Consider the following 57,671-nt stretch of genomic DNA (forward strand, 5'->3'; position numbering starts at 1 on the left):
CGAAGTACTTGATGTTGTCGAAGTCGATGCCGGAGAGGTCCGAGCCCCAGTTCGGCATGGGCTTCTTGTCGAACAGCCGCAGACCCTTGAGACGGAGCTTGGTCATCCAGTCCGGCTCGTTCTTCTTCGCGGAGATGTCACGGACGACGTCCTCGCTCAGACCACGCTTCGCAGAGGCGCCGGCTTCGTCGGAGTCGGCCCAGCCGTATTCGTACTTGCCCAGACCCTCGAGCTCAGGGTGGGCAGTCTCCTCGATGGGGAGAGTCATGCGGGGTTCCTCCCGGCCTTGCTTGCAGATGCGTTATCGGTGGTGTGGGAAATCTTTGGGATGAACGTCGTGCAGACGCCGTCGCCGTGCGCGATGGTCGCCAGTCGCTGGACGTGCGTTCCGAGCAGCTCGGCGAAGATCTCCGTCTCCGCCTCGCACAGCTGGGGGAACTGCTCCGCGACATGGGCCACCGGACAGTGGTGCTGGCAGAGCTGCTCGCCTTTTTGAGGGAGGGGTGCGCTGCGCGCCGTTGCAGCGTACCCGTCTGCGCTCAGGGCCTTGGCCAGGGCTTCGGTGCGCTGGTCAGGGGTGGCCGCCTCGACGGCCTTGCGGTACGCGCTCGCCTGGGCGGCGATCCGGGCGCGGGCGAAGGCGGCGACCGCCTCGCTCCCGCCCTCGCGCTCGGCGATCCACTTCAGGGCGTCCACGGCGAGTTTGTCGTACGACTGGTCGAAGGCGTCGCGGCCGCAGTCGGTGAGCGCGAAGACCTTGGCGGGACGGCCACGCGTGCGCGTGCCGTACACCCGCTGTTCCCGGGCCTCCACGACATCGTCCGCGACCAGCGCGTCCAGATGCCTGCGTACGGCGGCCTGGGTGAGTCCCAGCCGGCCTGCCAGCTCTGCGACGGTCGACGGCCCGTGGTCCAGGATGGACCGCGCGACCCGGTTGCGCGTGGAGCGCTCCCCGGTCGCGAGCTCCTCCTGGGGGGTTCCCATAGGGGTCTCCCGAGCCTCGCCGACGTATTTCACAACGCCATTGTTGCGTAATTCCTCTGAGGCAGGCAAGCCGCGCCCGGGCGCCTCGCGGGTGCCCTGCGTCACTTAGGCATACCTAATCTGACCTGCGGAAACGATCATTGATCGATCAAATCGCTGGCGTCGCGAGGCTCCCTGCGGGACACTCCCGAAACATGTCGACACCCCCTCCGACCGGCCCTCTTGTCACTCGGGACACCCTCGCGGCACAACTGCGCGAGCTAGGGGTCCAAACCGGTGAAACCCTCCTCGTGCACTCCTCGCTCAGCTCCCTCGGCTGGGTCTGCGGAGGCGCCGTCGCGGTCGTCCAGGGCCTGCTCGACGCACTCGGCCCGGACGGCACCCTGGTCGTCCCCACCCAGACCGGTGATCTCTCGGACCCGGCGGTGTGGAGCAACCCGCCGGTGCCCGAGGAGTGGTGGGACACGATCCGGGCGACCATGCCCGCCTACGACCCCCTCGTCACGCCCGCGCTCGGGGTGGGCGTGATCCCGGAGACCGTACGGACCTGGCCGGGTGCCCTGCGCAGCGCCCATCCGCAGACGTCCTTCGCCGCCGTCGGGCCGCGCGCGGCGCAGATCACCGAGGGCCACGCCCTGGACTGCCGGCTCGGCGAGCGCAGCCCGCTGGCCCGGCTGGAGGCGCTCCACGCGCGTGTGCTGCTGCTCGGCGCCGGTTACGCGACGTGCACCAGCTTCCATCTCGCCGAGTACCGGATACCTTCGCCGCTGGTGAAGGTCGGCCGGCCAGGGCCTGCCGGCTGGGAGGTGGTGACCGAGGTGTCGATCACCTCGGACCGGTTCGACGAACTGGGGCGCGACTTCGACCGGGACCGTCCCGTCGTACGGGGAAAGGTGGGCGCGGCCGAGGCACGGCTGTTCCCCGTGGCGGACGCGGTGGCCTACGCGGGACGGTGGCTGGAGACGCACCGGCCCCGCGCGGAGGAGATGTGAACCCGGCCGTTCGGGTTACCCGCCACGTACCTAGACTCTGGAGCCATGCGAACTGAGCCCGTGGTCCAAGTCCAGGCCCTGGTGAAGCGGTACGGCACGAAGACCGCGGTGAACGGCCTCGACCTGGTGGCCCAGGCGGGCGTGACCGCCGTGCTCGGACCCAACGGCGCTGGCAAGACGACGACCGTCGAGACCTGCGAGGGGTACCGCAAGCCGGACTCCGGCACGGTGCGGGTCCTGGGCCTCGACCCGGTGAGGCAGTCCGGCGCGCTGCGGCCCCGGCTCGGCGTGATGCTCCAGTCCGGCGGTGTCTACTCGGGCGCGCGGGCGGACGAGATGCTGCGCCATGTCGCCAAGCTGCACGCGCACCCCCTGGACGTGGACGCCCTCATCGAGCGGCTCGGCCTCGGCAGCTGCGGCCGGACCACGTACCGCCGTCTCTCCGGAGGTCAGCAGCAGCGGCTCGCGCTCGCCATGGCCGTCGTCGGCCGTCCCGAGCTGGTGTTCCTGGACGAGCCGACCGCCGGGCTGGACCCGCAGGCCCGCCGCGCCACCTGGGACCTGATCCGGGACCTGCGCGCGGACGGCGTCTCCGTCATCCTCACGACCCACTACATGGACGAGGCCGAGCAGCTCGCCGACGACGTCGCGATCATCGACGCGGGCCGGGTCATCGCCCAGGGCTCACCGGAGGAGCTGTGCCGCGGCGGCGCCGAGAACACGCTCCGCTTCATCGGCCGCCCGGGCCTGGACGTGGGCTCCCTCCTCAAGGCGCTGCCGGCCGACTGCACGGCCGCGGAGCTGACGCCGGGCTCGTACCGGGTCGTCGGCAAGGTCGACCCCCAGCTGCTCGCGACGGTGACGTCGTGGTGTGCGCAGCACGGGGTGATGCCGGAGAAGATCTCGGTGGAACGGCACACCCTCGAAGACGTGTTCTTGGAACTGACCGGCAAGGAGCTGCGTTCGTGACCACGGTCGGTACGGGTACGTACACCCCGAAGCCGGGCGCCGCCCCGCTCCCGCGCATGATCGCGGCCCAGGCGGCGCTCGAGACGAAGATGCTGCTGCGCAACGGCGAGCAGCTGCTGCTGACCGTCGTGATCCCCACGCTGCTGCTGGTCCTCTTCAGCTCGGTGGACATCGTCGACACGGGCGCCGGCGAGGCCGTCGACTTCCTCGCCCCCGGCATCCTCGCGCTCGCCGTGATGTCGACGGCGTTCACGGGCCAGGCCATCGCCACGGGCTTCGAGCGCCGGTACGGCGTGCTGAAGCGGCTGGCCTCCTCGCCGCTGCCCCGCTGGGCCCTGATGACGGCGAAGACGGCGTCCGTGCTGGTCACCGAGGTCCTGCAGATCGCCCTGCTGACGGTGATCGCCTTCGCGCTGGGCTGGTCGCCGCAGGGAAACCCGGCAGCCGTCGTCCTCCTGCTGATCCTGGGGACGGCCGCCTTCTCGGGGCTCGGACTGCTGATGGCAGGCACGCTCAAGGCCGAGGCCACCCTGGCGGCCGCGAACCTGGTCTTCCTGCTGCTGCTCGTCGGCGGCGGGGTGATCGTGCCGCTGGACAAGTTCCCGGCGGGGGCGCAGGACGTGCTGGGGCTGCTGCCGATCTCGGCCCTGTCGGACGGGCTGCGGGACGTGCTTCAGCACGGGGCCGGGATGCCGTGGGGTGACCTGGGAATTCTGGCCGTGTGGGCGGTCGTCGGGCTGGCGGCGGCGGGGAAGTTCTTCCGCTGGGAGTAGCCCGGTCCAGGCCGGCTCACGGGGCGAGCGGGACCCTCGTGAAACCGTGCACAAGCGGCCGCCTACGATAGGGCGCGTGCCAAAGCTGACCCGCGCCGACGCCGTAGCGGCCGTGCGCAACCCCCTCGCCTTCATCGCCGCACGCTGGACCCCGACCCCGAGGACGGTCCAACGGGCGGCCCTCGCCGCGCTCGTGATGTCGGTGCTCATCGTGGTCACCGGCGGCGCGGTACGCCTCACCGGTTCCGGGCTCGGCTGCCCGACCTGGCCCAAGTGCACCGACGACTCGCTCACCGCCACGAGCGAGATGGGCCTGCACGGCGCCATCGAGTTCGGCAACCGCATGCTGACGTACGTGCTGTGCGCCGCGGTCAGCTGGGCGATCATCGCCGCGCGCGCCGAGAAGCCGCACCGGCGTGGCCTGACCCGGCTGGGGTGGGCGCAGTTCTGGATCGTGATGAGCAATGCGGTGCTCGGCGGCATCGTCGTACTGGTCGGCCTCAACCCGTACACGGTCGCGGCCCACTTCGTGGCGACGTCCGCCCTGATCGCGGTCGCCACGGTGATGTGGCAGCGCACCCGGGAGGGCGACGCGGCACCGCGTCCGCTGGTCGGCAAGGCGGTGCAGCAGCTGGTGTGGGTCCTGGTCGGGGCCTCGGTGCTGCTGATCCTGGTCGGCACGGTGGTCACCGGCGCCGGTCCGCACGCGGGCGACTCCAGCGAGGTCGAGCGGATGCCGCTCGACTGGGAGAACGTCACCAAGCTGCACGCAGTGCTGGCCTGGATCGTGGTCACGCTGACGTTCGCCCTGTGGTTCGTCCTCAAGGCGGTCGACGCCCCGAAGGGCCCCCTGAACCGCACCCGCGACCTCTTCCTGATCCTCCTCGCCCAGGGCGTCATCGGCTACGTCCAGTACTTCACGGACCTCCCGGAGATCCTGGTGGGCCTGCACATGTTCGGCTCGGCCGTGACCTGGATCGCGGTCCTGCGGGTGGCGCTGGCCCTGCGGGAACGGCCGTACGACGAGATCGGGCTCCCGTCTCCGGCGGCCGGGCAGACGGTCGGCACGCGCGCCTGAGTCAGCTGTACGTCGTCACCAACTCGTCGATCGCGGGGCCCAGCCAGCTCCGGGTCAGGCCGGCCCTGTGCGTCGCCCACTCCCCGGTCGGCGTCGGGGGCGCGGAACCGTCGTAGCGGCGCCCGCGGATGTCCTCGACGAGTTCGACGGGTGCTCCGAGGCCGGGCAGCAGGTCCAGGGCCTCCCGCTTGGAGATCAGTCGGCCGTCGCGCAGGGTGACGCTCGCGCGGGCGTAGGTGATCACCCCCAGGTCGACCCACACGTCCTTCGTCCACAGCGAGGCGTTGTCCACCGCCGTCCGCCAGAAGTCCCTCTGGTCCCGTACGACGAACTCGCCGAGTTCCCGGTCCGGCACCGGCGGCAGCAGCCCGGCCGGCGCCTTCCCGTGCAGCACTCGGCCGAAGGTTTGCAGCTCGCGGCGGGTCACCGGGGTCACCGTCCGTTTGAACAACTGCTCGTGCGCCCAGGTGAGGTGGCGTCGGTCGGCGTCGTCCGCCGTGCCCGGTGTCAGGTACGTGCAGTGCAGCAGCCGGGCGAGCGGCTCGGACCGCAGCCGGGCGTGGACCTTCGCCACCTGCCAGACGGTGCGGGGCGTGAGCGGGCCGTCCACAACGGCGATCAGGTCCAGATCGCTGCGGCCCTCCTGGTAGTCGCCGCCGGCGAGTGAGCCGTGCGCCCAGACGGCTACGGGAGCGGCGGGAGCGAGAGTCGTCGCCAGCTCGGCGAGGAAGCGGTCGAGTAAGGCATCGGTCGGCATCCGCCCAGTCTGTACGGCTCACTCCAGTCCGTACACCCGCCGGGCGTTCCCCGCAGCCACCATCCCCGCCACCCGTTGCGCGTCCCCCAGGGACCAGGCTCCTTCGGCGACCCAGCCGCCGAGCACCCTGGCGAGGGCCTCGCGGAACAGGCGGGCTCCGACGACATGGAGCTCGGGCAGGCCCTGGGCGCCGCTGGAGAAGAGGATCTTGCCGAAGGGGGCCAGTTCCAGGATCTCGGCGAGGATCGTGGCCGCGCGGGCGCCGGTGCGGACGAGTGCGGCGCCCGAGTCGGCGTAGACGTGCGGGAAGACGCCGGCCAGATGGGCGGCGTGGCGGTGGTACGGGTAGCCGTGCAGGAGGACCAGGTCCGTGCCGAGGCCGGCCGTCGCGCGGACGAAGTCCGTCAGCAGCACCGGGTCCGTGCGGTCGATGCGCAGTCCCGGCTCCCCCAGCCCCGCGTGCAGTTGCAGCGGCAGCCCCGATGCCACCGCGATCCACAGGAGGTGCCTCAGCAGCACCGGGTCGCTCAGCTCGCCGCCGACCCTGCGCCCCGCCAGCCAGCGTCCGGCGGCGCCCCGCACCTCCCCCGGCCCCGGCGGTTCGGGCGCGAGCGCGAGGCCGTGCCGTACACCTGCCACGGAGGTGAAGGCCACCGCGTTCGCCGCCGCGCCGTGCACCGACTCGGCGAGGTTGGCGAGAAAGGACTCGACCGTGCCGGAGGTGTCGGCGACCTGTTCGGCCAGGAGTTCGAGGCGCACGATCTCATGGGCCTCGGCGGATCCGGCGGACGCCATCTCCGGAGGTCCGGTGAGGTCGCCCGGCAGGCCGGTGTCGATCAGATACGTCGTGATGCCGCTGCCCCGCAGCAGGCGCCGGCCCGCCTCCAGTACGCCGAGTTCACGGCGCCGGGCGAGATAGCGGGCGGGTAAGCAGTGCGGTTCCAGGCCGAGGAGGGGCGGGCACCAGCGGCGTACGGCGAATCCGGTCTGGGTGTCGAAGAGCGTGGTGCCGGGCGCCGGTGGGCCCTCGGTGCGGGCCAACTGGGCCTCGAAGGTGCCGAGGCCCAGCTCCGTTCGCAGTACGCCGTGGCAGTACTGATCCACGAGGGATGGCGTTTCGATCATCCGGACTCCCCGTGGGTGGACGCTGCGCTTGCTCTACAGGTCCTAACGGGTGAACCGGTGACTTGGTGTTGCGTAAGAAAAAAGGGGCGAGGATCAGCCGCCGACTTGGATGCCGGCCATCCTCTTCCACTCGTACTCGCCCGTCTTCACCTTCGCCGCGAACTCGCCGTCGAAGGCCTCGTGGCGCGTGACGCCGGCCTTCTCCACCGCCTTCTCGGCAATCTCGTACGACGGTGCCACCAGGTCTCCCCAGCCGCCGTCCTCGCCGACGAGCACGATGCGGGCGCCCCGCTCGCCGATGTACGCGACCTGGGCCTCGGTGCCGCCGTGGGACTTCGCGAAGGCGCTGATCTGCTTGGCCAACTTGGCCACCCTGCGCTCGGCCTTCTGGTCAACCTGCTGCGTGTCTGCCATGGCCAGGATGCTACTCAGGAGTAGATCGGCTGACGAGGGCAGGGCACTGTGACGTGCGTCAGCGCAGGAACGGGTCCACGGCCACCGCCACGAACAGCAGCGAGACGTAGGTGATCGACCAGTGGAACAGGCGCATTTCCTTCAGCTTGCCGCCCGTCACCTCGGCCTTAGCGCGGTTCTGCAGCGCGTGCGCCTCCCACAGCCACCAGCCACCGGCGGCCAGCGCGACCGCGGTGTAGAACCAGCCGGTGTAGCCGAGCGGCGTCAACAGCAGGGACACCGCGACCATCACCCAGCTGTAGATGACGATCTGCTTGGCGACGACCTTGTTCGAGGCGATGACGGGCAGCATGGGCACACCCACGCGCGCGTAGTCGTCCTTCACCTTCATGGACAGCGGCCAGTAGTGCGGCGGCGTCCAGAAGAAGATGACCAGGAAGAGGATGAGCGGCGCCCAGGTGAGGGAGTTGGTGACGGCCGTCCAGCCGATCAGCACCGGCATGCAGCCCGCGATGCCGCCCCACACGATGTTCTGCGAGGTACGCCGCTTGAGGATCATCGTGTAGACGACGACGTAGAAGAGGAGTGCGCCGAGCGAGAGCCAGGCCGACAGCCAGTTGACGGTGAGGCCGAACAGGAGCGTGGAGACGACCGCCAGCGTGATGCCGAAGGCCAGGCACTCGCGCGGGCTGACCATGCCGGTGACCAGCGGGCGCTGCGAGGTGCGGTCCATGAGCGCGTCGATGTCACGGTCGATGTACATGTTCAGCGCGTTGGCTCCACCGGCGGAGAGGTAGCCGCCGACGCAGGTGAGCAGCACCAGACCGAGGTCGGGCACGCCCTGCTCGGCCAGGAACATCACCGGAACGGTGGTGATGAGCAGCAGCTCGATGATCCGCGGCTTGGTAAGCGCCACGAACGCCTTGACCCGGGCCCCGATCGGCCGCCGGCTCGGGCTCTGGCTCGTCCCGATAATCCCCGCTGGACGGGATTCAACGGCCGTCACGCACACCCCTGACAGAGACATCCCAGCAAGCCTCCCCGTGTGAAGTCCCGGTAAAGGCTCGCGCGTACCACGCCACTGTAGACGTTGCCCAGACCCGGACATTCGCGGGGGTGGGGTCGTGTTGGAGGGGGTGGTCCGACGGGCGCACGGAAGCTCGATTGAGCACCCGGATGAGCGCCTGCGTATTCACATGCCGAACGCGGAACGAGCCAGTCGGGAGGCGCATCCCGACGACGCCCGGCAGTCTGGAATGACTCGAAAAAACGCACGTACTTCCAGGGGTAGGCTCGACAACGGCCGGCCGACGCCGAGAACGCCGGCAGCCGGTGGGCGCATGCCCGAAACACCGGCATCCGACATGTGGAGAGGAGCCCTGACCCAGGGTGAGCACCAAGCCGACCACCACAGACCTCGAGTGGACCGAGCTGGACCAGCGGGCCGTCGACACCGCCCGCGTCCTGGCCGCCGATGCCGTACAGAAGGTCGGAAACGGCCATCCGGGTACGGCGATGAGCCTGGCACCTGCCGCCTACACCCTCTTCCAGAAGGTGATGCGGCACGACCCGGCGGACGCCGACTGGGTCGGGCGTGACCGCTTCGTGCTGTCCGCGGGCCACTCGTCCCTGACCCTCTACACCCAGCTGTACCTGGCCGGCTTCGGCCTGGAGCTGGACGACCTGAAGGCGTTCCGGACCTGGGGTTCGAAGACCCCCGGTCACCCGGAGTACGGCCACACCACGGGTGTCGAGACGACGACCGGCCCGCTGGGCCAGGGTGTCGCCAACGCCGTCGGCATGGCGATGGCCGCCCGCTACGAGCGCGGTCTGTTCGACCCGGAGGCCCCCGAGGGCACCTCCCCGTTCGACCACTTCGTCTACGCCATCGCCGGTGACGGCTGCCTCCAGGAGGGCATCTCCGCCGAGGCCTCCTCGATGGCCGGCCACCAGAAGCTCGGCAACCTGATCCTGCTGTGGGACGACAACCACATCTCGATCGAGGGCGACACCGAGACGGCCGTCTCCGAGGACACCGTCAAGCGGTACGAGGCGTACGGCTGGCACGTCCAGCGCGTCGCCCCGCAGCCGGACGGCGACCTCGACCCGCACGCCATCTACGACGCGATCGAGGAAGCGAAGAAGGTGACGGACAAGCCGTCCTTCATCGCGATGCGCTCGATCATCGCCTGGCCGGCCCCGAACGCGCAGAACACCGAGGCCGCCCACGGCTCGGCGCTCGGCGACGACGAGGTCGCGGCCACCAAGCGCGTCCTCGGCTTCGACCCGGAGCAGTCCTTCGAGGTCTCCGACGAGGTCATCGCCCACACCCGGGGTGCCCTGGAGCGCGGCCAGGCGGCCCGCGCCGTGTGGGAGAAGTCCTTCCAGCAGTGGCGGGACAACAACCCCGAGCGCGCCGCCGAGTTCGACCGCGTCGCCGCGGGCGAGCTGCCCACCGGCTGGGAGGAGAAGCTCCCGGTCTTCGAGCCCGGCAAGGGCGTCGCCACGCGTGCCGCGTCCGGCAAGGTGCTCCAGGCGCTCGGTGCGGTCATCCCGGAGCTGTGGGGCGGCTCGGCCGACCTGGCCGGCTCCAACAACACGACGATCGACAAGACGTCGTCGTTCCTCCCGGCGGACAACCCGCTCCCGGAGGCCAACCCGTACGGCCGCACGATCCACTTCGGCATCCGCGAGCACTCCATGGCCGCGGAGATGAACGGCATCGCGCTGCACGGCAACACCCGTATCTACGGCGGCACGTTCCTCGTGTTCTCCGACTACATGCGCAACGCCGTACGCCTGTCGGCGCTGATGCACCTGCCGGTGACGTACGTGTGGACGCACGACTCCATCGGCCTCGGTGAGGACGGCCCGACGCACCAGCCGATCGAGCACCTGGCGTCCCTGCGCGCCATCCCCGGTCTCAATGTCGTGCGGCCCGCCGACGCCAACGAGACCGCGATCGCCTGGCGCGAGATCCTCAAGCGCTACACCAAGGAGTTCGGCAAGGGCGCCCCGCACGGGCTCGCGCTGACCCGTCAGGGTGTGCCGACGTACGAGGCCAACGATGACGCCGCGCGCGGCGGTTACGTGCTGTTCGAGGCCGACGGCGGCGAGCCGCAGGTCGTCCTCATCGCCACCGGCTCCGAGGTGCACGTCGCCGTCGAGGCGCGCGAGCAGCTGCAGGCGGACGGGGTGCCGACGCGAGTCGTGTCCATGCCGTCCGTGGAGTGGTTCGAGGAGCAGGACCAGGGGTACCGGGACAGCGTTCTTCCGCCGGCCGTCAGGGCGCGGGTCGCGGTGGAGGCCGGAATCGGTCTCACCTGGCACAAGTACGTCGGGGACGCGGGTCGCATCGTTTCCCTGGAGCACTTCGGTGCTTCGGCCGACGGCAAGGTCCTTTTCCGGGAGTACGGCTTCACTGGCGAGAACGTGGCGGCCGTCGCGCGGGAATCCCTCGCCGCGGCCCAGCGCTGACGCTCATATACGAGACGTAGGAGTTTGATTTTCCATGACAGACGCACTCAAGCGCCTCTCCGAGGAGGGCGTCGCGATCTGGCTGGACGACCTGTCGCGCCAGCGCATCACGTCCGGCAACCTGGCCGAGCTGATCGACCAGCAGCACGTCGTGGGTGTCACCACCAACCCGACGATCTTCCAGAAGGCGATCAGCAGCGGTGACGGTTACGAGCAGCAGCTCACCGACCTCGCCGCCCGCAAGGTCACCGTCGAAGAGGCCGTACGCATGATCACCACGGCGGACGTCCGCGACGCCGCCGACATCCTGCGCCCGGTCTTCGACGCCACCGACGGCCAGGACGGCCGGGTCTCCATCGAGGTCGACCCCCGCCTGGCCCACAACACCCGCGCGACCGTCGCCGAGGCCAAGCAGCTGGCCTGGCTGGTCGACCGGCCCAACACCCTGATCAAGATCCCGGCCACCAAGGCGGGCCTCCCGGCGATCACCGAGGTCATCGGCCGCGGCATCAGCGTCAACGTCACGCTGATCTTCTCGCTGGAGCGCTACCGCGAGGTCATGGACGCCTACCTCTCCGGTCTGGAGAAGGCCAAGGCCAAGGGCCTGGACCTGTCCAAGATCCGGTCGGTGGCGTCGTTCTTCGTGTCCCGCGTGGACACCGAGATCGACAAGCGGATCGACGCCCTCGGCACCGACGAGGCCAAGGCCGCGCGCGGCAAGGCGGGCGTTGCCAACGCGCGCCTCGCCTACGAGGCGTACGAGGAGGTCTTCTCCTCCGACCGCTGGAGCGCGCTGGAGAACGCGGGCGCCAACAAGCAGCGTCCGCTGTGGGCCTCCACCGGTGTGAAGGACAAGGCCTACAAGGCCACCCTGTACGTCGACGACCTGGTCGCGCCGAACACGGTCAACACCATGCCGGAGGCCACCCTGCAGGCGACCGAGGAGAGCGGCTCGATCACCGGCAACACCATCGCAGGCACCTACCAGCAGGCCCGCGCCGACCTGGACGCGGTCGAGCGGCTCGGTATCTCGTACGACGACGTCGTGCAGCTGCTGGAGGACGAGGGCGTCGAGAAGTTCGAGGCGTCCTGGAACGACCTGCTCAAGTCGACCGAGGCAGAGCTCGAGCGCCTCGCCCCCTCGGAGGGCTGATCCCTTGCCACCCTTCACCGTCACTGAAGCGAACCCGCTTCGTGACGCCGCCGACCGACGGCTCCCGCGTATCGCGGGGCCGTCGGGCCTGGTGATCTTCGGCGTTACGGGCGATTTGTCACGTAAGAAGCTGATGCCGGCCGTTTACGACCTCGCCAACCGCGGTCTGCTGCCGCCGGGTTTCTCGCTGGTGGGCTTCGCCCGCCGCGAGTGGGCCAACGAGGACTTCGCGCAGGAGGTCCACGACGCCGTCAAGGAGCACGCCCGCACCCCCTTCCGTGAGGAAGTCTGGCAGCAGCTCATCCAGGGCATGCGCTTCGTGCAGGGCACCTTCGACGACGACGCCGCCTTCGAGCGGCTGCGCGGCACCATCGAGGAGCTGGACAAGGCCCAGGGCACGGGCGGCAACTTCGCCTTCTACCTCTCGGTGCCGCCGCGCTCCTTCCCGGTGGTCATCCAGCAGCTGAAGAAGCACGGCCTCGCCGACCAGACGAGCAGCTCCTGGCGCCGCGCGGTCATCGAGAAGCCCTTCGGACACGACCTGAAGTCGGCCGAGGAGCTCAACAAGGTCGTCCACGAGGTCTTCGCCCCGGACCAGGTCTTCCGCATCGACCACTACCTGGGCAAGGAGACCGTCCAGAACATCCTGGCGTTGCGGTTCGCCAACACGATGTTCGAGCCGATCTGGAACCGGTCCTTCGTGGACCACGTGCAGATCACCATGGCCGAGGACATCGGCATCGGCGGTCGCGCCGGCTACTACGACGGCATCGGCGCCGCCCGTGACGTCATCCAGAACCACCTGCTCCAGCTCCTGGCACTGACCGCGATGGAGGAGCCCGCCTCCTTCGACGCGGACGCGCTGGCGGCCGAGAAGACCAAGGTGCTCGGTGCCGTACGGCTGCCGAAGGACCTGGGCCGGGACACGGTGTTCGGACAGTACGCGGCCGGCTGGCAGGGCGGTGAGAAGGCGGTCGGGTACCTCCAGGAGGAGGGCATCGACGCCAAGTCGAAGACGGACACGTACGCCGCGATCAAGGTGGGGATCGACAACCGCCGCTGGGCGGGCGTCCCCTTCTACCTGCGCACCGGCAAGCGCCTGGGCCGCCGCGTCACCGAGATCGCGGTCGTCTTCCAGCGCGCGCCGCACTCCCCCTTCGACACGACGGCCACCGAGGAGCTCGGCCAGAACGCGATCGTGATCCGCGTCCAGCCGGACGAGGGCGTCACGGTCCGCTTCGGCTCGAAGGTGCCGGGCACCTCGATGGAGATCCGCGACGTGTCGATGGACTTCGCGTACGGCGAGTCCTTCACGGAGTCGAGCCCGGAGGCGTACGAGCGTCTGATCCTGGACGTCCTCCTGGGTGACTCGAACCTCTTCCCGCGCACCGAGGAGGTCGAGCTGTCCTGGAAGATCCTCGACCCGATCGAGGAGTACTGGGACACGAACGGCAAGCCGGCCCAGTACCCGTCAGGTACCTGGGGCCCCGTCGAGGCGGACGAAATGCTCGAGCGAGACGGACGGAGCTGGCGCCGGCCATGAAGATAGACCTCACGGACACCACGGCCAGCAAGATCAACAAGGCGCTGGTGCAGGGTCGCCGGGCCATCGGCACGCCGGCCGTGGGCATGGTGCTCACGCTGGTCATCGTGACGGACGAGGAGAACGCCTACGACGCTCTGAAGGCCGCCAACGACGCCTCGCGCGAGCACCCCTCGCGCACGCTCGTGGTCATCAAGCGCGTTTCGCGCTCGCCCCGCGACCGTACGCAGTCCCGACTGGACGCCGAGGTGCGGGTGGGCGCGGACGCGGGCACCGGCGAGACGGTCGTCCTGCGCCTGTACGGCGAGGTGTCCGACCACGCCCAGTCGGTCGTCCTGCCGCTGCTGCTGCCGGACGCCCCGGTGGTGGCCTGGTGGCCGGTCAACGCGCCGCTCGACCCGGCGAAGGACCCGCTGGGCGCGCTGGCCCAGCGCCGGGTGACCGACACATACGCCTCGGAGCAGCCGGTACGTGAGCTGTCGGCCCGCGCCGACGCCTACACACCCGGCGACACCGACCTGTCCTGGACCCGGATCACGCCGTGGCGCTCGATGCTGGCGGCGGCTCTGGACCAGGTGGTCTGCGAGGTGCAGGCCGTCGAGGTGGAGGGCGAGGAGTTCAACCCGAGCTGTGAGCTGCTGGCGATGTGGCTCGCCGACCGGCTGGACGTCCCCGTCAAGCGGTCGCTGTCGTCGGGCCCCGGCCTGACGGCGGTCCGTATGGACACCGACTGCGGCCCGATAGCGCTCGACCGGGCGGACGGCTCCCTGGCGACCCTGTCCATCCAGGGCCAGCCGGACCGTGCGGTGGCTCTGAAGCGGCGGGATACGGCCGAGCTGATCGCGGAGGAGCTGCGGCGGCTCGACCCGGACGACACGTACGCCTCGGCGCTGCGGTTCGGGGTGGAGCGGCTGAACGCCGGGCCGGCTCAGGCGGTCCGGGGCGTCGAGGCCGCGATCGCCAAGGCGGCGCAGGCCGTCGCTCTGGCCGAGGCCGCCGTGGCCAGGGCCGAGGAGTCGCCGGCCGAGCAGTCGCAGGCCGGCGAGTCGCAGGCCGGCGAGTCGCAGGCCAAGGAGTCGCCGGGTGGGGAGGGAGCGCCGGCCAAAGGAGAACCGGCCGGACGAGCCGCTCTCCCGGCTCCCGTCGAAACCGCTGCGAAAGCACCCGCGAAAGAAGCGACGGCACCGGAACCGGTGAAGAGGGCGGCGGCCAAGTGAGTACTCCCCAGCTGGTCGTGCACCACGACAAGGAGCTGATGGCGCAGGCCGCGGCGGCCCGGCTGATCACGAAGATCGTGGACGCGCAGGCCTCCCGGGGCTCGGCGTCCGTGGTCCTCACGGGTGGCCGCAACGGCAACGGCCTGCTGGCCGCGCTCGCGGCCGCCCCCGCCCGGGACGCCGTCGACTGGGGCCGGCTGGACCTGTGGTGGGGCGACGAGCGTTTCCTTCCCGAGGGCGATCCGGAGCGCAACGTCACTCAGGCGCGTGCAGCCCTGCTGGACGCGGTGCCGCTGGATCCGAAGCGGGTGCACGCCATGCCCGCCTCGGACGGCCCGTTCGGCACGGACGTGGAGGCGGCGGCTTCCGCGTACGCGGAGGAGCTGGCGAGGGCGGCGGGACCGGAGAACCACGGCGCGGTTCCCACGTTCGACGTCCTGATGCTGGGCGTGGGTCCGGACACGCATGTGGCCTCCCTGTTCCCGGAACTCCCCGCGGTACGCGAGACGGACCGCACGGTCGTCGGCGTCCACGGCGCCCCCAAGCCCCCACCGACCCGCGTGACCCTCACGCTGCCCGCGATCCGGGCTGCGCGTGAGGTGTGGCTGCTGGCGGCGGGCGAGGACAAGGCGCAGGCGGCGGCGATCGCGCTGTCGGGCGCGGGTGAGATCCAGGCACCGGCGGCCGGGGCGTACGGCCGCGCCAGGACGCTGTGGCTGCTGGACGCGGCGGCGGCTTCGCAGTTGCCGCGGTCGCTGTATCCACCGGCGTCCGCGTGAACGCGCTTCGGGCCCTCGCTTCCCGGTGAAGCGAGGGCCCGAAGCACATGCACGTCATGCCGGGCTACTTCACCGACCCGGCCATCACGCCCTGCACGAAGTGCCGTTGGAACGCGAAGAACACCACGACAGGCACCACCAGCGACACGAACGCCCCCGGCGCCAGCACGTCGATGTTGCTGCCGAACTGCCGGATCTGGGATTGCAGTTCAACCGTGAGCGGCTGCGACGCGCTGTCCGCGAAGAGCAGCGCCACCAGCATGTCGTTCCACACCCAAAGGAACTGGAAGATGGCGAGCGAGGCGATCGCCGGGCGCCCCACCGGGAGCACCAGCCGCGTGAAGATCCGCCACTCGCTGCCCCCGTCCATCCGTGCGGCCTCCAGCATCTCCTTGGGCAGCTCGGCGAAGTAGTTCCGCAGCAGGAACACCGCGAACGGCAGCCCGTAGGCGACGTGGAAGAGGACGACACCGGGAATCGTGCCGAACAGCCCCAGCTGGCCGAAGAGTTTGGCGACCGGGAGAAGCCCGATCTGCACGGGCACCACGAGCAGCGCCACGACGACCAGGAAGATCGCCTCGCGTCCGGGGAAGTCCAGCCACGCGAAGGCGTATCCGGCGAGTGCCGCGAGGACGACCACCAGCAAAGTCGCCGGCACCGAGATCAGCACGGTGTTCCAGAAGGCCTGGGTGATTCCGGCGTTGCCCAGCAGTGCCGAGTAGTTGTCGAAGGACAGCTGGCCGGGACTGGTGAACACGGTCCACCAGCCGCCCTTCGCCGTGTCCTCTGCGGACCGCATGGACGACAGGAACAGCCCCGCCAGCGGCGTCAGCCACACCAGCCCGATCACCACGAGAAACGCCTGGACCAGCCCGTTGCCCAGTCCGCGCCTGACCGCGTTCATCGCTGACTCCCTCGGAAACGGCGGACGTTGAAGACCATGGCGGGGATGACGAGCAGCAGGAGCAGTACACCGAGCGCGCTGCCCAGCCCCTGGTTGTTGCCGCCGCCGAACGACACCAGCCACATCTGCGTCGCGAGTACGGTCGCGTCCTCCTGCACCGGCCCGGGCGCGATGATGTAGACGAGGTCGAAGACCTTCATCACGTTGATGACGAGGGTGACGAACACGACCGTCAGCACCGGCGCCAGCAGCGGCACCGTGATCCGCCGGAAGATCTGCCACTCGTTCGCGCCGTCCATCCGCGCGGCCTCCAGCGCGTCCCGGGGCAGGGTCGCCAGACCCGCACCGATCAGGACCATCGCGAACCCGGTCCAGATCCACAGGTACGCCCCGATGATCGCCGGCGTGACGAGCGTGGGCCCGAGCCAGGAGACCCCTTCGTAGGGGGCGGCGAAGTTCGAGGCCGGCAGCTTCACCGTGTACGACCCGTCGTCCAGCCCCTTGAAACGGAAGGAGCCGTCGGCCGCCGTGGTCGTCGAGGCGACCGCCTCCCCGCCACGCACCGCCTCGACCGTCATCTCCGGCAGCCCGCTCTCCCGCTGGTCGACCTTGCCCTGCTCCCCTCCCCCACCGGGCGTGAAGTCGAGGTACACGACGCCGCTGAGCTCACCGGGGCTCGCCTTCTGCCCCGCGGCCGCGTTCGCCGGCCGGGCGTCCCCGGGAAGGTCCGCCGGAAGCACACCGACGAGTCCGAGCGTCACGGCCTGGCCGGGGGACGCGGTCGCGGTCGTGCCGAGCGAGCCGTCCGCCCCCTTCGCCAGCCCCTGCCCGTCGCGTGCCCGTGCCGTCGGATATGTCGACGTGCCCTGGAAGGCGTCGTGCACGGAGACGACGGCGGCGTTCAGCACGCCCTTGTCCGGGTCCTCGTCGTAGGCGAGCCGGAAGATGATGCCGGCGGCGAGGAAGGACACGGCCATCGGCATGAACAGCAGCAGCTTGAAGGCGGTCGCCCAGCGGACCTTCTCCACCAGCACAGCCAGGATCAGACCTAGGCCCGTCAGCAGGGCCGGGGCCACGACGACCCAGATGGTCGTGTTGCGGATCGCGTTGAGTGTCGCCGGGTCGCGGAACATCTCGGTGTAGTTCTCGCCGCCCACGAACTCGGTGCCGGAGGCGTCGAAGAAACTGCGCCCGATGGAGAACAGCACCGGGTAGACGACGAGTGCGCCCAGCAGGAGCAGCGCGGGGAAGACGAAGAGGAGGGCGATGATCCGCCCGCGCCGCCGTGAGCGTCGGGCGCGCGCCTTGCCGTCGCCCGGGGCGGGCGACGGGCTTGCCTCTTTCACGAGGGTGGCGGTCATGTCCGGTCAGCTTTCATACGTGTGGCGGTCATGGATGATCAGCCCTGGCCCTCGTACGCCTTGGCCGCCGCGGCCTCGAGCTTCGCCGCGGTGCCCTTCGGGTCCGACGGGTCGCGCAGGAAGTCCTGCAGGAGCTTCCACTCGCCCGCGCCCTTGGTGCCGCCGAAGGCCGCCGGAGCCTGGTCGGACATGTCGAAGCGGACCGAATCGCCCGCGGAGACGAGGGACTTGGCGGTCGCGCGGGTGACGTCGTCGCCGTACGAGGCGGGGTCGACGTTCTTGTTCGGGGACAGGAAGCCGCCCGCTCCCGCCCACACCGCCGCGGCCTCCGGGGTGGCGAGGTACTCCAGCAGCGCCATGCCGGCCTTCTGGTTCTTGCCGTCCTTCAGGACGACGGCCGCGTCACCGCCGCTGACCACCGGCGCCTTGCCGGAACCGACCGCCGGGAACGGGAAGAAGTTCGCGTCCTCGCCGATCGACTTGCCGAACTGGTCCTTGGCGACGCCCGCGACGAAGTCGCCCTCGTAGACCATGCCCGCCTCGGGCTTCGGCCCGAACACCTTCTCCACCGAGCCCGGGAAGTCGGTGTTCAGGGCCCCCTTCTGGCCGCCCGCGATCAGCTGCTTGTCCTTGAAGAGCTTGCCCAGGGTGGTGAGCGCGTCGACCACGGACGCGTCGGTCCACTTCAGCTCGTGCGAGGCGAGGGCGTCGTACTTCTCGGGTCCGGCCTGGGAGAGGTAGACGTTCTCGAACCAGTCGGTGAGGGTCCAGCCGTCCTCCCCCGCGACCGAGAAGGCGGCCAGGCCGGAGTCGGAGACGGTCTGCCCGGCCTTCAGCATGTCGTCGTAACTCTTCGGCGGCTCGACGCCGGCCTGGGCGAGGGCGTCGGGGCTGTACCAGACGGTCGACTTGTGCGCGGCCTTGAAGTAGAGGCCGTAGAGGGTGTCCTCGACGCTGCCGTAGTTCTTCCACACGGGGGCGAAGTTGGCGTCCACGGACTTCTGCGTGGTCTTGGACAGCGGCTCCAGCCAGCCCTTCTTCGCGAACTGCTGGAGCACGCCGACCTGCGGGACCATCACCACGTCGGGGGCGTTGCCGCCCTCGATCTTGCTGCCGACGACGGTGGAGACGTTGTCCCCGGTGGACACGAACTCGGTCTTGGCGCCGGTCTTCTCGGTGAACGCGTCCAGCACCTTCTGGAAGTTCTTCTGCTCGGTGCCGGTCCAGACACCGGCCACGGTGATCGTCTGGCCGCTGAGCGCCTTGTCACCGCCACCCGCGGCGACGGGTCCGCCGCCACAGGCGGTCGCGCCGAGCGCGAGGACGAGAGCGGTGCATCCGGTGAGCAGGGTCGTACGTCGTCGCATCATCGTTGATGTCCCTTCGGGGAATGGGGAGTTGACGGAAAATCAGGAGGCGCGGAACTCGGTCCCGTCGCTCATCCACCAGGCCGCGGTGGAGCCGGGCAGGACCCCGGCCGGGCAGGGGCCGCTCGACAGCAGCGGGGTGCCGGAGACCGGCGCCGGGGTGGGCGCGGTACCGAAGTTGACGGCGCAGACGAGGCCGTCGCCGCGGACGAAGGCCAGGACGCCGGGCGCGCTGTCCAGCCAGCTCAGCGTGCCCTCACCCAACTGGGGCAGTGCCTCGCGCAGTTGGAGGCCGTCGCGGTACAGGTGCCAGAAGGAGCGGGTGTCGGCGAGGGCGCGGTCGGTGGCGTACTCGGCGAAGTACTCGGGCTGCGGCAGCCAGGGCTTGGCACTCTCCGCACCGGAGGTGAAGCCGAACGGGGACGCCTGGCCCGACCAGGGCAGCGGCACCCGGCAGCCGTCGCGGATGCGGGCCCGGCTGCCGGTGCGGTGGAAGATCGGGTCGGTGAGCACGTCGTCGGGCAGGTCGACGACCTCGGGCAGGCCCAGCTCCTCGCCCTGGTAGATGTACGCGGCACCGGGCAGCGCCAGCATCAGCAGCGCGGCGGCGCGGGCGCGGGCGGCGCCGAGGCCGCTGCCCCCGGTGGCGGGTTCGCCGTAGCGGGTGACGGTGCGGACCTGGTCGTGGTTGTTGAGGACCCAGGTGACCGTCGAGCCCGTGCCGGCTATGTCCTGCATGGCCTCGGATATGACCTTGCGGAAGGCGTCGGCCTCCCAGGGGGCGCTGAGCAGGTCGAAGAAGAAGGCCTGATGGAGCTCGTCGGAGCGGACGTACTGGGCGTGCTCGCGCGCGGTCGGGACGGACACCTCGCCGACGAGCAGACGCTCACGGCCGTCGCGGGCGGTGTACTCCTCGCATATGGAGCGCCACTGGCGCCACACGTCGTGCACCTCGGGCTGGTTCCAGGCGAGCGGGTTGACCGAGTCGCGGGTGCGGGCGTCGGCCTCCGGGTCGTCGGAGTCGGGCAACTCGGGGTGCTTGTAGAGGCCGGCGGCGACGTCGATACGGAAGCCGTCGACACCCCGGTCCAGCCAGAAACGCAGGACCCGGTCGAACTCGGCGGCGACCTCCGGGTTGCGCCAGTTCCAGTCCGGCTGCTCGGGCGTGAACATGTGCAGGTACCACTGGCCGGACCGCCCGTCCGCCTCGGTCACCCGGCTCCACGCCGGGCCGCCGAACATCGCGTGCCAGTTGTTGGGCGGCTCGGAGCCGTCGGCGCCACGGCCGTCGGCGAAGTGGAAGCGGGCGCGGGCCGCGCTGCCGGGCAGGGCGGACAGGGCCTCCTCGAACCACAGGTGCTCGCTGGAGCAGTGGTTGGGGACGATGTCGAGCAGCACCTTGATCCCCAGCCGGCGGGCCGCGGCCACCAGCTGGTCGAACTCGGCGAGGTCGCCGAAGAGCGGGTCGACGTCGCAGTAGTCGGCCACGTCGTACCCGTGGTCGTGCTGCGGCGAGGGATAGAAGGGGCTCAGCCAGATCCCGTCGACCCCGAGCTTCTTCAGATACGGCAGCCCGGCCCGGACCCCAGCGAGGTCGCCGACACCGTCGCCGGTGCTGTCGAGGAAGCTGCGGACGTAGACCTGGTAGATCACCGCGTCACGCCACCAGTGGTACTTACTCAGCATGCATGCATGTTAAGTATCCGTTTCAGGAGGGTGTCAATGAACTGGACGCAAGCTACCGAGCAGTTGACCCAGCAAAATAGGGCATACCAGGGCAGGTCGAGGAGGGATGAGATGCTGCCGTTACCTAACAGGTAACTACTCAGCGGCGATGGCGTCGAGCTCTCGCGCCAGCCGCCGCACCGCGGCCTCGGGCGTCTCGCGCCCGGTCATCGCGTCGTGCACGACCGCCTGCACCACCAGGCTCACCTGGTCGTAGCGCGGGCTCTTGGGGCGCGGCGCGGCCGTCAGCACGCTCTCGCGCAGGGTCGGCAGATAGGGGAACTCCCGCACCAGCCCGGGATCCTCGTACAGGTCGGCCCGTACCGGCGGCAGGGCGCCGCGCGTGAGGACCTGACGCTGGACGCGCTCGCTGGTCAGGTACGCGATCAGCCGGGCGGCCGAGTCGGGGTGCCGGGCATGGGAGCTGACGGCCAGGTTGGAACCGCCCAGCACACTCGTCCCCGGCCCGTCCGGACCCGGCAGCGGTACGGCACCGATCCGCCCGGAGACCGGCGAGCCCTTGGCCGACGCGCCTACATAGGCGTACGGCCAGTTACGGAGGAAGAGCAGGCGTCCGTCCTGGAAGGCCTGCTTGGACTCCTCCTCCTTGTAGGTGAGCGCCCGCTCGGGGATCCAGCCCTCGCGGACGCCCCGGGCGAGGAAGTCGATGCCGTCGCGGGCCGCCGTCGAGTTCACGGTGACGCGCTCGCCCTCGTCGCCGAGGATCGAGCCGCCCGCCGAGTAGACGGCCTCGGCTGCGTTGACCGTGAGCCCTTCGTACGGCAGGAACTGACCCGCGTAGCCGTCCAGGCCGTACTCGGGCGCGATGGTCTTCGCGGCCCGCTCCAGTTCGGCCCAGGTGCGCGGTGGGTCGACGCCCTCCTTGGCGAGGATGTCCTTGCGGTACAGGAGCAGGCCGGCGTTGGTGACGTACGGGACCGCGTACAGCTGTCCGTCGTAGGTCGCCGTGTCCACGACCGGCGGCAGGAAGCTCCCCAGCGGGAAGCGGTCGCGCGCCAGTGGGCGGATCCAGCCCTGCGCCGCGAACTCCGAGGTCCAGCTGACGTCGATGTTGAGGACGTCGAAGCGACTGCGGTCGCCGCCGCGCAGGTCGGTGGTCATCTGCGCGTGGGTCTCGTCGGCGGAGTCGGGCAGCTCGACGAGAGTGACCTTCTCGTCGGGATGGGTGCGGTTCCAGCCCTCCAGGACGGAACCGAGATAGCCGGTGAGGTCGCCGGCGGTGGCGAGGGTCAGGGGTCCCCTGCCACTCGCGGGACCCTCGTCGGCGCGGGCGCCGGAGGCAACGTAGCCGGTCAGGATCACAACGAGGACGAGAAGGCCCCTACCGGCGGCGTGGATCCACCGCATAGGTTCCTCCTTGCACACCGGCCCCAGGCACCTTCGCCCGGAGTCAGAGGCCATGTATACCTGTTAGGTATGCGCGATACTAGGCCTCGCGGCACATTACCCATGATGCGAGGAGGAGAGCACGAGTGCGGCTGCCCCTCCTGGCCCTGCTGGCGCGCGGCCCGGCCCACGGCTATGAGCTGAAGCAGGACCTTGAGCAACTGCTGGGCTCCGCGTACCCTCAGCCGAACGTCGGCCAGATCTATGTGACCCTCGGCCGCCTCGAGAAATCGGGGCTGATAGAGGGCGAGGACGTCGAGCAGTCGAGCCGGCCCAACAAGAAGGTCTACCACCTCACCGACGCCGGGCGTGAGGCGCTGCGCGCCTGGTTCGAGGAGCCCGAGGACGAGCCGCGGGTGCGGGACGAGTTCTTCATGAAGCTGGCCGTCGCCCCGCAGACGGGGCTCGCCGACCAGATCGCACTTATCAACCAACAGCGGCGCCAGTACCTGAACACCATGCGTCAACTGTCGAAACTGGCCGCCGCCGAAGACCGGGACAACCGCATCGCCCATCTGCTGATCGAGGGCGCGATGCTGCATCTGCAGGCCGACCTCGACTGGCTGGAGCGGTGCCAGGAAGAGCTGGAGGAGCTGGAGTGAGCGACGATTCCGCTCCTGCGCTGGGCGCCGAAGGTCGCGCGACGCGCGCCGGCGACCCTGCGCCGCAGGCCGAGAACCACCCGGTGCTGCGGGCCGAGGGCCTGGTCAAGACGCACCAGGGCGGCGAGGGCGCTCCGGCGCATGCCGTCCGGGGCGTTGATCTTTCCGTCCGGCAGGGCGAGTTCGTGGCCGTGACCGGCCCGTCCGGTGCCGGCAAGTCGACCTTGCTGCATCTGCTGGGCGGGCTACAGCGCCCGGACAGCGGGAGCATCTGGCTGGACGGCGAGCGCGCGGACCGGTGGAGCGAGGCCCGCTGGGCGGTGGAGCGCAGGAAGCGGATCGGGATCGTCTTCCAGTTCTTCAACCTGGTCTCCGACCTGTCCGTCGCCGACAACGTGGAGCTGCCCGCACTGCTGGCCGGCGTCGCGCCGAAGCGGGCGCGCACCGAGCGGGCGGAACTGCTGGGCGAGCTGGGCCTCGCGGGCAAGGAGCGGAGCCTGCCGGGCGAGCTGTCCGGCGGCGAGCAGCAGCGTGTCGCACTGGCCCGTGCCCTGGTCAACCGTCCACCGCTGCTGCTGGCCGACGAGCCCGCCGGCAGCCTGGACAGCAAGGGCACCCGCGAGGTGATGCGGCTGCTGTCCCGCTTCCACCAGCGCGGCCAGGCGATCGTGCTGGTCACGCACGACGCCCGACTGGCCAGCGCCGCGGACCGCGTGATCAGCTTCTTCGACGGCCGCATAGCCGACGACGCCGAACTGGACGCCGACACCCCGCCACGCCGGGCCGGGACGTCGGGTGTGCTGGAGCTCAGGGACTGAGATGCGGCGCTACGACGATCCCCGCCCCCTGGGTGGGCCTGCCGGTCCCGAGCGGCGAGGCTGACGCCCATGCGAGCCACCCTGCGCTGGGCGCACTCCGATCTGCGTACGCACCGCGGCGAGGCGCTGTTCCTCGTGCTGGCCACGGCCGGGATCGTCGTGTCGCTGCTGCTGGCCACGGCCCTCTTCGGCTACGCCACCAACCCCTGGCAGCGCGTCTTCACCCAGGCGCACGGCGCGCACGTGTGGCTGCACACCGGGCCCTCGGCCAACAGCGGGAAACTGGCCGGGCTCGACGGCGTCGAGTCCGTCGCGGGCCCCTACCCGACCGCCTCCACCACCCTGTCCTCCCAGGGCACCCGCGCCACCGTCGAATTGCGCGGCACCCCCGAGCGCCCCACCGTCGGGCGCCCCCTGATCACCTCCGGCCACTGGCTGGACCCCTCGAACCCCGACGGCGTCGTCCTGGAGACCCGCCTCGCCCGCGCCCTTCTCGCCGCCCCCGGCGACACCCTCACCCTGCCCGGCACCGGCACCGCCCGGACCCTGACCGTCCTCGGCATCGCCGACAGCGCCGAGCCGCGCTACCGCCCGGGCGAGCAGCCGGGTCTCGTCTGGGCGCCGCCGTCCGCCGTGCCCGACCCGGGCGGTCAGGTGATCGGGCTGCGCCTGACGGACCCCGACGACACGGACTACGCCGTCCAGCGGGCCGTGACCGTGCTGGGCGCGGGCGCGGTCAGCGAGGTCTCCACCTGGAAACAGGGGCGCGCCGAGGCGCAGGGCGACAACCGGCTGCTCGGGCAGGTGCTGGGCCTGTTCGGGCTGGGCGCGCTCGTCGCCGCCGGACTCGCCGTCCACGGTGCGATCGGCACCCGTATCCGCGGTCATCTGCGGGACATCTCCGTGCTGAAGGCGATCGGCTTCACGCCGGGCCAGGTGGTCCGCGTCTTCCTGCTGCAACACCTCGCATACGCGCTGCTGGGTGCCGTCGCCGCGGCGACCCTCATCCAGGCCCTTGGCAGCCACATCCCGGGCCGGCTCGGGGACGCGGTCGGGGTGTGGCAGGGGCTGCCCGGGCACACCGTGGCACTGTTCACGGTTCCCGTCGCGGCGGTGCTGCTCATCGGCGCGACCACCGGGCTCGCGGCCTGGCGGGCGGGACGCGTGCCCCCGGTGCCGGTGCCACGGCCCGCGGCACCGCTCGGCGCACGGCTGTCGGGGGTGGCCAGGCAGGCGCTCGGGCTGCGGCTGCCGCCCGCGCTGGTGCTGGGCTGGCACCGGGCGTTCACACGCCGGCTGAGGTCACTGGCGACGGTCGCCCGGCTCGCGCTGCCGCTGCTGCTGATCGTGGTGGCGATGAGCGCGTGGACCACGATCGAGCGCTTCGACAGCAGCCCCGAGCAGATCGGCCTGCCGACCGCCCTGACCGTCCACGCCGACTCGGGCCTGGCCGACCGGGAGACCCGCACTCTGCTGGAACGCGACCCGCAGGTCACCGCCGCCTACCCCGGCGTCGAGGTGGCCGCCCTGGTCCCGGGCCAGACGGCCACGATCGCCCTGCGCGGCCTCGGCACCCGCGAGGACCCCTACCCGTACGCCCTGGCCGAGGGCCGCCCCGCGCAGGGCCGCGACGAGGCGGTGGCCGGGCAGGGGCTGCTGGATCTGCTGGACGTGCAGGTCGGCGACTGGGTCCGGATGACCGTCGGCGACCAGCCGCAGATCCTGCACATCGTGGGCCGCAGCGTCGAGCCGGAGAACGCCGGCCGGGTCATCTCCACCTCCCTCGACACCCTCCGCGAGAACGACCCAGGCCTCGGCCCCACCCTCTACGAGCTGCGGCTCCGCCCGGGCGCGGACCCCGGCGAGGTCGCCGACCGGCTGGCCACCGCCGGGCACGGACGCCTCGACGTGCACGCCGTGCCGAACCCCGCCGACGGCCTCTCGGCCCTGCGCGGAGTCGTCGTCGGCCTGATCGCCGTGCTGGCCCTCATCGGGCTCATCGAACTGCTCACAGCGATCGGCGGTGCCGTCCGCGAGGGCGAACGCGACCTGCTGGCCCTCAAGGCCATCGGACTGTCCCCCCGGCAGATCACCGCGATCACCGTCACCTCCACGGCCTGCACCGCCCTGGCCGCGGTCGTCATCGGCACGGCACTGGGCACGCCCCTCGCGCACTGGCTGATCGACGCCCAGGGCAGATCGAGTGGCATCGGCGCCGGGATCGCCCAGGGCCCGTCCGCCGCCCTCCTGGTGCTGTTCGGCACGGCGGCAGTCGCCGGAGCGGCCGCACTCGCCGCCGTCCCGGCCTCCCGCGCCGCCCGCCGCCGACTCGCCGACACCCTGAGCGCGGTCGCCTGACCGGCGACGGGCCGGCACGGATTCCGCGAGGTCAGCTGCCGTAGGGGCCGGGGCCGTAGGGCTGCTGGGGGTTGTACGGAGGGTGCGGGCTGTAGGGAGGCGGCGGGTTCTGCGGAGGCTGCGGCCCATAGGGATGCTGCGCACCCGGGCCGTACGGATTCCCCTGCGAGGGCCGACCGTAGGGGTTCCCGGGCGGCGCGTACGGGTTGCCCTGTGGCGGTACGAAGCCGTTCGGGGCGTACGACGGTGGCGGCGGGGTCGGCATCGGAGTGGGCGTCGGGGTCGGCGGCAGGGTGGCCGGGTGGGCGGCCAGCCGGATGCCGTACCTGTTCTTGAGTCGGCCCATCTCCAGCAGGGCGATGCCCGTGACCGTCACGGGAGCGCCCAGGATGAAGACGAAGCCCAGGGCGAGGCCGAGACCGTGCAGGTCACCGGTCACGAGGTCGGGAATGGCCATCAGCCAGGTCGTCACCGTCGCGAGCAACGGCGGCAGACCGCGGTGCACGACAGCGGTGCCGAAGAAGTTCCCCGAGATCCGGTAGGCGCCGGCGATCACGAAGAAGCCCATCCAGAGCCCCACGAGGCTGAGCAGCATGTTCCCGAGGACCCCGAGCGAGCCGCCCAAGCGGAAGATCAACAGGGTCCCGAGCGCCGAGCCGATGAACAGCAGCAGCAACTTCAGCGACCTGACGAGCGGTCCCCGCAGCTGCCCCACCGTTCCGGCGCCGGAACGCCGCCACAGCCAGAGCATCACGCCGACCGTGAGCGGCGTGATGAACAGCAGGACCGCGCACGCGGTCGCCGCGTTGTCCAGCATCTCGTCGAAGGCGAATCCGCCCTCGACGAAGGTGTAGACACCGAACGCCGCGACCGCCCCCACGATGACCCGCGCCTTCTTGAGCGCGTCCACCGACGGATCCAGCGAGTTCGGGATCCAGGTCGGGTGGAACACCGCCTTCGCGACCTGATGAGGCTTCAGGAACGACTGGGCGGTCAGGGCGCCGCCGGTCCAACTCCCTTGTGAACTAGTCAATTCACACTCCCCCGAGTGATCGTGCCCATGATCAACGAGGGAGTCTACGGGAAGCGGACGACCACGCGCCGCCCGCCTTCCGCATCCGCGGTCACCGCCGGATCCGCGACTTCTGCCGGATCCGCGGTCACTGCCGGCCGCGCAGCTCCCGGTACTTGGCGACGAGCGCCTTCGTCGACGCGTCCAGCCCCGGCACCTCGGCGCCCTCGGTCAGCGCGGGCTCGACGCGCTTGGCGAGGACCTTCCCGAGCTCGACGCCCCACTGGTCGAAGGAGTCGATGTTCCACACCGCGCCCTGCACGAACACCTTGTGCTCGTACAGCGCGACCAGCTGCCCGAGCACCGACGGAGTCAGCTCGCGCGCGAGGATCGTCGTCGTCGGGTGATTGCCCTTGAACGTCTTGTGGGTCACCAGCTCCTCCGGCACCCCTTCGGCGCGCACCTCCTCCGGCGTCTTGCCGAACGCCAGCGCCTGCGTCTGCGCGAAGAAGTTCGCCATCAACAGGTCGTGCTGCGCCTTGAGTCCGTCGCTCATCTCGGCGACGGGCTCGGCGAAGCCGATGAAGTCCGCCGGGATCAGCTTGGTTCCCTGGTGGATGAGCTGGTAGTACGCGTGCTGCCCGTTGGTGCCCGGCGTGCCCCACACGACCGGCCCGGTCTGCCAGTCGACCTCCCGCCCGTCCCGGCCGACGTACTTGCCGTTGGACTCCATGTCCAGCTGCTGCAGATACGCCGTGAACTTCGACAGGTAGTGGCTGTACGGCAGCACCGCGTGCGACTGGGCGTCGTGGAAGTTGCCGTACCAGATGCCCAACAGGCCGAGCAGCAGCGGCACGTTGGACTCGGCGGGCGCGGTGCGGAAGTGCTCGTCGACGGTGTGGAAGCCGTCGAGCATCTCCCGGAAGCGGTCCGGCCCGATGGCGATCATCAGGGACAGGCCGATCGCCGAGTCGTAGGAGTAGCGCCCGCCGACCCAGTCCCAGAACTCGAACATGTTGGCCGTGTCGATGCCGAAGTCCGCCACCTTCTCGGCATTCGTCGACAGCGCGACGAAGTGCTTGGCGACGGCTTCCGGTCCCGCCTTCAGCTCGCCCAGCAGCCAGTTGCGCGCCGAGGTCGCGTTGCTGATCGTCTCGATCGTCGTGAACGTCTTGGAGGCGATGACGAACAGCGTCTCGGCCGCGTCCAGGTCGCGGGTGGCCTCGTGCAGGTCGGCGCCGTCGACGTTCGACACGAAGCGGACGATCAGGTCGCGGTCGGTGAAGCTGCGCAGCACCTCGTACGCCATCGCCGGGCCGAGGTCGGAGCCGCCGATGCCGACGTTCACGACGTTCCTGATGCGCCGGCCGGTGTGCCCGGTCCAGGCGCCGGAGCGGACCCGCTCGGCGAAGTCGGCCATCTTGTCGAGGACGGCGTGCACCCCCGGGACGACGTTCTCCCCGTCGACCTCGATCACCGCGTCACGGGGTGCGCGCAGCGCGGTGTGCAGCACGGCGCGGTTCTCGGTCGTGTTGATCTTCTCGCCGCGGAACATGGCGTCCCGCAGCCCGAACACGTCCGTCGCGGCGGCCAGCTCGCGCAGCAGCCGCAGTGTCTCGTCGGTGACCAGATGCTTGGAGTAGTCGACGTGCAGGTCACCGACCTGCAGCGTGTACCCCGCACCACGGCCCGGGTCGGCGGCGAACAGCTCCCGCAGCCCCACTTCGCCGAGCTCCTCTCGGTGCTTGGCCAACGCGGTCCACTCGGGCGTCTGGTTGAGCCTGGTACGGCCGTCTGCGTTCATGTCCGACTTCAGCCTTCTTTCGTGCCTGTCCCAGCTGTTCCAACCTAATTGATCAGCGCGCGGCGTGAGCCGTCGTGGCGTCGTCGTCCGGCGCAACAACAGGTACGTCCGGCTTGCGCACAGGTATCAGCGAGGCGACGGCCAGTACGAAGAAGGCGGCCGTGAGCAGGGGCGGGGTGTTCAGGCCCCAGGCGGTCGCGACGGCACCGCCCAGCAGGGCGCCGAGCGGCACCCCGGCGAAGGCCAGGGTCCGGAACGCCGAGGCCACCCGGCCCAGCAGCGCCACGGGGCTGCGCTGCTGCATGAGGGTCGTCGTGTTGACGTTCCACACCATGCCCATGAGCCCGAAGACGGCCAGGGCGGCCACCAGCACGGCCAGGCCGCGCACGGTGCCCATGACGACGAGGGCCGCGATCTGCACCGCGCCGGCGAGCAGCACGGCCCGGATCCCGCCCAGGCGCTTCACGATCCGGCCGTTCAGCACTCCCCCGGCGAGGCCGCCGACGGTGAAGGCAGCGCCCGCCGCGGCGTACCCCACGGGGCCGGCGTCCAGCCACCCGGTCACCAGGAGGACCAGGGTGGCGAGCTGGGCGCCCATGCCGATGTTGCACAGCGCGGTGGCCGCGCACAGTCCTCGCAGGGCCCGATCGCGCCACAGGGTGCGCAGTCCCTCCGCGATCTCCCGGCGCAGGGTGCTGCCCGCCGGTGCCGGCCCCCGCTCGGGCGCGTCGATCCGCAGTGAGGCCACCAGCACGGCCGCCACGAGGTAGGTGCCGGCGTCGGCCGCGAAGGGCACGGCCGCTCCGGCCGCCAGCAGCACCGGCACGACCGGCCCGCCCACCAGTCCGCCGGCGATGCGCTGCCCGGTCATGAGGCGGGCGTTCGCACTGCCCAGCGCGTCACGGTCCACCAGGGCGGGGAGCAGGGCCGTGGCGGCGTTGTCGAACACTGTCTGGAGCGTGGTCAGAGTGAAAGCCAGTGCGATGAGCAGGCCGATCGAAGCGTGACCGAACGCCACGGCCACCGCGAAAGCGCCGACCAGGAGGCCTCGTAACGCATCGACCGTCCACATCGCGCGCCGCTGGTCCACCCGGTCGGCGACGGCGCCGCCGAGCAGCCCGAAGACGATCCACGGCAGATAGCCGCAGGCGGTGACCGCGGCGATCAGCAGCGGCCGGTCGGTGAGGGTCACGGCGAGGAGCGGCAGGGCCGCCGTACGCAGGGAGTCGCCGAAGCTGGAGAGCACGGCGGCGCTCCACAGCCGGCCGAAGCCTCCACGCCACACGGGCGCACCCACGCCCACCGTCCCAGCCGTCGCCACAACTCCCCCTCCCGGTCCATCGATGCAGAAGATCGATGCCACAAACCGTAGGGGGCGCCACTGACAATCGGTCCGCGAGCGGCTCGGCGCCGGTGCGTCGTACAGATCCGGCCGGGCACCCGAGGGTGTCCGGCCGGCCTCAATTCCTAGATCTCGCCCCGCAGTTTGGCGAGCGCCTCGGCGAGGATCGCCTCGCCGTCCGCGTCACTGCGCCGCTCCCGTACATACGCGAGGTGCGTCTTGTAGGGCTCGGTGCGCGGCGGGTCCGGCGGGTTGTCCCGGTCCTGTCCGGCGGGAAAGCCGCAGCGCGGGCAGTCCCAGGTGTCGGGAACCTGCGCGTCGCTGGCGAAGGAGGGCTGGGTCTCATGCCCGTTGGAGCACCAGAAGGAGATGCGCAGCCGGGGCGCGGACTCGCCCCGCTCGGCCTCGCCCATCGGCCCCGCCCCGACCCGGCTTCCTCGGATCGCGTTGCCACTTGCCACGGTCGTAACTCCCTGCGTGATGGTGCCGCGAAGCGAGTCGGCGTTTCGCTTCGCTGCGAGCGCCTCAGTCTACGTAAGGCCCAACGCGCGTCCAGTGATTGGAGTTACAGAGCCCTCACACCTAGACGCAAGCCCCATGATAGGCCGCGCTCAGCTGCGCGTACCGAACATGGGGCCTTACGTGTGGATTGTGCGTGCCGGTCAGTTGTTCACCTTCATCAGGACACCGAGCACGACAATGCACGCGAACCACAGCAAACCGACCACAACGGTGATCCGGTCGAGGTTGCGCTCGGCGACCGAGGAGCCACCGACGGACGACTGCATGCCGCCACCGAACATGTCGGAGAGGCCGCCGCCCTTGCCCTTGTGCATCAGCACCAGCAGCATCAGCAGCCCGCTGAAGACGATCAGGGCGATCGAGAACCCCATAACCACGGCTGGACCAACTTCCTCGGATCTGGATGGACGACAGGGGCACAGCCACTGAGCTGTGCCCCCGCAAGGGTACGACGGATCCCGCTTACCAGGAACTCACTGGTCGCGGAACCGCACGATCTTGACGAACTCGTCGGCGTCCAGCGAGGCACCGCCGACCAGGGCGCCGTCGATGTCGGCCTGGGCCATGATCTCCGCGACGTTGCCCGCCTTCACGGAGCCGCCGTACTGGATGCGGACCTGGTCGGCCAGCTCCTGCGAGTACAGCTCGGCGATCTTGCCGCGGATGGCGGCGCAGACCTCCTGGGCGTCCTCCGTGCCGCAGACCTTGCCGGTGCCGATGGCCCAGACGGGCTCGTAGGCGATCACGATGGTCTCGGCCTGCTCGGCCGGGAGGTCCTTCAGACCGCCCTCGACCTGGGCGAGGGTGTGGGAGACGTGGTTGCCCGCCTCGCGGACGTGCAGCTCCTCGCCCACGCACAGGATCGGGGTCAGGCCGTGCTTGTAGGCGGCCTTGACCTTGGCGTTGACGATCTCGTCGGTCTCGGCGTGGTACTGGCGGCGCTCGGAGTGGCCGATCGCCACGTACGTGCACTTCAGCTTGGCCAGCATCGGGCCGGAGATCTCGCCGGTGTAGGCGCCGGAGTCGTGGGCCGAGATGTCCTGGGCGCCGTACTTGATCTTCAGCTTGTCGCCGTCGACCAGGGTCTGCACGGAGCGCAGGTCGGTGAAGGGCGGCAGGACGGCGACCTCGACGGCCTCGTAGTCCTTGTCGGCCAGGGCGAAGGCGAGCTTCTGGACGTGCGCGATGGCCTCGAGGTGGTTGAGGTTCATCTTCCAGTTGCCCGCCATCAGCGGCGTGCGCGTGCTCATAAAGGGTCAGTCCTCCAGTGCGGCGAGGCCGGGGAGCGTCTTGCCCTCGAGGTATTCGAGGGAGGCGCCGCCACCGGTCGAGATGTGGCCGAATGCCGTCTCGTCGAAGCCCAGGGTGCGGACGGCCGCGGCGGAGTCGCCACCGCCGACCACGGTGAAGCCCTTGGATTCGACGAGGGCCTGGGCGACCGCCTTGGTGCCCTCGGCGTAGTCGGGGTGCTCGAAGACGCCCATGGGGCCGTTCCAGAAGACGGTGGCGGCGTCGGCGAGCTTCGAGGCGTACAGCTTGCGGGTCTCCGGACCGATGTCCAGGCCCTCCTGGTCGGCCGGGATGGCGTCCGCGGCGACGGTCGTGGGGTTGGCCGGGGCCTTGGTCTTCAGGTCCGGGAACTCGGTGGAGACCAGGACGTCGACCGGCAGGACGATTTCGACGCCGTTCTTCTCGGCGCGCTCCATGTACTCGGTGACGACCGGGATCTGGTCCGCCTGGAGGAGGGAGATGCCGACCTCGTAGCCCTTGGCCTTGAGGAAGGTGTACGCCATGCCGCCGCCGATGAGGAGCCGGTCGGCCTTGGCGAGGAGCTGGTCGATGACGGCGAGCTTGTCGGACACCTTGGCGCCGCCGAGCGCGACGACGTAGGGCCGCTTGACGTCCTCAGTGAGCTTCTTCAGGACGCCGACCTCGTTCGCGATGAGGTAGCCGGCGTAGTGCGGCAGCTTGGCCGGGAGGTCGTACACGGAGGCGTGCTTGCGGTGCACCGCACCGAAGCCGTCGCCGACGTAGACGTCCACGAGGGCGGCCAACCGGTCGGCGAAGGCGCCGCGCTCGGCGTCGTCCTTGCTCGTCTCACCGGCGTTGAAGCGGAGGTTCTCGACGACCGCGACCTGACCGTCGGCGAGGCCGGCGACCACGGCCCGGGCGGACTCGCCGACCGTGTCGTTCGCGAACGCGACGTCCGCGCCGAGCAGTTCACCGAGGCGCGCGGCGGCGGGGGCCAGGGAGAACGCGGGGTCCGGGGCACCCTTGGGACGGCCCAGGTGCGAGGCGACGACCACGCGGGCGCCCGCATCGGCCAGCGCCTTGACGGTGGGCAGGACGGCGCGGATACGGCCGTCGTCGGTGATCGTGGTGCCGTCCAGCGGCACGTTCAGGTCGGCGCGGACGAAGACCCGCTTACCGGCGACGCCTTCGGAGAGAAGTTCGTCGATCGTCTTCATGAAGGGGACTCCTGAGAAGGGCTCGTGATCGCTCGTAAGTGCTCGCAAGCACTCGTGATCCAACAGGTCTGATCTGCACGTGAGTCAGGGCTCGAACGGCGCGTCCCTGCGCCGCCCGAGCCCTGCTCTCATATCAATGCGCCTGCTCTGGATATATCAGAGCTGGTTGCCGACGAAGACCGTGAGGTCGACGAGGCGGTTGGAGTAGCCCCACTCGTTGTCGTACCAGCCCAGGATCTTCACCGAGGTGCCCTCCTGGACCATGGTCAGGGAGGAGTCGAAGGTGCAGGACGACGGGTCGCTGACGATGTCCGAGGAGACGATCTCGTCCTCGGTGTAGGACAGGTAGCCCTGCAGCTCGCCCTCGGCGGCCTTCTTGAACGCCGCGTTGACCTCGTCCTTGGTGACCTCGCGCGACAGCTCCACGACCAGGTCGGTGGCCGAGCCGGTCGGGACCGGGACACGCATCGCGATGCCGTCCAGCTTGCCCTTGAGTTGCGGCAGGACCAGGGCGGTGGCCTTGGCGGCACCGGTCGTGGTCGGGATGATGTTCTCCGCGGCGGCACGGGCGCGGCGCAGGTCCTTGTGCGGGAAGTCCAGGATGCGCTGGTCGTTCGTGTACGCGTGCACGGTCGTCATCAGACCCTTGACGATGCCGAAGTTCTCGTCGAGGACCTTCGCCATCGGCGCCACACAGTTGGTGGTGCAGGAGGCGTTGGAGATGACGTGGTGGTTCGCCGGGTCGTACTTGTTCTCGTTGACGCCCATCACGATGGTGATGTCCTCGTCCTTGGCCGGAGCCGAGATGAGGACCTTCTTGGCGCCGCCGGCAAGGTGCTTGGCGGCGTCGTCCTTCTTGGTGAAGATGCCGGTCGACTCGATGACGATGTCGACGCCCAGCTCACCCCAGGGGATGTCGGCCGGGTTGCGCTCGGACAGCACCTTGATGGTGTGGCCGTCGACGGTGATCGTGTCGGCGGTGTGGGTGACCTCGTGCTTGAGCCGACCCAGGATGGTGTCGTACTTCAGCAGGTGCGCCGTGGTCGCGGTGTCACCCAGGTCGTTGACAGCCACGATCTCGATGTCAGCGCCCTGCTCCAGCAGCGCGCGGAAGTAGTTGCGACCGATACGACCGAAGCCGTTGATGCCTACGCGGATCGTCACGAACCGATCTCCTCGTTGGTACGCCGGCCATGCGGTGCCGGCGAGCTCTGTTTGGGATGTCCCCGACCGCCTACGACCCTACCTCCCTGAGACCTCCGTGGTGACATCCAGATGCCTCATACACGGCACGGCGGTCCGTACCCGCCAGTAGGGGTACGGACCGCCCCGCCCGGAAGCCGGGATCACTCGATTTGGTCACTGTGCGTTGCGCACGGTTGACCTCGGCGTGTCACTCGTCAAGTGAGTCGAGGGCCTTTCCGATGAGCGCCGTTCGGTCGGCCGCCGCGGTGACGTGTTCCAGGCCGAAGCCCAGCAGCACCGTGTCGTCCGTGGTGATCGCACCGTACGTCTGGAACAGCGCCCCGGTGCGCGCCCAGTCCTTGAGGACGGCCGGGCTGCCCGCGGGCGGTCCGGTCACGCTCCAGGCGCCGAGCGACGTCTCGAAGTCCTCGGTCCCGGTGGCCGTGCCGCCGACGACGAGCGCGGCCTGGTCGGCGAGGACGCCGCGACCGCCGAAGCCGGGGTCGGAGACATAGCTGATCGAGATCTCGACCGACTTGCCGGCATACGCGCTCAGGTCGAACTCCACCTGCTTCCAGCCCGCGGAGGCGCCGGTGAGGGCGTTCCACTGGCCGCTGGTGCCGGACGCGGTGCAGCCCGCGGCCGACTGCGTCAGGTAGTGCTTGAGCCAGGGGTGCTCGGCCATGTAGAAGCCGGCCTCGCACTCCGCGGGCACCGTGTTGCTGCTGGCTCCGCCCTTCTCGGGAAGCGTCGTCCAGTCCTCACCGCCGGTGGTGTGAGCCTCGATCAGGACGTTGTCGTAACCGGGCTCGACGTCCCACAGCAACTGGGTGCGCAGGGTCGGCTGCTGTGCCGCGGTCACACCGGTGAGGTCGACGGTCCTGGTGAGCCGCTTGTAGGCGTCGTCGGTGTGCACGGCGGCCGCCATCCACGAACCCGCGTAGGGGCCGTACGGGTTGACCGTTCCGGCGAACTGGCCCGCGCCCGCGCTGGCGAACTGCGGGTACGTGTCGACGGCCAACTGGTCCGAGGTGACGCTGTAACTCCCGGCCTTGTCCAGCGGGTTGCCCGTGGCGTCGCCGAGCACTCCGGTGAAGCCGCCGAGCTCGCCGGAACCGGTGAAGCCGGTGGCGCCGGGGAGCGACGTACGGGAGTAGGCGCCCAGGTAGTACTGGCTGAAGTCGTTCGACAGGGTGCCACCGCCGAGGTCGACGTTGCCGCCGGCCTGCTCGCCCGCCTCCATCAGCTTGCCGCCCTCGTTGAGGTAGGCACGCAGCTGGAGTTGGGTGGCGTTACCGGGGACGTTCGCGCCGGTGTAGTGGACGACCGTGTCGAAGTGGCCGAGCACGCCGAGGGCGTCGGGCGCGCCCTGAGTGGCGACGTCCCAGACGATCGCCCGGTGGCCGTTGGCCTTGAGCGCGTCGACGTACTTCTGCGCGTGGGCGGCGCCGGCGCCTTCCTCCGCGACCACGAGGACGTCCGCGCGCGGCCGTTCGGCCACGGTGTAGGTGAAGTGCTCGCTGGAGACCTTCTTTCCGCTCCTGGTCTCGCCGGTGAACCACACCTCGACCTTGTCGCCCCGGTCGCCGTCGGCGACCTTGGCGCGGTACTCGTCGAAGTAGAGGTTGTCCTCACCGCCGTACGTCTCGCCGCCCTTCCAGGGCCTGAGCGCCATGTCGTGCGTACGGCCGCCGTTGACGCGGTACTTGAGTTCCTTGTCGCGCACGGACTTGCGGACGACGACGGAGACCTCCTGGTCGGCGCCGCGGGAGTACGACGTGGTGAAGGGTGCCGGGGTGAAGTCGGCGGCCTTCAGGCCGAGCGAGGAGGACGGCTGGTCGGGGTGCGCGGCGGACTCGGCGACGGAGAGCGCGAACGGGACGTTCTTGGCGAACTCCTGCTGGATCAGCTTCTCGTCGTCCGGGAAGTTGAAGACCGACTGGCAGTCCCGGGCGTTCCACTGGTCGTTCGGGTCGATGTTCGACGCGGTCTGGCAGGTCGACATCTCGGGCGTGAACATCGCGATGCCGTTGACGTTGGAGGCGTGGCCGTCCGCCTCGCCGTTCGTCGTGTAGAGCTCCGAGGAGACCTGCGGGTGGTAGCCCGGGATCGCGGGGTTGTCCGGCGTGCCGGCGAGGGCCTTGTAGAGGACGTCGTCCGGAGTGTTGGTCGCCACCTGCCAGCCGACCCCGTACAGGATGAGTTCGGCGGCGGAGTGGTAGTTGATGCCGTAGTCGAAGCCGATACGGCGCTCCAAGGCGTCCAGCGCCTTCGTCTCCGGCTCGGAGCCCGGGGCGGCGCCGCGGTAGGTCTCGCTGGTGGGGTTCGGGGACGAACCCTCGTCGTCGTAGCCCCACTTGTAGGGGAAGTTGCGGTTGAGGTCGACGCCGTCGCCGGTGCTGATGGCGCCGTCGCCGTTGATGTCACGCAGGTTCTTGCGCCACAGGCGGGTGCTGGAGTCCCGGAAGGTGTAGTCGTAGCCGTCGGGGTTGGCCGAGAGGACGAACCACAGCTCGGTCGAGTCGACGATCTTCTTGACGCGCTTGTCCGTCTTGTAGTTGTCCAGGTAGTGGTGCATCAGGCGCCGGGTCATCTCCGGCGTGATCCACTCGCGCGCGTGCTGGTTGGAGGCGTACAGGACGGAGGGCTTGGAGCCGTCCTTCGTCTTCTTGGCGTTCTTGGTGAGCTTGAGCGCCAGGATGTCCTGGCCGCCCACTGTCTTGCCGATGGAGACGACCTTGGTGAGGCCGGGGTTCTCCTGCCCCGTCCGGACGATCTCCTCCTTGAGCCCCCCGCTACCGCTGTACGGGCGGTACACGCCCTCCGCGGCCTTCTCGGTACGGGCCTCAGCACTGGCGGAGAGGTCGTGCTCGGTGAGCTCGACGCCCTGCTTCTCCAGCTTCTCGGCCTGGTCGTCGGTGAGGTAGACCTCGACGGTGGCCTTGCCCTTCTCGGGCGCCTGCTCACTGAGTTCGTGGCCGTCCTGACCGGCCGCCAGCAGCAGGGGTACCTGCTTCTTGGTGACTTCGGCGCGGAAGACCTTGACTTCGCTCGGGTCGCTATCTTGTGAACTTCCCGGTTGCGCCTGGGCGATCGGTGCGATACTCGCTCCGCCTATCAGGAGCGCACCGGCAGCGAGGATCGATCTCGCTCTGGGTCTCATGAACCCCCCTAGCAGTGTTTCGCCACAGTGACGAATGACTGCCAGGCTCATGCCACATCACGGTCCCGTCAAGAGTGCCGCAAAGACTGACAAATACCGGTGCCGACCTCCCAAGTGGACATCGGCACCGGCGGGTTGACGAGCCCTCACCTCACCCCACGAGGTTGTCCGCCAGCTCATCCGAGAGGTTCGCCTCCGTGCCCGGGATGCCCAGGTCCTGAGCCCGCTTGTCGGCCATGGCCAGCAGTCGGCGGATACGGCCGGCGACGGCGTCCTTCGTCAGCGGCGGGTCCGCGAGGGCGCCCAGCTCTTCGAGGGAGGCCTGCTTGTGCTCCATGCGCAGTCGGCCGGCGGCCGCGAGGTGCTCGGGGACCTCCTCGCCGAGGATCTCCAGGGCGCGCTGTACACGGGCGCCGGCGGCGACGGCCGCACGGGCGGAGCGGCGGAGGTTGGCGTCGTCGAAGTTGGCGAGGCGGTTCGCCGTGGCGCGGACCTCGCGGCGCATCCGGCGCTCCTCCCAGGCCAGCACGGACTCGTGCGCACCGAGGCGGGTCAGCAGGGCGCCGATCGCGTCGCCGTCCCGGACGACCACGCGGTCCACGCCGCGCACCTCGCGGGCCTTCGCCGCGATCGACAGCCGACGGGCCGCGCCGACCAGGGCGAGCGCGGCCTCGGGGCCCGGGCAGGTCACTTCCAGGGAGGAGGAGCGGCCGGGCTCGGTGAGCGAGCCGTGCGCCAGGAACGCACCGCGCCAGGCGGCCTCGGCGTCACAGGTGGCCCCGGACACCACCTGCGGGGGCAGGCCGCGAATCGGGCGGCCCCGCCCGTCGACCAGGCCGGTCTGCCGGGCCAGCTGGTCACCGCCGGCGACCACCCGTACGACGTAGCGCGAACCGCGGCGCAGCCCGCCCGGCGCCATCACGATCAGCTCGGAGCTGTGGCCGAAGATCTCCAGGATGTCCCGCTTGAGCCGGCGCGCCGCCATCGCGGTGTCCAGCTCCGCCTCGATCACAATGCGCCCGCTCACCAGATGGAGGCCGCCGGCGAACCGCAGAATGGCGGAGACCTCCGCCTTCCTGCAGCAGGTCCGGGTGACGGGGAGCCGGGAGATCTCATCCTTCACCGCTGCCGTCATCGCCATGGGCCGATCCTTCCATGCATCCGAAAAATACGGTCGTACGCGGCGGCGAGCAGCTCCGGGTCGTGCCGGGGCGTCCCGTCCGTCCGGGCCACCGGGGCCAGCTCGACCGCGGCGCCGAGCCGCTTGGCCGCCTCGGTGAGCACATCGCGGTCGGGCACGGCAGCCTCGTCGGCCAGCACCACGTCCAGGGCGAGTTTAGGGGCGTGTCGCCCCAAAACCTCCAAATGACGCTGCGGTGAGAAGCCTTCGGTTTCTCCCGGCTGCGGCGCGAGGTTCAGGGAGAGTACCCGGCGGGCCTTCGTCTCGGTGAGGGCGTCCAGGAGTTCCGGCACGAGCAGGTGCGGGATGACCGAGGAGAACCAGGACCCGGGGCCGAGCACCACCCAGTCCGCGTCCCGGACGGCGGCGACGGCCTCCGGAACGGCGGGCGGGTCGTGCGGCACCACGTGCACCGACTGCACCTCACCGCAGGTGAGGGCGACGTTCGCCTGCCCGCGGACGGTGTCGACCTCCTCGGGCCGGTCCGGGTCGTGCCCCTTGACCAGGGCCTGCAGCTCCAGCGGCACGGCGGACATGGGCAGCACGCGCCCGTGCGCGCCGAGCAGCTTGCCGACCAGGTCGAGGGCCTGGACGTGGTCGCCGAGCTGCTCCCACAGGGCGACGATCAGCAGGTTGCCGACCGCGTGGTCGTGCAGGTCGCCCTTGGAGTGGAAGCGGTGCTGGATGACGCGGGACCAGGTCTGGCCCCAGTCGTCGTCGCCGCACAGCGCGGCCAGCGCCTTGCGCAGGTCGCCGGGCGGCAGCACGCCCAGCTCGTCACGCAGGCGCCCGCTGGAGCCGCCGTCATCCGCCACGGTGACGACGGCGGTGAGATCGCCGGTGATCCGGCGCAGCGCGGCGAGCGAGGCGGAAAGGCCCATGCCGCCGCCGAGGGCGACGACCTTGGGCTGGGCGCCCCGGCGGCGTGGCCTGGCGCCACGGGCCTCGGCGGGTCGGGCGGCGCGTGACTCGGGCACCGCCCGGCGCAGCCTGCCCAGCCGCGGTGTACGTCCCGTCATTCCCGTCCCATGTCCCGGTGTACGACCACCGTCTCCACGCCCTGGGAGGCGAGGCGGGCGGCGAGCTTTTCGGAGGTGGCGACCGAGCGGTGCTTGCCGCCGGTGCAGCCGACCGCGATGGTCACGTACCGCTTGCCCTCACGGCGGTATCCGGCCGCGATGAGCTGGAGCAGCTCGGAGTAGCGGTCGATGAATTCCTTCGCGCCGGGCTGGTTGAAGACGTACGCCGACACCTCCTCGTTGAGGCCGGTGAAGGGGCGCAGCTCCGGGACCCAGTGCGGGTTGGGCAGGAAGCGCATGTCCACGACCAGGTCGGCGTCGACCGGGAGGCCGTACTTGAAGCCGAAGGACATGACCGTGGCCCGCAGCTCGGGCTCCTCGTCGCCGGCGAACTGGGCGTCCATCTTGGCCCGCAGCTCGTGCACGTTGAGGCTGGAGGTGTCGATCACCAGGTCGGCGTCGCCGCGCAGCTCGCGCAGCAGTTCGCGTTCGGCGGCGATGCCGTCGACGATGCGGCCGTCGCCCTGGAGGGGGTGCGGACGGCGCACCGACTCGAAGCGGCGCACCAGGGCGTCGTCCGAGGACTCCAGGAAGACGATCCGGCGTGTCACACCCCGGGTGTCGAGGTCGGACAGCGACTCACGGAGGTTGTCGAAGAAGCGGCGGCCGCGGACGTCGACGACCACCGCGATCCGCGCCACGTTGCCCTGGGAGCGGGCGCCGAGCTCCACCATGGTGGGGATCAGCGCGGGCGGGAGGTTGTCGACGACGAACCAGCCGAGGTCCTCCAGACACTTGGCTGCCGTCGAGCGGCCGGCCCCCGACATGCCGGAGATGATCACCAGCTCGGGGATGGCCGCCTCGGGGACCCCGGCTGCGTCGGCGCCCGTACTCACCTGTGCTCCGTCTTCCTGGGGTGCGTCCTGCTGGGTGAGATCCTCGCCGTCCTTCCTGTGCGTGTCCTGAGCCTGTTCATCTCGCTCGCCTGTGGGTTGTGTCTCGTGCTCGCTCATCTCTCCTGCCCCCGTCGTTCGTCCGGGGCGCCCGCGGACACGGGCTCCCCCGAGGTCTCCGCCGTCGTATCGGATTCCTCGTCTTCCATGATCTCTCCAGTCGCCGTGTTCACGGCGGGTGCGGCCGGGGCCGCCCGAGCGAAGGCGATGGCGATCGCCTCGGCTGTCTTGCGACCTATGCCCGGAACCTCGCAGATCTGGTCGATTGTCGCGGATCGCAGCCTCTTCACCGAACCGAAGTGCTTGATCAGCGCCTGCTTGCGGGTCTCACCGAGGCCGGGGACGTCGTCCAGCGGGCTGGACCGGAAACGCTTGGCCCGCTTGGTGCGCTGGTAGGTGATCGCGAAGCGGTGCGCCTCGTCCCGGACGCGCTGGAGCAGATAGAGGCCCTCGCTGGTGCGGGGCAGGACGACCGGGTCGTCCTCGCCGGGCAGCCAGACCTCCTCCAGGCGCTTGGCGAGGCCGCAGACGGCGATGTCGTCGATGCCGAGCTCGTCCAGGGCCCGCTGGGCGGCCGCGACCTGCGGCTGTCCGCCGTCGACGACGACGAGCTGCGGCGGGTAGGCGAAGCGCTTGGGCCGGCCGTCGTCCTCCTTGAGGCCGTTGCCCCGGCCGTCGGTGACGTCGTCGTCGAGGCCGTCGGCGATGGGCGCGGAGGAGGTGTCGGTGAGGGGGCCGGTCGACGTGTCACCGAGGCTGTTCTCACCGTCGGCCCACTCGCCCGTCTTCTCCTTCTCCGCGAGGTAGCGCCGGAAGCGACGGGTGATCACCTCGTGCATGGAGCGAACGTCGTCCTGGCCCTCGAAGCCCTTGATCTGGAAGCGGCGGTACTCGCTCTTGCGCTGGAGGCCGTCTTCGAAGACGACCATGGAGGCCACGACGTCGTCGCCCTGAAGGTGGGAGATGTCGTAGCACTCGATCCTGAGTGGGGCGCTGTCCAGGTCGAGGGCGTCGGCGATCTCCTCCAGTGCACGCGAGCGCGTGGTCAGGTCGGAGGCGCGCTTGGTCTTGTGCAGGACGAGCGCCTGCTGGGCGTTGCGCTCCACGGTCTCCATGAGGGCGCGCTTGTCGCCTCGCTGGGGGATGCGCAGGGAGACGCCCGAGCCGCGCCGGCCGGTCAGCCACTCCTGCACGGGCTCCACCGGGTCGGGCAGGGCGGGGACGAGGACCTCCTTGGGCACGGCGTCCCCGGTCTCCTCGCCATAGAGCTGCTGGAGCGCGTGCTCGACGAGGGCGCCGGTGGTGATCTCCTCGACCTTGTCGGTCACCCAGCCGCGCTGGCCGCGCACCCGGCCGCCGCGGACGTGGAAGATCTGCACGGCCGCCTCGAGCTCGTCCTCGGCGACCGCGATGAGGTCGGCGTCGGTCGCGTCGGCGAGCACGACCGCGTTCTTCTCCATGGCCTTCTTCAGGGCCTCGATGTCGTCGCGCAGGCGGGCGGCGCGCTCGTACGCCATCTCGTCGGCCGCCTCCGTCATCTGCTTCTCCAGGCGGCGCAGATAAGTGCTCGTGCGGCCGGTCATGAAGTCGCAGAACTCATCGGCCAGTTCGCGGTGCTCCTCGGCGGAGACGCGGTCCACGCAGGGGGCGGAGCACTTGCCGATGTAGCCGAGCAGGCAGGGGCGGCCGGTGCGGCGGGCGTTCTTGAAGACGCCTGCCGAGCAGGTGCGCACGGGGAAGACGCGCAGGAGGAGGTCGACGGTGTCGCGGATCGCCCACGCGTGCGCGTACGGCCCGAAATACCTGACGCCCTTCTTCTTGTGACCGCGCATCACCTGCACGCGCGGGAACTCCTCGTTCATCGTCACCGCGAGGTACGGGTAGCTCTTGTCGTCTCGGTACTTGACGTTGAACCGGGGGTCGTACTCCTTGATCCAGGAGTACTCCAGCTGCAGGGCCTCGACCTCCGTGGACACCACTGTCCACTCCACGGACGCGGCCGTGGTGACCATCGAGCGGGTGCGCGGATGCAGACCCGCGAGGTCCTGGAAGTAGTTCGCCAGGCGCTGGCGCAGGCTCTTCGCCTTTCCGACGTAGATCACCCGGCGGTGCTCGTCACGGAACCTGTACACCCCGGGCGAGTCCGGGATCTGTCCCGGCTTGGGGCGGTAGCTGGAGGGGTCGGCCATGTCTCACACCCTACTGGCGCCCGCTGACACTCCGGCGAGGCTGCGGACAACGGGACCGGCCGTTCGGCGGGACTCCAGGAAGGCGAGAACGGCCAGGACACGGCGGTGGTCGGCGCCGGCCCCCGCGAGTCGCGGCCCTGGTGGACTGACCGGTGGATCACCCTCGGCTGCGCGGTCCGTCTCACTGGCGTACGTGCGGTCCATTTCACTGGTGTACGCGCGGTCCGTCTCACTGGCGCACGTGACGACGAGCACACCGGCGCTGTGCGCGCGGGTGGCCGCCGTCGGCGTGAATGGACGGGTGACCTCGGCCGCGGGCTCCGTCGGGGGCACGGTCGCAGGCGGAGCTGTGCCTGGTGAGCCCACGCACCGACATGGCCCCTGCCTGGTCACCGGGCAGAACCTCCGCCGGCGGGGGCAACACCAGGACCGGCACCGCGACTTGAGAGGACCGCGCGGGCAGCGGCGTCGGGACTCGGCCAGGGTGCGCGGCTGTTGGGCGGCAGGTGTTGTCGGGACTTGGTCAACACGCTTCAATGCGGTGGAACTCGGGGCCCTGAACGACGGCGTACGGATGTGAAGACCCCCGCCGCGCCTACGGGGTGGCCCCGACGAGCCGCGCGACCGGTCTGACCAGCCGTTGTGAACAACCACAGAAAGGCCCCTGCATGCCGCACGCCACTCAGCACGCGGACGTCCCCACCGTCGCCACCGCGGAACTGGACACGGCCCTGCGAGGCGGCCCCTTTCACGTCGCCCTGCGTGCGGCGATAGCCGCCCGGGGACTGCCGCTGCAGCGGGTGCAGCACCATCTGTCCCGGCGCGGGGTGAGGGTCGGCGTCACCAGCCTGAGCTACTGGCAGCAGGGGGCCCGTCGGCCCCAGCGCCCCGAGTCACTGCGTGCGGTGCGGGCGTTGGAGGAGATACTCCAGCTTCCGGAGGAGTCCCTGATCCGGCTGCTCGCCGAGGCCGACGACCACTCCACCCTGCAGCAGCCGGCGGCCCGCTCCTACCGCTCCCTGGTGGAGGCCTCGGGGGTCCTGGAACAGCTCCTGGCCGAACTGGACTGCCCGACCGACGGCGGCCTGCACACCCTCGCCCACCACGAGCGGGTACACATCGGGGCGCGCCGCGAGCTGGCGGGGCGCGAGTCGCACCACATCGTGCGCGCCCACAGGGACGGTGTGGACCGCTTCGTCGCCGTCCACCACGGCGACCCGGGCTGCGTGCCGGAGCGCATGACAGTGCACGCCGTGGAGAACTGCCGCACGGGACGGGTCCGTTGGCACCACGACACCGGCGTCCTGGTGGCGGAGCTGCTCTTCGGTACGCGTCTGCGGGCGGGCGACACGTACCTCTTCCGTTACGGCGTCGAGGACGGCACGGCCGACGTGTCCCGCGAGTACGCCCGGGGCTTCCCGCTCGCGGGCGGCCAGTACGCTCTCCAGGTCCGGTTCGCCGAGAATGCCCTCCCCGTCCGCTGTCACCGGTTCTCCCAGCACTCGGCGGCGGCGCCCCGCAGCGGCCGTCAGGGGCTGGCCATCAGCGGACCGCACCGGTCCGTCCACCTGGTCGAGCCGCGGGTGCGGTCGGGGATCGTGGGCATCGGGTGGGAGTGGGAGTGAGCTGAGGCGTCGGCCGCCCCTCTGCCAGGCTCGCCCGGCCCAGGCTCTTGACGGAGGGGACGTAAACGATTGCGCAAGCGTTTACGTCCGGCGCCGAATGGGATACGTTCCCGGCCAGAACCCCGCGGCGAGCGGGGTGCGGTGACCCAGGGAGGGGCACGGCACAGGGAGGGGATCGTGATGGCAACCATGGCCGACGTCGCGCGGAGCGCCGGCGTGTCCGTGGCGACCGTCTCGCATGTGCTGAACGGCACCCGGCCGGTGCTGCCCCACACCCGCCAAGCGGTGCTGGACGCCATGGACGAGCTCGGCTACACACCCAACACCCTCGCCCGTTCCCTCGTGACCTCCCGAACCCGGTCCATCGGGCTCGCGGTGTCGGCGATCAGCAACCCCTACTTCACCGAGATACTCCAGGGCGTCGAAGCGGGCGCCCTGGAACACGGCTACGGCCTGCTCATCGCCGACCCGCACGACGATCCCGTGCATGAACGCAAGGTCGTCCAGCTCCTGCATGAACGCCGCGTGGACGGCATGATCGTCGCTCCTTCCGCCGAGCCTCACGAGCTCCTCGCCTATCTCGGGCGCCACAAGGTGCCGACCGTCCTCCTCGACCGCGTGGTCGACGCCCCGGCGGACAGCTCGACGAGGTTCGACCAGGTCGGCGCCGACAGTGCCGAACCCATGGCGCGGCTGGTCACCCATCTCGCGGACCTCGGCCACCGTCGAATCGGCCTGGTCGCCGGTCTGCCGGGGCTCAGCACGACCGGTGAACGGCTCACCGGGTACCGCGACGGCCTGACGGCGGCCGGGCTCGCGTACGACGAGCGCCTCGTCGTACACGGCGACTCCGAGTCGGCCGCAGCCGAACGGGCCACCGCCGCGCTGTTGTCGCTCGCCGCTCCGCCCACCGCGCTCGTCACCGCCAACAACGCGATGACCATCGGTGCCCTGCGCACCCTGCGTGACCACGGTCTGTCCGTGCCCGGCGACATCGCGTTGTGCTGCTTCGACGACTTCGCCTGGGCCGACCTGTTCTCGCCCAGGCTCACCGCGATAGCCCAGCCCAGCCGGGACATCGGCGCTCAGGCGGTCCGCGTGCTCCTGGACCGCCTCGCCTCACCGGACGGACCAGCCAGGACCGTACGTCTCCCCTGCACCTTCGTGCATCGCACCTCGTGCGGGTGCGCCGAAGAGCCGGGGCGGTCCGGGAGGTCCGCGAGGCGCGAGAAATCCGCGAGGTCCGCGGGCACCGCCAAGCCCTCGACACCCGACAGTCCCGAACAGCCCCTGACGTCCGTGAAAGGAACCGTCTCGTGATCGTCGTCGCAGGTGAGGCCCTGATCGACCTGGTACCGCAGGGCACGGGCGCCCTCTCGAGCCTGAAGCCGGCGCTCGGCGGCGGCCCCTACAACACCGCCGTGTCCCTCGGCCGCCTCGGCTCCCCCACCGCCTTCTGTTCCCGAACCTCCTATGACGCCTTCGGTGAGGCCCTGCTCGACGGGCTGCGGGCGTCCGGGGTGGATGTGTCGGCCGTGCAGCGCGGTGTGGAGCCGACCACGCTCGCGGTCGCCACTATCGACGCCAAGGGCTCTGCCGCCTACTCCTTCTACGTCGACGGCACCGCCGACCGGCTCTTCACGGCGCCCGCCGAGCTGCCCGCGGGGGCCCGCGCTGTGTCCTTCGGTACCTGCTCGCTCGTCCTGGAACCGGGGGCGAGCGCCTATGAGGAGCTGATGCGCAGCGCTGCCTCGCAAGGGGTGTTCACCGCGCTCGACCCGAACATCCGGGCCGGGCTCATCCCCGACCCGGATGGATACCGGGCCCGGTTCAAGAGCTGGCTGCCGTCGGTGTCGCTGCTGAAGCTCTCCGAGGAGGACGCGTTGTGGCTGGGCGGCACGCCGCGCGAGTGGCTGGCCGCGGGGCCTTCGGCCGTCGTGATCACTCGGGGCGGTGAGGGGCTGACCGCCTTCACGCGGGACGGCGCCGAGCACTCCGTGGCGGGTGAGGAGGTCGACGTCGTGGACACGATCGGTGCGGGCGACACCGTGAACGCGGCCCTGCTGCACGGCCTGGCCGCCCAGGACGCCCTGTCCGCCGAGGCGCTCGCGGGGCTGGGCGCCGACGGCTGGACACGGCTGCTGCGGTTCGCGGCGCGGGCTGCCGCGATCACCTGCTCCCGGGCGGGCGCCGAGCCGCCGTATGCCTCCGAAGTGGGGGACTTCTAAGAGGCGTTCCGCTGCGCGGCCTTCTGTTCCATTCGATTCCACTGTTGAGCAGTCAAGGTTCGTAGCAGCCGCAGGAATCGGGCCGCTGATGATCCAACGTGCGGCGCCCCGCGGGGAGTTCCCGCGGGGCGCCGCACTTTTTCAGGATGTGTCCGGGCTCGTTGCTCGTGAGCCTCAGGCCTTGCGGGCCCGCGTCGCCTTCTTCGCGGGCGTCGCCTTCTTCGCGGCAGCTGCCTTCTTCGTGGCCCCGGCCGCCTTGTCGGTGGCCTTGTTGTTGACCGTCTTCGCGGTCCTGGCCGTCGCCGTCTTCTTCGCCGTCGCTCCTGCCGCGACCGTCTTCTTGGCGGCCGTCCGTCGTGGCGCCTTCACCGGGGCGGCGTCGCTGATCCGGTCGGCGTCGAGGATCTCGCGCAGGAACTTGCCGGTGTGGCTGGCGGGGACCGCGGCAACCTGCTCGGGGGTGCCCTCGGCGATGACGAGGCCACCGCCGGCGCCACCTTCGGGGCCCATGTCCACGACCCAGTCAGCGGTCTTGATCACGTCGAGGTTGTGCTCGATGACGATGACCGTGTTGCCCTTGTCGACCAGGCCGGACAGCACCCTCAGCAGCTTGCTGATGTCCTCGAAGTGCAGACCGGTGGTCGGCTCGTCGAGAACGTAGACCGTGCGGCCGGTGGAGCGCTTCTGCAGCTCGCTGGCGAGCTTCACCCGCTGGGCCTCACCGCCGGACAGCGTCGTCGCGGACTGTCCGAGCCGGACATAGCCGAGACCGACGTCGTTCAGCGTCCTGAGGTGACGGTTGATCGACGGGACGGCCTCGAAGAAGTCCATGGCTTCCTCGATCGGCATGTTCAGGACCTCGGCGATGGACTTGCCCTTGTAGTGGACCTCCAGGGTCTCCCGGTTGTACCGGGCGCCGTGGCAGACCTCGCACGGGACGTAGACGTCCGGGAGGAAGTTCATCTCGATCTTGATGGTGCCGTCGCCCGCGCAGTTCTCGCAGCGGCCGCCCTTGACGTTGAAGGAGAAGCGGCCCGGCATGTAGCCGCGGACCTTCGCCTCGGTGGTCTCGGCGAACAGCTTGCGGATGTGGTCGAACACGCCGGTGTACGTCGCCGGGTTCGACCGCGGGGTGCGGCCGATGGGCGACTGGTCGACGTGCACGACCTTGTCCACGAGGTCGTCGCCGTCCACCCGCGTGTGCCGCCCGGGCACGCTGCGGGCGCCGTTCAGCTCGCGTGCGAGGTGCGTGTACAGGATGTCGTTGACCAGCGTGGACTTGCCGGAGCCGGACACACCGGTGACCGCGGTGAACACTCCCAGGGGGAACGAGACGTCGATGTCCTGGAGGTTGTTCTCGCGGGCGCCGTGCACCGTGAGCTGCCGGGACGGGTCGTGCGGGCGTCGGATGTCGGGCAGCGGGATCGACTTCTTGCCGGCCAGGTACTGACCGGTCTGCGACTCGGCGTTGGCGAGCAGCTCCTTCAGGGAGCCGCTGTGCACGACCTTGCCGCCGTGCTCACCGGCGCCGGGGCCGATGTCGACGATCCAGTCGGCGACCTTGATGGTGTCCTCGTCGTGCTCGACAACGATGAGCGTGTTGCCCATGTCGCGCAGCCGGACCAGGGTCTCGATCAGCCGGTGGTTGTCGCGCTGATGCAGACCGATGGACGGCTCGTCGAGCACGTACAGCACGCCGACGAGTCCGGAACCGATCTGGGTGGCCAGGCGGATGCGCTGGGCCTCGCCACCGGAGAGCGTGCCGGCCGCGCGGTTGAGTGAGAGGTAGTCCAGGCCGACGTCGACCAGGAACCGCAGCCGCTCGTTGACCTCCTTCAGCACGCGCTCGGCGATCTTCTTGTCGCGGGCGTTGAGCTTCAGCTCGCCCAGGAATTCCGCGCAGTCGCTGATGGACATCGCGGAGACCTCGGCGATCGACTTCTCCATGATCGTGACCGCGAGGACGATCGGCTTCAGGCGCGTGCCCTCACAGGTGGGGCAGGGCACCTCGCGCATGTAGCCCTCGAAGCGCTCACGGCTGGCGTCGCTCTCCGCCTCGCTGTGCCGGCGCTTGACGAAGGGGACGGCCCCTTCGAACGGCGTCGTGTACACCCGCTCGCGGCCGTAACGGTTGCGGTAGCGGACCTCGATCTGCGTCTTGTGGCCGTACAGCAGGGCCTTCCTGGCGCGCTGCGGCAGTCCCGCGAACGGGATGTCCGTCCGGAATCCCAACGCGTCCGCGAGGGCGCCGATCAGACGGCCGAAGTAGTCCTTGGTGTGACCGTGCGACCAGGGGTGGATGGCGCCCTCGTCGAGGGTCTTGTCCTCGTCCGGGACGATCAGCTCGGGGTCGACCTCCATGCGCGTGCCGATGCCGGTGCACTCGGGGCAGGCGCCGAAGGGCGAGTTGAAGGAGAAGGAGCGCGGCTCCAGCTCCTCGAAGGAGAGGTCGTCGTACGGGCAGTACAGGTGCTCCGAGTACATGCGCTCGCGCTCGGGGTCGTCCTCGGGGAGGTCGACGAAGTCGAGCACGACCATGCCGCCGGACAGGCCGAGGGCGGTCTCCACGGAGTCGGTGAGCCGGCGCTTGGCGGAGTCCTTCACCGTGAGGCGGTCGACGACCACCTCGATGGTGTGCTTCTCCTGCTTCTTCAGCGTGGGCGGGTTGGACAGCTGGATCGTCTCGCCGTCCACACGCGCGCGGGAGTAGCCCTTGGTCTGGAGGTCGGCGAAGAGATCGACGAACTCGCCCTTGCGCTCGCGCACCAGCGGCGACAGGACCTGGAAGCGGCTCCCCTCCGGCAGCTCCAGGACCCTGTCGACGATGGCCTGCGGCGACTGGCGCGAGATCGGGCGGCCGCACTCGGGGCAGTGCGGCTTGCCGATGCGCGCGAAGAGCAGACGCAGATAGTCGTAGACCTCGGTGATGGTGCCGACCGTCGAGCGCGGGTTGCGCGAGGTCGACTTCTGGTCGATGGAGACGGCCGGGGACAGACCCTCGATGAAGTCGACGTCCGGCTTGTCCATCTGACCGAGGAACTGCCGGGCGTAGGACGACAGCGACTCCACGTAACGCCGCTGTCCCTCGGCGAAGATCGTGTCGAAGGCCAGCGAGGACTTACCCGACCCCGACAGGCCCGTGAAGACGATGAGCGAGTCGCGCGGCAGGTCGAGCGAGACATTCTTCAGGTTGTGCTCGCGCGCGCCACGGACGATGAGACGGTCGGCCACGCCGGTCCGCACCTTTCTTGAGAGAAGTGACAGGGGGCGAGGCCCCCGTGTTTTCTCGGACTAGGCCCCCGTGTTCCTCAGACTAGGGGGAGCCACTGACAACGCCGGTCGGATTCCCGAATGGGACAACAATCCCGAGCCATCCAGCATGCCCGACGTCACGACCGACCCTATAGCACGCGCATTCGATTTACGGCACTCGTTCACCACCTTCACCCAAAGGTGTGGCGGGGCTAATGTCAGCACCATGATTGATCACGCTCGTGACCTGGTGTCTGTACGTGAAGCGACCGAAAGGCTGCTCACCGCAGCGGCCAAGCTGGACGACGCGTCGGTGGCCGAGCCGTCACGGCTTCCCGGCTGGAGCCGCGGCCACGTCCTCGCCCATATCGCCCGCAACGCCGACGCCCTCGTGAACGTCCTCGAGGGGCGGCCCATGTACGTCTCCGCCACCGCCCGGGACGCCGACATCGAGCGGGACGCCCCTCGGCCCCTCGATGTGCAGCTCACCGACGTGCGCGACAGCGGGGCCCGCTTCCAGGAGACGGGAGCGGCCCCCGCGGACTGGTCACGCACGGTGGAGCTGCGCAACGGGGTCACCGACGCGGCGGCCCGGGTGCCGTTCCGGCGCTGGGTCGAGGTGGAGCTGCACCATGTGGACCTCGGGATCGGGTACGAGCTGGAGGATGTGCCGGCGGAGTTCGTGGAGCGGGAGATCGACTTCCTCGCGGAGCGGTTCACCGGGCACCCCGATGTGCCGTCGACGCGTCTCACGGACGGCACGCGCGCGTGGAGCACGGGCCGCGAGGCAGGCACTCCCGAGGTCACCGTCCGAGGTTCCGGACCCGATCTGCTCGGTTGGCTCGCCGGACGCCGTGACGGCTCCGCGCTGACCGCGCAAGGCGGCATGCTGCCCTCGCTGCCCCCGCTGTAACAGCCGTACGGTCCCTGGGCCGCTCTGCCCCCAACGGCTCGCCCGCTGCGGCGGCCCGGACGGCCCAGGGACCGCTCTGCCGCTATAGGCTGCCGACATGACGTACAGCGGACAGGTGACGGTCGGTGGCCCTGCCGACGTGCACGAGCTCAAGGACCTGATGATCACCAAGATCGCGGTCGGCCCGATGGACAACAACGCCTATCTGCTGCGCTGCCGGGCCACCGACGAGCAACTGCTGATCGACGCCGCCAACGAGGCGGACACGCTGCTGGGCATGATCGGCGACGACGGCATCGCGTCGGTCGTCACCACCCACCAGCACGGCGACCACTGGCAGGCGCTCGCTGCGGTCGTCGACGCCACCGGCGCTCGCACGTACGCCGGCCGGGACGACGCCGACGGCATCCCGGTGCCGACCGACGTCCTGGTCGACGACGGCGACATCATCCGGGTGGGGCACGTGGAGCTCACCGCGCGCCACCTGGTCGGGCACACGCCGGGGTCCATCGCTCTCGTCTACGACGACCCGCACGGACATCCCCATGTGTTCACCGGGGACTGTCTGTTCCCGGGCGGTGTGGGCAACACCCGTAAGGACCCGAAGGCATTCGCCAGTCTGATCCACGACGTCGAGACCAAGATCTTCGACGCCCTACCGGACGAGACATGGGTCTACCCGGGGCACGGCAACGACACCTCGCTGGGCGCGGAACGGCCCCATCTGCCGGAGTGGCGCGCGCGGGGCTGGTGACCGCGGGCTGGTGACGGGGCTGGTCACAGCGGGGCTGGTCACAGCCGGGGGGCTTCGTGAGGCAGCCCCGGCAAGCACGCGCGCCGTGCGCTCCCCGCGCACGCGCCCCGTGTGAACCGTTCACACGCGTTGGTGTCCTGCGTGCGCTCCCGGCGCGCGTTGTTGCGCAGTCAACTGGAAGCAGCCCCGCGAAGGATGACGGCTCCTGAGCGGTAAGGGCCGCCGGTCTTCAATCCCCGCCCTCGACCGGCGGCCCCGGCGGCGGCTGGTGCCATGGAAGTGCCGTGGAAGCGGGCTGTGTTCACAAGAACGCAACACCCCTTCCCACTATGCGGAAACTGACCGTCGTGACCTCGACAAACACGACGGCCCACTGCCAATGTCGCGCCATGCACCTTGCCCCTCGCGCCCTGCGCCGCGCCGTCTGCGTCGCCACGACAGCCCTGCTCGCCACCGCTCTCGGCTGTGCTCCGCAGCCGGAGGAGAAGGCCACCGGAACACCGTCGGGATCGGCCGGGAACACCTGCGCCAAGGGTGAGTTGGCCACCAAGACCTCCGGCAAGCTCACGATCGCCACCGACGAGCCGGCGTACGAGCCCTGGTTCAAGGACGACAAGCCGGCCAACGGCGAGGGCTTCGAGTCGGCGGTCGCGTACGCCGTGGCCGAGCAACTCGGCTACGGCAAGAGCACCGTCGTCTGGCAGAGCGTGCCTTTCAACAAGGCCTTCGCACCAGGCGAGAAGACCTTCGACTTCGACATCAACCAGGTGTCGATCAGCGACGAGCGCAAGAAGGCCGTGGACTTCTCCTCCGGCTACTACGACGTCCGCCAGGCCGTCATCGCGCTGAAGGGAACCAAGGCCGCCGAGGCGAAGAGCGTCGCGGACCTGAAGGGCCTCAAGCTCGGCGCCCAGGTCGGCACGACCAGCCTCGGCTACATCGACGACGTGGTGAAGCCGACCCGACAGGCCGCCGCGTACGCCAAGAACGACCAGGCCAAGTCCGCGCTGAAGAACGGTCAGGTGGACGCCGTCGTGGTCGACCTGCCGACCGCCTTCTACATCACCGCCGCCGAGGTGACGGATGCGACGGTCGTCGGCCAGTTCGAGAACCAGGGCGGTACGCCGGAGCAGTTCGGGCTCGTGCTCGACAAGGGCAGCGCGCTCACCGCGTGCGTGTCGGCCGCCGTCGACGCCCTGCGCGAGGACGGCACTCTGGGCAAGCTGGAGCAGCAGTGGCTGTCGGACGCCGTCGACGCTCCGGTGCTCAAGTGACGGTCACGAAGGAGGAGTCCGGCCAGGAAGGCGCGGGCGGCGACGGTGGCATGTCGGGCGCGGGCGGCGACGGCTACGTCCCCTCCCGGCGACGTCTCGACCGCGAGGCCTACAAGCGTGCCCGCGCCCGCCGAGCCACGGCCATCGCGGCGCTCTCCACGCTGGTCAGTGGCGTCGTTCTCTACCTGGTCGTGGTCAACGCGCCGGGCTGGCCGCGCACCAAGGAGACGTTCTTCGACTGGCAGTACGCGCGCGAGGCGTTCCCGAAGATCCTCGAAGGGCTCTGGCTGAACGTCCGGCTGCTACTGATCTGCGGCGCGGCCGTGCTGGTCCTCGGGATGCTCATCGCCGTCGCCCGCACGCTGCGCGGCCCGGTGTTCTTCCCGCTGCGGGCGCTGGCGGCCGCCTACACGGACTTCTTCCGGGGCCTTCCGCTCATCATTAACCTCATGATCGTCGTCCTCGGCGTCCCCGCGCTGCGGCTGCAGGGCGTGACCGTGGATCCCGTACTGCTGGGCGGTACGGCCCTGACACTGACGTATTCGGCGTACGTGGCCGAGGTGTTCCGCGCGGGCATCGAGTCCGTCCACCCCTCACAGCGCGCCGCGGCACGCTCGCTCGGTCTCACCAACCGCCAGGCGCTGCGGCACGTCGTCCTGCCGCAGGCCGTACGCCGTCAGGTACCGCCCCTCCTGAACGACCTGGTGTCGCTGCAGAAGGACACCGGGCTGGTGTCGATCGGCGGTGCGGTGGACGCGGTTCGGGCCGCGGACATCATCGTGGGCCGCAGCCTCAACTACACGCCGTACATCGTCGCGGGCCTGGTCTTCGTGGCGCTGACCATCCCGATGACACGCTTCACGGACTGGGTGACGGCACGGATGGACCGTCGGCGCGCCCAAGGAGGAGCCCTGTGAGCGACGTATCCGTGCTGCGCATGGAGTCCGTGCGCAAGACCTTCGGCAGTTCGGTCGTGCTGCGGGACGTCGACCTGGAGGTCGCCGCGCACACGGTGACCGCGCTGATCGGCGCCTCCGGCTCCGGCAAGTCCACGCTGCTGCGGTGCGCGAACCTGCTGGAGGACATCGACGACGGCGCGATCTGGCTGGACGGCGAGGAGATCACCGATCCACGCGTCGACCAGGACGCCGTACGGCGCCGTATCGGCGTGGTGTTCCAGGCGTACAACCTCTTCCCGCACATGACGGTCCTGGACAACATCACCCTTGCCCCGCGGCGCGTGCACGGCGTTTCCCGGGCGGAGGCCGAGGCACGCGCGCGTGAGCTGCTGGAGCGGCTCGGGCTGGCCGACAAGGCCGGCGAGTACCCGGACCGGCTGAGCGGCGGTCAGCAGCAGCGGGTCGCGATCGTGCGCGCCTTGGCCGTACGTCCCCGGCTGCTGCTGCTCGACGAGATCACCGCCGCCCTCGACCCAGAGCTCGTCGGCGAAGTCCTCACCGTCGTCCGCGATTTGAAGGAGGACGGGATGACGATGGTGCTGGCCACACACGAGATGGGGTTCGCCCGCGACGTGGCCGACCAGGTTTGTTTTCTGGACTCAGGCGTGGTGCTGGAGCACGGCACGGCCGAGCAGATCTTCGGCGATCCGCAGCAGGAGCGCACCCGGCGCTTCCTGCGGAGGATCGTGGAGGCGGGACGTCTGTAAGGCCGCGAGGCATGTTCAGGCACCGTCTCAGACATGTGTAAGGACCGCCTCACCATGGCGGGCGGTCCTTACATCCGCGCCCCGCCCGCCCACATCACATGTCCGCCTGCCCCGCCCCGGCCAGCGCCGCGACCCGCTCCACCCCGAACACGTACCCCTGCACACCGCACCCCGCGATGACCCCCTCGGCGCGCAGCGAGACGTACGAGTGGTGCCGGAACGACTCGCGCTTGTGGATGTTGGAGATGTGGACCTCCAACACCGGAAGGCCGTCACAGGTGTTGAGGGCATCCAGGATCGCCACGGAGGTGTGCGAGTAGGCACCGGGATTGATCACGATCCCGCAGTGATTCAGCCGTGCCTCGTGGATCCAGTCGACCAACTCCCCCTCGTGGTTGGACTGCCGGAAGTCGATCGTGCCGCCGTGCGCGGCAGCCGCCTTGGCACACAGGGCCTCCACATCGGCCAGGGTCTCGGAGCCGTAGATCTCCGGCTGGCGCTGGCCGAGCAGGTTCAGGTTGGGGCCGTTGAGGATCATGATCGGGGCGTTGGCCAGGGTGCGGGGCACGGTTCCTCCGGTCCGTTCGGGTTGCGCGGTCCGTCGAAGACCGCTGCTCAGACCCCGGTTTATCACGGTGCACGGTGCACGCCGTGCGTCCTACCCTCCCGGTATGACCATGATCTCGTACCCTCCCAAGCCCTCCCCGGGCGACCGCGTCGCCATCATCTCCCCCGGTGCCGGCCTGCCCGGGCTCTTCCCGCTCCCCTACGAGCTGGGGCTGGAGCGGCTGCGCAAGGAGTACGGACTCGAACCGGTCGAATACCCGGCGACCCGCAAGATGGGCTCCACGCCTCAGGAGCGTGCCGACGACATCCACGCCGCCTTCGCCGACCCGGACATCAAGGCGGTCATCGCGTCCATCGGCGGCGACGACCAGATCACCGTGCTGCCGCTGCTGGACCGGGAGTTGATCCGGGCGAACCCCAAGCCGTTCTTCGGAATGAGCGACAACACGAACCTGCTCATGTTCCTGCGCAACACCGGAATCGTGGGCTATCACGGCGTGAGCGTGATGTGCGAGCTGGGCCGACCCGGCGCCATGCACCCCCAGACCGCCGACTCCCTGCGGGCCGCCCTGTTCACCTCGGGTGAGTACGAACTCGGGCCCGCCGAGCGCTGGAACGACATCAATCGCGACTGGGCCGACCCGACAACGTTCGAGGCGGAGCCGGAGACGCGGCCCGGAGGCGGGTGGACCTGGGTGAACGCCGACCAGGTGGTGGAAGGCCGCACCTGGGGCGGCTGTCTGGAGATCGTCGGCTGGCTGCTGATGGCCGACCGGGAGATCGCACGTGACCTCTCGGAGTACGACGGCGGAGTGCTGTTGCTGGAGACGTCGGAGGAGATGCCGAGCGCCAACGAGGTCTTCTGGACCCTGCGCAACATGGGCGAGCGCGGGCTGCTCCAGCGCTTCTCCGCGCTGCTGATGGGACGTGCGAAGACGTGGTCCTTCGAACACCCCAACGGCCCGGAGGAGGCCGCTCGTTACGCCGCTGAGCAGCGCGAAGCCGTGCTGCGCGCCATGCGCACGTATGCCCCCACCACCCCCATCGTCTTCGACGTGGACCTCGGACACACCGATCCACAGCTCGTCATCCCTTACGGCGGCACCGTGCGTGTCGATGGCCCCGCCCGGCGCATCACTGTCACGTACTGAACGCGGCCGACCGCCCCCGCGCGCCCCCCGTAACTCGTGGTCACCGTGGGTAGTTGACGCAGCATGCACGACGTACGCACCGTAAAGACGCCCTCCATGCTGCGGCTCGCCGCCGCGTCGCTCGCCGGCACCGCCATCGAGTTCTACGACTTCTTCGTCTACGGGACCGCGGCGGCGCTGGTCCTCGGGCCGCTGTTCTTCCCGACGTTCTCGCCGGTGGCGGGAACCCTGGCCGCCTTCGCGACGTTCGGCGTGGGCTTCGTGGCGCGGCCACTGGGGTCGGTGCTGTTCGGGCACCTCGGGGACCGGCACGGACGCCGGCCGGTCCTCGTCGCCTCGCTGCTGCTGACCGGCGCCTCAACGGTCGCGGTCGGCTGCGTGCCGACGTACGACACCATCGGTGTGGCCGCTCCCCTGCTGCTGCTCCTTCTGCGCTTTCTTCAGGGGCTCGGGCTCGGCGGCGAGTGGGGCGGGGCCGTCCTGCTGACGGTGGAGCACGCGCCCGCCGGGCGGCGCGGTCTGTGGTCGAGCTTCCCGCAGGTCGGGCCCGCGCTGGGCTTCCTGCTCGCCAACGGTGTGGTGCTGGGGCTGTCGACGACGCTGTCCGATGCGCAGTTCGCCGCGTGGGGATGGCGGGTGCCGTTCTGGGCGGCAGGCGTGCTCGCGCTGGTGGGGCTGTGGCTGCGGTCGTCGCTCACCGAGAGTCCTCGGTTCCTCGAAATCGACGAGCCCGCGCGTGTGCCGCTCGCCGAGGTCGTCCGTGACCACTGGCGGCTCGTTCTCCTGACGGCCGGGGCCCTGTCGATCGGATACGCGATCTTCTACACCGTGACGACCTGGTCCCTCGCCTACGCCACCGAGCGGCTCGGCGTGGGCCGCGGCGTCATGCTGGTCTGCATCATGGGCGCGGTGGTGGTGAAGGGCTCGCTCACACCGGTGGTGGCGATTCTCGGCGACCGGTACGGCCGGCGGCCCCTGTGCCTGATCGGATGCGCTGCCTCCGCCCTGTGGATGTTCCCGTTGGTGGCGCTTCTCGCCACGGGCGAGCCGCTGCTGATGTTCCTCGGTTTCCTCGGGGCGATGCTCGCGTTCATCACGATGTTCGCGGTGATCGCCGCGTATCTGCCGGAGTTGTACGAGCCCCGGGTGCGCTGCACGGGCGCCGCGGTGGGCTACAACCTCGGCGGCGTCCTCGGGGGCGCGCTCACGCCGATCGTGGCGACGGCGCTCGTCGAGCAGGGTGGTCGGGTGCCCTGGGGTGTGGGGGCGTATCTCACGGGGGTCGCGCTGCTCAGCCTGGGGTGCTTCGCGCTGCTGCCCGAGACGCGTCCGGTGGCGGCGGTGGCGGCGGAGCCCGCCACGGGGTGACGGGCTCCGGAACGCCGGGACAGCGGGACACCGGGTGCTGCGGAACTCGGCGGCTACGGATTGAGCGCGAGCTCCAGGTAGGCCGCGAACAGCACCAGGTGGACCCCACCTTGCAGCGGTGTCGCCCGGCCCGGCACCACAGTCAGCGCACTCACCACCACGGTCAGGGCGAGCAGCACCATGTGGGTGGGGCCGAGGCCGAGGACGAGCGGGCCGGAGAGCCAGACGGAGGC

The 57,671-nt window shown here is 70.1% G+C and carries 49 protein-coding genes (2 of these 49 running past the window's edge); 22 read left to right on the plus strand and 27 right to left on the minus strand.

What is annotated here, in order from left to right:
* A protein-coding gene (gene sufB / locus AB5J55_RS09865; RefSeq protein WP_369270286.1) for a Fe-S cluster assembly protein SufB crosses the window boundary here: on the minus strand, window positions 1-268 show its 5' end (the start). The gene continues 1,157 nt to the left of window position 1, outside the view; 268 of the gene's 1,425 nt are visible here — the first part of the coding sequence; its start codon is at window positions 266-268; its stop codon lies off the left edge, out of view.
* The gene (locus tag AB5J55_RS09870; RefSeq protein ID WP_369270287.1) at window positions 265-1,017 is read right to left on the minus strand and encodes a helix-turn-helix transcriptional regulator; all 753 of its coding nucleotides are present in this window, start codon (window positions 1,015-1,017) and stop codon (window positions 265-267) included. Before AB5J55_RS09870 ends, sufB begins: the two co-directional genes overlap by 4 nt.
* Window positions 1,018-1,178: 161 nt before the next feature.
* On the opposite strand from AB5J55_RS09870, the gene AB5J55_RS09875 reads away from it, so the two are divergent.
* The 4 genes from AB5J55_RS09875 (at window position 1,179) to AB5J55_RS09890 (ending at window position 4,796) form a co-directional block, all read left to right on the plus strand.
* The gene (locus tag AB5J55_RS09875; protein ID WP_369270288.1) at window positions 1,179-1,976 is read left to right on the plus strand and encodes an aminoglycoside N(3)-acetyltransferase; all 798 of its coding nucleotides are present in this window, start codon (window positions 1,179-1,181) and stop codon (window positions 1,974-1,976) included.
* A 45-nt stretch (window positions 1,977-2,021) separates the two neighbouring features.
* Window positions 2,022-2,945 (plus strand): ABC transporter ATP-binding protein, encoded by a 924-nt coding sequence (locus tag AB5J55_RS09880; protein WP_369270289.1) that lies wholly within the window; start codon window positions 2,022-2,024, stop codon window positions 2,943-2,945.
* A gap of 56 nt (window positions 2,946-3,001) precedes the next feature.
* Window positions 3,002-3,718, plus strand: a complete 717-nt coding sequence (locus AB5J55_RS09885; protein ID WP_369276141.1) for an ABC transporter permease — start codon at window positions 3,002-3,004, stop codon at window positions 3,716-3,718.
* An 85-nt stretch (window positions 3,719-3,803) separates the two neighbouring features.
* Entirely contained in the window at window positions 3,804-4,796 is a 993-nt protein-coding gene (locus AB5J55_RS09890) for a heme A synthase (RefSeq protein WP_369276142.1), read from the plus strand.
* A 1-nt stretch (window position 4,797) separates the two neighbouring features.
* Here the strand turns inward: AB5J55_RS09890 and AB5J55_RS09895 are convergent, their stop codons facing one another.
* The 4 genes from AB5J55_RS09895 to AB5J55_RS09910 form a co-directional block, all read right to left on the minus strand.
* Window positions 4,798-5,553, minus strand: a complete 756-nt coding sequence (locus AB5J55_RS09895) for a nucleotidyltransferase (RefSeq protein ID WP_369270290.1) — start codon at window positions 5,551-5,553, stop codon at window positions 4,798-4,800.
* Window positions 5,554-5,571: 18 nt separating this feature from the next.
* Window positions 5,572-6,678 (minus strand): amidohydrolase family protein, encoded by a 1,107-nt coding sequence (locus AB5J55_RS09900; RefSeq protein ID WP_369270291.1) that lies wholly within the window; start codon window positions 6,676-6,678, stop codon window positions 5,572-5,574.
* A gap of 93 nt (window positions 6,679-6,771) precedes the next feature.
* Entirely contained in the window at window positions 6,772-7,092 is a 321-nt protein-coding gene (locus tag AB5J55_RS09905; protein ID WP_369270292.1) for a hypothetical protein, read from the minus strand.
* 58 nt (window positions 7,093-7,150) lie between these two features.
* Window positions 7,151-8,104, minus strand: coding sequence for a heme o synthase (locus tag AB5J55_RS09910; protein WP_369276143.1), 954 nt, complete (start codon window positions 8,102-8,104; stop codon window positions 7,151-7,153).
* A gap of 377 nt (window positions 8,105-8,481) precedes the next feature.
* Between AB5J55_RS09910 and tkt the strand changes: the two genes are divergently transcribed.
* The 5 genes from tkt to pgl are packed head-to-tail and all read left to right on the plus strand — an operon-like array spanning window position 8,482 to window position 15,261.
* Window positions 8,482-10,569 carry a transketolase gene (tkt, locus tag AB5J55_RS09915; RefSeq protein WP_369270293.1) on the plus strand — a complete coding sequence of 696 codons (2,088 nt, stop codon included), beginning with the start codon at window positions 8,482-8,484 and terminating at the stop codon, window positions 10,567-10,569.
* 34 nt (window positions 10,570-10,603) lie between these two features.
* A complete protein-coding gene (gene tal / locus AB5J55_RS09920) occupies window positions 10,604-11,722 on the plus strand; it encodes a transaldolase (protein ID WP_369270294.1) in 1,119 nt (372 codons plus the stop codon).
* A 4-nt stretch (window positions 11,723-11,726) separates the two neighbouring features.
* Window positions 11,727-13,265 (plus strand): glucose-6-phosphate dehydrogenase, encoded by a 1,539-nt coding sequence (zwf, locus tag AB5J55_RS09925; protein ID WP_369270295.1) that lies wholly within the window; start codon window positions 11,727-11,729, stop codon window positions 13,263-13,265.
* On the plus strand, window positions 13,262-14,482 hold the full coding sequence (gene opcA, locus AB5J55_RS09930; RefSeq protein WP_369270296.1) for a glucose-6-phosphate dehydrogenase assembly protein OpcA: 1,221 nt from the start codon (window positions 13,262-13,264) through the stop codon (window positions 14,480-14,482). Before zwf ends, opcA begins: the two co-directional genes overlap by 4 nt.
* A complete protein-coding gene (gene pgl, locus AB5J55_RS09935) occupies window positions 14,479-15,261 on the plus strand; it encodes a 6-phosphogluconolactonase (RefSeq protein WP_369270297.1) in 783 nt (260 codons plus the stop codon). Before opcA ends, pgl begins: the two co-directional genes overlap by 4 nt.
* Before the next feature lie 64 nt (window positions 15,262-15,325).
* Here pgl and AB5J55_RS09940 read toward each other — a convergent pair whose 3' ends face one another.
* From AB5J55_RS09940 to AB5J55_RS09960, 5 genes are all read right to left on the minus strand, one after another.
* A complete protein-coding gene (locus AB5J55_RS09940) occupies window positions 15,326-16,165 on the minus strand; it encodes a carbohydrate ABC transporter permease (protein ID WP_369270298.1) in 840 nt (279 codons plus the stop codon).
* Window positions 16,162-17,526 carry an ABC transporter permease subunit gene (locus AB5J55_RS09945; protein WP_369270299.1) on the minus strand — a complete coding sequence of 455 codons (1,365 nt, stop codon included), beginning with the start codon at window positions 17,524-17,526 and terminating at the stop codon, window positions 16,162-16,164. Before AB5J55_RS09945 ends, AB5J55_RS09940 begins: the two co-directional genes overlap by 4 nt.
* A 38-nt stretch (window positions 17,527-17,564) precedes the next feature.
* Complete coding sequence (locus AB5J55_RS09950) at window positions 17,565-18,896, minus strand: ABC transporter substrate-binding protein (RefSeq protein ID WP_369270300.1); 1,332 nt, start codon at window positions 18,894-18,896, stop codon at window positions 17,565-17,567.
* Between the two features lie 39 nt (window positions 18,897-18,935).
* Window positions 18,936-20,579 carry a glycoside hydrolase family 13 protein gene (locus AB5J55_RS09955; protein ID WP_369270301.1) on the minus strand — a complete coding sequence of 548 codons (1,644 nt, stop codon included), beginning with the start codon at window positions 20,577-20,579 and terminating at the stop codon, window positions 18,936-18,938.
* Between the two features lie 135 nt (window positions 20,580-20,714).
* Entirely contained in the window at window positions 20,715-21,986 is a 1,272-nt protein-coding gene (locus AB5J55_RS09960) for an ABC transporter substrate-binding protein (protein WP_369270302.1), read from the minus strand.
* 125 nt (window positions 21,987-22,111) lie between these two features.
* On the opposite strand from AB5J55_RS09960, the gene AB5J55_RS09965 reads away from it, so the two are divergent.
* The 3 genes from AB5J55_RS09965 to AB5J55_RS09975 all read left to right on the plus strand — a co-directional run bounded on the left by AB5J55_RS09965 (window position 22,112) and on the right by AB5J55_RS09975 (window position 25,803).
* Window positions 22,112-22,627: a PadR family transcriptional regulator gene (locus AB5J55_RS09965; RefSeq protein ID WP_369270303.1), complete on the plus strand. Its 516-nt coding sequence runs from the start codon at window positions 22,112-22,114 to the stop codon at window positions 22,625-22,627.
* Window positions 22,628-22,647: 20 nt separating this feature from the next.
* A complete protein-coding gene (locus tag AB5J55_RS09970; protein ID WP_369276144.1) occupies window positions 22,648-23,445 on the plus strand; it encodes an ABC transporter ATP-binding protein in 798 nt (265 codons plus the stop codon).
* Between the two features lie 69 nt (window positions 23,446-23,514).
* Window positions 23,515-25,803, plus strand: a complete 2,289-nt coding sequence (locus AB5J55_RS09975; protein ID WP_369270304.1) for an ABC transporter permease — start codon at window positions 23,515-23,517, stop codon at window positions 25,801-25,803.
* Between the two features lie 31 nt (window positions 25,804-25,834).
* Here AB5J55_RS09975 and AB5J55_RS09980 read toward each other — a convergent pair whose 3' ends face one another.
* From AB5J55_RS09980 to uvrC, 13 genes are all read right to left on the minus strand, one after another.
* Window positions 25,835-26,836, minus strand: a complete 1,002-nt coding sequence (locus tag AB5J55_RS09980) for a hypothetical protein (protein WP_369270305.1) — start codon at window positions 26,834-26,836, stop codon at window positions 25,835-25,837.
* A gap of 127 nt (window positions 26,837-26,963) precedes the next feature.
* Window positions 26,964-28,619 (minus strand): glucose-6-phosphate isomerase, encoded by a 1,656-nt coding sequence (gene pgi / locus AB5J55_RS09985; protein WP_369270306.1) that lies wholly within the window; start codon window positions 28,617-28,619, stop codon window positions 26,964-26,966.
* 52 nt (window positions 28,620-28,671) lie between these two features.
* A complete protein-coding gene (locus AB5J55_RS09990; RefSeq protein ID WP_369270307.1) occupies window positions 28,672-29,940 on the minus strand; it encodes an MFS transporter in 1,269 nt (422 codons plus the stop codon).
* A 146-nt stretch (window positions 29,941-30,086) separates the two neighbouring features.
* Window positions 30,087-30,422: an RNA polymerase-binding protein RbpA gene (locus AB5J55_RS09995; RefSeq protein ID WP_003957010.1), complete on the minus strand. Its 336-nt coding sequence runs from the start codon at window positions 30,420-30,422 to the stop codon at window positions 30,087-30,089.
* 201 nt (window positions 30,423-30,623) lie between these two features.
* Window positions 30,624-30,854, minus strand: a complete 231-nt coding sequence (gene secG / locus AB5J55_RS10000; protein ID WP_328430621.1) for a preprotein translocase subunit SecG — start codon at window positions 30,852-30,854, stop codon at window positions 30,624-30,626.
* A gap of 102 nt (window positions 30,855-30,956) precedes the next feature.
* Window positions 30,957-31,733 (minus strand): triose-phosphate isomerase, encoded by a 777-nt coding sequence (tpiA, locus tag AB5J55_RS10005; RefSeq protein ID WP_369270308.1) that lies wholly within the window; start codon window positions 31,731-31,733, stop codon window positions 30,957-30,959.
* A gap of 6 nt (window positions 31,734-31,739) precedes the next feature.
* The gene (pgk, locus tag AB5J55_RS10010; protein ID WP_369270309.1) at window positions 31,740-32,951 is read right to left on the minus strand and encodes a phosphoglycerate kinase; all 1,212 of its coding nucleotides are present in this window, start codon (window positions 32,949-32,951) and stop codon (window positions 31,740-31,742) included.
* Between the two features lie 156 nt (window positions 32,952-33,107).
* Window positions 33,108-34,115, minus strand: coding sequence for a type I glyceraldehyde-3-phosphate dehydrogenase (gene gap / locus AB5J55_RS10015; RefSeq protein ID WP_369270310.1), 1,008 nt, complete (start codon window positions 34,113-34,115; stop codon window positions 33,108-33,110).
* 229 nt (window positions 34,116-34,344) lie between these two features.
* Window positions 34,345-37,299, minus strand: a complete 2,955-nt coding sequence (locus AB5J55_RS10020; RefSeq protein WP_369270311.1) for a M14 family zinc carboxypeptidase — start codon at window positions 37,297-37,299, stop codon at window positions 34,345-34,347.
* A 151-nt stretch (window positions 37,300-37,450) separates the two neighbouring features.
* Window positions 37,451-38,440, minus strand: coding sequence for a DNA-binding protein WhiA (whiA, locus tag AB5J55_RS10025; protein ID WP_055621477.1), 990 nt, complete (start codon window positions 38,438-38,440; stop codon window positions 37,451-37,453).
* Complete coding sequence (yvcK, locus tag AB5J55_RS10030; RefSeq protein WP_369270312.1) at window positions 38,431-39,498, minus strand: uridine diphosphate-N-acetylglucosamine-binding protein YvcK; 1,068 nt, start codon at window positions 39,496-39,498, stop codon at window positions 38,431-38,433. The genes whiA and yvcK overlap by 10 nt, the downstream gene beginning before the upstream one ends.
* The gene (gene rapZ / locus AB5J55_RS10035; protein ID WP_369270313.1) at window positions 39,495-40,511 is read right to left on the minus strand and encodes an RNase adapter RapZ; all 1,017 of its coding nucleotides are present in this window, start codon (window positions 40,509-40,511) and stop codon (window positions 39,495-39,497) included. The genes yvcK and rapZ overlap by 4 nt, the downstream gene beginning before the upstream one ends.
* A complete protein-coding gene (gene uvrC / locus AB5J55_RS10040; RefSeq protein ID WP_369270314.1) occupies window positions 40,508-42,640 on the minus strand; it encodes an excinuclease ABC subunit UvrC in 2,133 nt (710 codons plus the stop codon). The genes rapZ and uvrC overlap by 4 nt, the downstream gene beginning before the upstream one ends.
* A 668-nt stretch (window positions 42,641-43,308) precedes the next feature.
* On the opposite strand from uvrC, the gene AB5J55_RS10045 reads away from it, so the two are divergent.
* From AB5J55_RS10045 to AB5J55_RS10055, 3 genes are all read left to right on the plus strand, one after another.
* On the plus strand, window positions 43,309-44,265 hold the full coding sequence (locus AB5J55_RS10045) for a hypothetical protein (protein ID WP_369270315.1): 957 nt from the start codon (window positions 43,309-43,311) through the stop codon (window positions 44,263-44,265).
* A gap of 180 nt (window positions 44,266-44,445) precedes the next feature.
* Window positions 44,446-45,585, plus strand: coding sequence for a LacI family DNA-binding transcriptional regulator (locus AB5J55_RS10050; protein WP_369276145.1), 1,140 nt, complete (start codon window positions 44,446-44,448; stop codon window positions 45,583-45,585).
* On the plus strand, window positions 45,582-46,493 hold the full coding sequence (locus AB5J55_RS10055; RefSeq protein WP_369270316.1) for a carbohydrate kinase: 912 nt from the start codon (window positions 45,582-45,584) through the stop codon (window positions 46,491-46,493). The genes AB5J55_RS10050 and AB5J55_RS10055 overlap by 4 nt, the downstream gene beginning before the upstream one ends.
* A 174-nt stretch (window positions 46,494-46,667) precedes the next feature.
* Here AB5J55_RS10055 and uvrA read toward each other — a convergent pair whose 3' ends face one another.
* Window positions 46,668-49,724, minus strand: a complete 3,057-nt coding sequence (uvrA, locus tag AB5J55_RS10060; RefSeq protein ID WP_369270317.1) for an excinuclease ABC subunit UvrA — start codon at window positions 49,722-49,724, stop codon at window positions 46,668-46,670.
* Window positions 49,725-49,971: 247 nt separating this feature from the next.
* Here uvrA and AB5J55_RS10065 point away from each other — a divergent pair, with 247 nt between their 5' ends.
* The 5 genes from AB5J55_RS10065 (at window position 49,972) to AB5J55_RS10085 (ending at window position 54,352) form a co-directional block, all read left to right on the plus strand.
* Window positions 49,972-50,658 carry a maleylpyruvate isomerase family mycothiol-dependent enzyme gene (locus tag AB5J55_RS10065; RefSeq protein WP_369270318.1) on the plus strand — a complete coding sequence of 229 codons (687 nt, stop codon included), beginning with the start codon at window positions 49,972-49,974 and terminating at the stop codon, window positions 50,656-50,658.
* A gap of 97 nt (window positions 50,659-50,755) precedes the next feature.
* Window positions 50,756-51,412: an MBL fold metallo-hydrolase gene (locus AB5J55_RS10070; RefSeq protein ID WP_369270319.1), complete on the plus strand. Its 657-nt coding sequence runs from the start codon at window positions 50,756-50,758 to the stop codon at window positions 51,410-51,412.
* Between the two features lie 389 nt (window positions 51,413-51,801).
* The gene (locus AB5J55_RS10075; protein WP_369270320.1) at window positions 51,802-52,686 is read left to right on the plus strand and encodes an ABC transporter substrate-binding protein; all 885 of its coding nucleotides are present in this window, start codon (window positions 51,802-51,804) and stop codon (window positions 52,684-52,686) included.
* A complete protein-coding gene (locus AB5J55_RS10080; RefSeq protein ID WP_369270321.1) occupies window positions 52,683-53,603 on the plus strand; it encodes an amino acid ABC transporter permease in 921 nt (306 codons plus the stop codon). The genes AB5J55_RS10075 and AB5J55_RS10080 overlap by 4 nt, the downstream gene beginning before the upstream one ends.
* A 20-nt stretch (window positions 53,604-53,623) precedes the next feature.
* Window positions 53,624-54,352 carry an amino acid ABC transporter ATP-binding protein gene (locus tag AB5J55_RS10085; RefSeq protein WP_369276146.1) on the plus strand — a complete coding sequence of 243 codons (729 nt, stop codon included), beginning with the start codon at window positions 53,624-53,626 and terminating at the stop codon, window positions 54,350-54,352.
* Window positions 54,353-54,446: 94 nt separating this feature from the next.
* Here the strand turns inward: AB5J55_RS10085 and aroQ are convergent, their stop codons facing one another.
* On the minus strand, window positions 54,447-54,920 hold the full coding sequence (gene aroQ / locus AB5J55_RS10090; protein ID WP_369270322.1) for a type II 3-dehydroquinate dehydratase: 474 nt from the start codon (window positions 54,918-54,920) through the stop codon (window positions 54,447-54,449).
* A gap of 103 nt (window positions 54,921-55,023) precedes the next feature.
* Between aroQ and AB5J55_RS10095 the strand changes: the two genes are divergently transcribed.
* Both AB5J55_RS10095 and AB5J55_RS10100 read left to right on the plus strand, forming a co-directional pair.
* Window positions 55,024-56,070 carry a S66 peptidase family protein gene (locus tag AB5J55_RS10095; protein ID WP_369270323.1) on the plus strand — a complete coding sequence of 349 codons (1,047 nt, stop codon included), beginning with the start codon at window positions 55,024-55,026 and terminating at the stop codon, window positions 56,068-56,070.
* 63 nt (window positions 56,071-56,133) lie between these two features.
* Window positions 56,134-57,438 (plus strand): MFS transporter, encoded by a 1,305-nt coding sequence (locus AB5J55_RS10100; RefSeq protein ID WP_369270324.1) that lies wholly within the window; start codon window positions 56,134-56,136, stop codon window positions 57,436-57,438.
* A 53-nt stretch (window positions 57,439-57,491) separates the two neighbouring features.
* On the opposite strand, the gene AB5J55_RS10105 is transcribed toward AB5J55_RS10100, so the two are convergent.
* Window positions 57,492-57,671, minus strand: partial view of a calcium:proton antiporter gene (locus tag AB5J55_RS10105; protein WP_369270325.1) — the 3' end only. Its footprint extends 921 nt past the window's final position; the window shows 180 of its 1,101 coding nt (coding positions 922-1,101); the start codon falls outside the window, past its right edge; its stop codon occupies window positions 57,492-57,494.

The organism is Streptomyces sp. R11, assembly GCF_041051905.1.
GTDB lineage: Bacteria > Actinomycetota > Actinomycetes > Streptomycetales > Streptomycetaceae > Streptomyces.

Coding starts and splice junctions, on each gene's coding strand:
- AB5J55_RS10085 (WP_369276146.1), top strand. CDS start 53,624: ATGGAGTCCGTGCGCAAGACCTTCGGCAGTTCGGTCGTGCTGCGGGAC.
- AB5J55_RS10075 (WP_369270320.1), top strand. CDS start 51,802: ATGCACCTTGCCCCTCGCGCCCTGCGCCGCGCCGTCTGCGTCGCCACG.
- AB5J55_RS10100 (WP_369270324.1), top strand. CDS start 56,134: ATGCACGACGTACGCACCGTAAAGACGCCCTCCATGCTGCGGCTCGCC.
- AB5J55_RS10050 (WP_369276145.1), top strand. CDS start 44,446: ATGGCAACCATGGCCGACGTCGCGCGGAGCGCCGGCGTGTCCGTGGCG.
- AB5J55_RS09950 (WP_369270300.1), bottom strand. CDS start 18,896: ATGATGCGACGACGTACGACCCTGCTCACCGGATGCACCGCTCTCGTC.
- uvrC (WP_369270314.1), bottom strand. CDS start 42,640: ATGGCCGACCCCTCCAGCTACCGCCCCAAGCCGGGACAGATCCCGGAC.
- AB5J55_RS09875 (WP_369270288.1), top strand. CDS start 1,179: ATGTCGACACCCCCTCCGACCGGCCCTCTTGTCACTCGGGACACCCTC.
- secG (WP_328430621.1), bottom strand. CDS start 30,854: ATGGGGTTCTCGATCGCCCTGATCGTCTTCAGCGGGCTGCTGATGCTG.
- AB5J55_RS10065 (WP_369270318.1), top strand. CDS start 49,972: ATGATTGATCACGCTCGTGACCTGGTGTCTGTACGTGAAGCGACCGAA.
- AB5J55_RS09905 (WP_369270292.1), bottom strand. CDS start 7,092: ATGGCAGACACGCAGCAGGTTGACCAGAAGGCCGAGCGCAGGGTGGCC.
- AB5J55_RS10070 (WP_369270319.1), top strand. CDS start 50,756: ATGACGTACAGCGGACAGGTGACGGTCGGTGGCCCTGCCGACGTGCAC.
- rapZ (WP_369270313.1), bottom strand. CDS start 40,511: ATGAGCGAGCACGAGACACAACCCACAGGCGAGCGAGATGAACAGGCT.
- AB5J55_RS10020 (WP_369270311.1), bottom strand. CDS start 37,299: ATGAGACCCAGAGCGAGATCGATCCTCGCTGCCGGTGCGCTCCTGATA.
- AB5J55_RS09940 (WP_369270298.1), bottom strand. CDS start 16,165: ATGAACGCGGTCAGGCGCGGACTGGGCAACGGGCTGGTCCAGGCGTTT.
- AB5J55_RS09900 (WP_369270291.1), bottom strand. CDS start 6,678: ATGATCGAAACGCCATCCCTCGTGGATCAGTACTGCCACGGCGTACTG.
- AB5J55_RS09880 (WP_369270289.1), top strand. CDS start 2,022: ATGCGAACTGAGCCCGTGGTCCAAGTCCAGGCCCTGGTGAAGCGGTAC.
- tpiA (WP_369270308.1), bottom strand. CDS start 31,733: ATGAGCACGCGCACGCCGCTGATGGCGGGCAACTGGAAGATGAACCTC.
- AB5J55_RS09895 (WP_369270290.1), bottom strand. CDS start 5,553: ATGCCGACCGATGCCTTACTCGACCGCTTCCTCGCCGAGCTGGCGACG.
- AB5J55_RS09945 (WP_369270299.1), bottom strand. CDS start 17,526: ATGACCGCCACCCTCGTGAAAGAGGCAAGCCCGTCGCCCGCCCCGGGC.
- yvcK (WP_369270312.1), bottom strand. CDS start 39,498: ATGACGGGACGTACACCGCGGCTGGGCAGGCTGCGCCGGGCGGTGCCC.
- AB5J55_RS10045 (WP_369270315.1), top strand. CDS start 43,309: ATGCCGCACGCCACTCAGCACGCGGACGTCCCCACCGTCGCCACCGCG.
- AB5J55_RS09955 (WP_369270301.1), bottom strand. CDS start 20,579: ATGCTGAGTAAGTACCACTGGTGGCGTGACGCGGTGATCTACCAGGTC.
- opcA (WP_369270296.1), top strand. CDS start 13,262: ATGAAGATAGACCTCACGGACACCACGGCCAGCAAGATCAACAAGGCG.
- AB5J55_RS09975 (WP_369270304.1), top strand. CDS start 23,515: ATGCGAGCCACCCTGCGCTGGGCGCACTCCGATCTGCGTACGCACCGC.
- AB5J55_RS09885 (WP_369276141.1), top strand. CDS start 3,002: ATGATCGCGGCCCAGGCGGCGCTCGAGACGAAGATGCTGCTGCGCAAC.
- AB5J55_RS10095 (WP_369270323.1), top strand. CDS start 55,024: ATGACCATGATCTCGTACCCTCCCAAGCCCTCCCCGGGCGACCGCGTC.
- tal (WP_369270294.1), top strand. CDS start 10,604: ATGACAGACGCACTCAAGCGCCTCTCCGAGGAGGGCGTCGCGATCTGG.
- whiA (WP_055621477.1), bottom strand. CDS start 38,440: ATGGCGATGACGGCAGCGGTGAAGGATGAGATCTCCCGGCTCCCCGTC.
- AB5J55_RS09960 (WP_369270302.1), bottom strand. CDS start 21,986: ATGCGGTGGATCCACGCCGCCGGTAGGGGCCTTCTCGTCCTCGTTGTG.
- pgi (WP_369270306.1), bottom strand. CDS start 28,619: ATGAACGCAGACGGCCGTACCAGGCTCAACCAGACGCCCGAGTGGACC.
- pgk (WP_369270309.1), bottom strand. CDS start 32,951: ATGAAGACGATCGACGAACTTCTCTCCGAAGGCGTCGCCGGTAAGCGG.